This window comes from Crocinitomix algicola, from assembly GCF_001661595.2.
In the GTDB taxonomy this organism is placed as follows: domain Bacteria; phylum Bacteroidota; class Bacteroidia; order Flavobacteriales_D; family Crocinitomicaceae; genus Crocinitomix; species Crocinitomix algicola.
The window spans coordinates 57,672-115,342 of sequence record NZ_LYPF02000014.1 but is presented as its reverse complement, the minus strand read 5'-3'; the positions used below and the strand labels follow the sequence as shown (position 1 = coordinate 115,342).

The window sequence follows — 57,671 nt, the reverse complement described above, 5'->3', positions numbered from 1 at the left end:
GATGTTCCAATAGCCGTAATAGAACCCGTTTCTCTAACCGATATTGAAGCTCCAGCACACATATTTAAAATGGTACCTGGCTGAATGGTAAGTGCTGCCTCAATTCGAATGTCACCACAAACATTTATTACACCCGGTGCCCAAGTCGTATTAGCTGTTATATCCTCAGTCCATTCTGTCGTTACAACTGGTCCATCTGGATTATTATCATACTTGCATGATCCATCATCTTGATTCGCTTTTTTATTGTAGTTTGTTGCTGTTGGATCAGTACAACCTTCTTTTTTACAGGCTGTAAATAGCATACCAGCACCTAAAACGGCAATTAGTAAATTATTTTTTTGAATTGAAATTTTCATTTTTCTCATTTTTTTTGATTTCCCTTTAATGCGTCTAGAAAAAAAGAGGTAACCAACTTTAAAAAAAAAATATTTATCCCTTAGTTTATTGATTAGTTGAGCATTACGAAAAAACCTGAATAAACATCAATTTACCAACAGGTCTAAACCCAAAAAAATACGTGAATTACACGTAAACTTTTTTATTTTTGAAAAGAATTCGCATTAACGGTTACCTTATTATTTTTGAGCGCATTAAGTGGATAAGAATACAACGATAGCATCAATTAAAAATCAAGACGAACGAGTTGTTCAACGGATTTATAAAGAATTTAAACCAAAATTCGAAAATTGGATTCGAGGAAGGTACAAAATTTCAAATGCAGAAGATTGCAGTGAAATATACCAGAGAAGCTTTACCGTTTTATTCTTCAATATAAAAAAAGACAAACTTGTTGACTTAGAAGCAAGTCTAGAAACGTATTTATATGGAATTGGTAAGATGATTATCCGAGAATGGTGGCGAGATAAAAGTCCTCAAAAAGAAATGGATTCCTTGAATGAAAATACAGATTTAGAAAACGTATCACTTTTTTCAGAAGTATTTGAAAAGAGTGCAATAGACGAAGCAACATCTGATAAACTAATTCAAGCGCTTGAGGAAATTGGGGAACCTTGTAAAACCATCATTAAATTATTTTATTGGGAACGAAATAGCATGGAGGCTATTGCCATTAAAACCGGATATAAAAATGATGCTAGCGCCAAAAAAAAGAAATACCTCTGTCTTGCTAAGTTGCGTGAATTAATGAATAGATGATGAATTTTAGTGAAGAAAATATTGCGCTTTTTGATGCTTATCTCAGAAATGAGATGACTGATCTAGAAAAACTTGCTTTTGAAAAAAAACTTAGCACAACACCGCATTTTAAAAAAGAGTTTGACGAATTTAAAACATTTGAAAAAGCTATTGAATATGCTGAAATAAAGTCTTTTCAAAAGCAACTTAAAACATGGGACAATTCAATAGTCCATCAACCAAACAGTAATAGACCAAAAGTTATTCGTCTTCGAATTATCAGTGCAGTCGCTGCTGTTGCAATTATAGCTTTAATCAGTTCAACTTTCTTTTTTAATGCCTCGGATAAAGAATCATTAGTGGCAGACAATTTTCAACCTTATGATAATATCATTACGGTCAGGGGAGAACAAGCAGACATTGATATGGGATTACATTTCTATGATTTACAAGAGTATTCAAAAGCTATTGAACAACTTGAAAAACATCCCAACAATTTGAGTGCACTTTTTTATGCTGCAGAATCTCACTTAGCCCTTAAAAATTACAAAGAAGCTGCTGAAAAATATGAACTTTTATTAACGCAGAAAAACTCTCTATTTGATGAAATTATTCGATTTCACCTTGGCTTAGCCTATATCGGCATGGATAAAAACGATCAAGCAATAGAAATGTTAAATTCGGTGAAAGGTGATTTTAAGTCTCAAGCCGCTGAATTAATTGATGATTTGCGATAAACTCGTCTGCCCAAAACCACAATTAGTAAAATTAGAACAACTCCCCCTGTAACAACTAGCCATTTTTTCAATGATGCACTGAAAATGGACTTTTCAAATAACTTTTGATCGTCACCATAAACAACATAATTTGCCCAAAAAAATGGCTGCCTGTGAATTTTATCTGCTGCTGATAAATACTTGACTTTAGCTTTTTGCAAACTTTTCGATTTAGTTTCTCCCTCCTGTAAATTAGAATAAAAAGCACGCATAACATCTGCCGCACTTTGATCTTGAGCACTCCATAGGCTACTCACCGTTGACGGAACCCCAGCAAAATAAAACGCATTTGATAGACTTAATACTCCTACTCCTTCTTTTAATTCTCCTCTGGCCGAATTACATGAACTTAACACAACCATTTCCGCAGTTATATTTTTCGCAAAAATCTCATAAGCATATAAGTGATTTGAATCAAGGTCTTCTGTTGCGTCAAAAACAATATAAGACTCATACGGATGCTCAAAATTCAAAATTGAATGCGTGGCTAAATGAACTATTTTATTCACCTCTGTATTCGCAAGAAAAGCCGATTTCGTTGCCAATTGTTTTTCTATTAAGAGACCATCAAAACGCTTAGCTAAGTCAATAGACTCTTGTCGTGCATGCACTAATTTTGCCAACGAGTCTGTTCCATAATTTTCTGGGTTAAAAACGGCCAAATCTCTTACATAATCGGATTGTTTTCTAGCATGGATAATTGAAAATAATGAACTGGTGTATTGAATACTATAATTCTCAATTAAATATTCATCTTGTGGATTAAGTAAGGCATCAAAACTAATATAGCTAAACTCATCAATTGGATAAATGATTAATTCCTCTGTTTTTATTTGATCAACAATCGGGTCTATAAGCAGCGAATATAATTCTCGATTGAGCTTATGCTGTTTTTCGATAGCAATTACATCTGTTTGTAAAGAAGCATTTAAGGTATATGCTGAATCAATCATACCCAAAAAATTATTCGCTACTTTAACTGAATTAAAAAAAGCATGGTTGCCCGCATGACCCATGGTGTGTATTGTAGAGTCCAATGGGTTAAAAAAGTATACCAATAGCGTTTTTTTATTTTTGGCGAGATAATCATTCAATCGTAATTCGAAATCATTTTGTGATAATTTATACTGCTCCATCACCAAATCCCGCTTGGTCTTTGCCTTTAACGCTGTGGCTTTCTTAGTGTTTTCTTGAATGATTTGACTGAGTGAATCTATTATCCCTTTTGAATTAGGTACGGTATCTAATTCGCTAATTTTATTATTTAGATAGCTAATTTCATTCTTCAACTCTTTTTCTTTCACCCATAAATCAGCATTTAATTGGTAAGAGATTCGTTCCAAGTGCAATCGATTGGATTGGTAAGCATCAATTATTCTAATTACTTCTGAAATCTTTTGTTGTCCAACTTTACCATTAATATTATCCAACTCGTTAACCGTTGTTAAGAGCGAGTTTATTTTATTATCTGGTCGTAGAATAGTCCCTCCAATTTTATCTCCATCATTCTTTACCGTTAACTTTTCGCCCAATCTAAAACCATTAACATATTGCTGGTAAGCAGAATCGAGATAAGCAATATTTTTTGTGTTTTTATAACATTGGAAATAAGAAATTCCTCCCATAAAGACATTCTCGAAAAAAGTCCTTGTTACCATATCTTCGTGATTATCTAAGTAAGTCTCCATAGCCAAGTAGTTTTTGTACTGCGGATATTTCGATAAAACATGTAAATACTCTTTGTATTGACCGGCTTGGAAAAAGGTTCTTAAATAAAAGTAAATGAAACGATCATGAGGCAAGCCTGGAATTGGGTTGTTTTCATAAATATCCAACGATTTTTTTGCAAACTCCATCGACCCATTAACATCCCCCATTTGAGCCATGAGTATTGCTTTTTGACTGAAAAGATTTATTTCTTCACTTTTAAGGTTGACATTACTGCGCATTACTTTTTCAGCGTTATTTACTGATAAAAGCGCTTCCGAAAGCTTGCCCATCCTAAAATTCATTGCGAAATAAGATAAATAAAAATCGTAAAGCGACTTGTCAAACTGATTTTTTGGTACGACAGATTTAGAACTGATCAACAATCGTTCACATTCTCGCATATATCGGTCTGACTCTTGGACGTTTCCTAGTTGCAATTCATACAAAGCTAACCGCCGATAAACATCGGACAAAAATAAAATATCACTGGGCAAAAGTTTGTAACTGGATTCCAAAGCCTTCATGTAAGTCGTAGACTTTAACAAATATGTTCGAGTAAAATCCTGATTTACATAAACCTTATTGTACCAATCGGCAATTTCACTTGACAACTTCGCTTTTTCACGAATAAAAGTTTCTGAATTTTCTTGTTCAATCGTTCCGAGGCGATTTGTTAACGAATCAATAATCGGATTGCCAAAAACGTTTGAGTGAAACAAACAGAAGAACCCAAAAAGAAATACAATATTTAACCTGACCATGGCGTAAAGTTAATTATAAGAATTACAGGACATTTGAATTAATAAAAAAAAATGCCCCACTTAATGTGGAGCATTTTTATTAATTATTTTCAATTATATAATCGAGCACTTTCTGCATCAGGTGGACTCGATCTTTTCCATATACATTGTGTTTATGCATTGGATATGGAAAAAAATCCATTTGGACACCCGCTTCGATGAATGCTTTAACTAAAGCCAAGTTATGTTGCATTACCACAACATCATCACTTGTCCCATGAATTAATAGTAAATCTCCTTTAAGATTCTCAACATAATTCGTTAAAGCACTGTTTTTATATCCTTCCGGGTTTTCTGTTGGCGTATCCATATAACGTTCACCATACATAACCTCGTAATATTTCCAGTCTGTAACTGGACCTCCAGCAACACCAACATTAAAGATTCCTGCATTTCTAAGCATTAAAGAGGTGGTCATAAATCCTCCAAAGCTCCACCCGTGCACTGCTAGACGGTTTCCATCAACATAATCTAGTGTTCTTAAATGTTTTACTCCCACAATCTGATCTTGCATTTCTAGTTCTCCCAATTGACGATGAATCCCACTTTCAAATTCAAACCCTCTATTCGCTGAACCTCTTCCATCAATCGTGTAGACTAAATAACCTTGTTCGGCCAACCAATACATCCACAAACTAGCTCCATCTAACCAAGAATTTGTAATTAGCTGAGCATGCGGACCACCATAAACATAAACTAATACGGGATATTTCTTACTCGGGTCAAAATTACTTGGCTTAATTAAGCGTTGATAAAGGTCCACTTTTTGATCACCTGATTTTAGTGTACTGATCTCTGCCGTGCCCATCGTGATGTTTTCATATGGATTAGCTGCTTCAATTAATGTGCGTACGACTTTACCTTTTGCTAAATCAACAATCTCTTCTCTGTTTGGAATTTCATGAGAAGAATAAGCATCATGCATAAATTCATAATTCGAAGAAAAAGATACACGATGAGTACCAGGAATTTGTGTTAATTTAGTTTGTTTTCCGGTATTAATATTCACCTTATAAGCGTGTGTCTCAAGTGGACTTTCTCCAGTCCCCATAAAGTATATATTACCGTTATCATCATGACCTAACAACTCCTTAACCACCCATTTGTTTTTCGTCAGTTGTTTCTGAAGTTTGCCATCCGCGTCATACAAATAAAGATTCATAAAACCATCTCTCTCGCTTAACCACACAAATTGGTCATTGGATACAAAATAAACAGGATGCTCTGGTTCAACCCAACGATCATTTTCTTCCTCAAAAAGCACTTTAACTAATTCACCTGATGTTGCATCATATTTCATCAACTTCATATGATCTTGACCTCGATTTAATTCAGCAACATAACAATATTTATCATCCGGTCCCCATGCAAAATTTGTCACATAATCGTCCTCCTTGCCAGAAGGTGTTATTTTCACGGTTTTTTCGCTTTCAACATCATATATACAAACCGCTCCTTTTTCACTTTTTTGACCTGCCATGGGGTAACGAATTGAGTTCAGAGACCCCGTTGGTGTGGTGATATCCAGTAGAGGATATTCTGCAACTTCCGATTCATCTTTTTGATAATAGGCCAATTTAGTCCCGTTGTTCGACCAGAAAGTACCTTTTGTAATACCAAATTCACTTCGTGCAATGGCCTGACCTGAAACGACCCCTTCTTTTGAAACTGTAATCGGTATTGATTTTGAAGTTAAAAACAATACATCCCCTTCATTATAAACAATATTTAATGAGGCTGGCGAAAAGTCCATTATGTCTGAATTACTATTTACACTACCCAACTCTTTTGCGCTTTGTTTGGTAATGTTTATTTCATAGAATTTCTGATCAATCGACGTTATAAACCGATGTTCATCTTTCCATGATAGAACATTAACATATCGTGGACTTAATCCTGTTAATTCTGCAATTTTTTTGGTTGTAATGATTTCTGATGTCTTATCATTTTTAGTATTCCCTCTTAAAAGCGTTTGGTAATCACTCGACAAGTAAGCGAAATCATTTGTGTTTGGAATCCATGAAAGTAGATTCGTATGCTCAGGATAATAGGCCCTATACTGATTCATTACAGCATCTTCTAACGTTAACTGCTTTTGACCAATGACGAAACCACTCATTAATCCAATAAATAATAATGCAACTATTTTCTTCATTTATTTCTTTTTATATCAATTTCATTCAACAATCGCTCCATTTTTCAACGAATGGTAAAAATAGAAATTTTGAACGCATTTATTCTGTTTACTATAAAAAATACCAACGTGGTTGTTGCACAAAAAAATCCCACTACACAATTATGTGCAATGGGATTCCCGATTTACAAAGGTTTTAGGTTATTGTATCGGTTTGTTGTTAAATCTTTAAGGTTAAACCTAATTTCATCCAACCTAGACTATTTCGTCCTGTCTCTGCAAAAGCCCCAACACTATTATTAAAATAGTATCTAAAACCAGCAAAGTATCCGAATCTCCAGGTTGAATCAAAATCCTTTTTCTCACGAACTTTTTCCGTCAATGGATCCGTCCAAGTGGTTAAAACATTCGTAATTACCATTCCCGTTGATGCTCCAATATAAAAATCAAGTTTTTCCGAATTGAAATCACCCAAATCATCACCAAAAATATTCTTTATAACATCTAAATAATGAAAAGAACCTCTTACCATGAATGATTTGTAAGTGTATTTATATTGATCGGTATCATAAAAGTAATAAAGGTGTTTATAGGTTCGTCGAGCATACTCACCTTCAAAACCAAAACTAAATAAGTTTGATGCCGCATACTCGAAGTTTAATGCTACAGGCGGTAGTATATTTATTACATCCCAAGAATGCCCATAATTATACCATCCAAGCGTAATGGACGGATTAATTAAAAGATCGCCTTCCGCAATGGACGCCTGTCCTTGAGCACGTCCCTGTATAAAGGAACCAGCCAAACATATTACCAAAAGTGATTTTTTTAAGAATTTCATAATTTATTTATTTTATCACTTAGTGGTACCGAATTTTAAAAGGTAACCAGCATTTAATATTTTATTTTTTTCTGTTAAGCTTTTACTGAATTAGATGAAGTCAACCTAATAAAAGCGGGTTATTTTTTGTAAATTGCGGCCAATTTAAATTTCACTGAGCGATTATGTCAGCAACGACTTCAGATAAAAAAAATACTTCGGTTAAAACCAGTAAGAAAAATCTTAAAAAGGGGTTCGAGTTAATGTGTACAGCCAAAACAATGGCGGAAAAATATGAGGAAAATGCGAAAGTAACTTCCAAATATGTACATGCCACTTCGCGCGGGCACGAAGCAATTCAACTTGCTTTAGGAATGCAACTTAAATCACAGGATTGGGTGGCCCCATATTACCGAGATGATTCAATTTTACTAGGAATTGGAATGGAGCCATGGGAAATCATGTTGCAGGTCTTTGCCAAAAAGGATGATCCTTTTTCAGGTGGTAGAACTTATTATTCACATCCTAGCTTAAATCGTGAAGGGATGCCTAAAATACCTCATCAATCATCAGCAACAGGAATGCAAGCCATTCCTACCACCGGTGTTGCGATGGGAGTTCAATACAAAGAAAAACAAGGATTAGCAGAAGATTTTAAAGGTGAAAACCCAGTCGTTGTTTGTTCACTTGGTGACGCTAGCTGTACGGAAGGTGAAGTTTCTGAAGCTTTCCAAATGGCAGCACTAAAACAGTTTCCAATTTTATATTTGGTACAAGATAATGAATGGGATATCTCTGCTAGTGCAGATGAAATTCGTGCGCAGGATATTTCATATTATGCACAAGGATTTAAAGGGTTAGAAGTTGTGACAATTGATGGAACGGACTTTGAAACATCCTATCAAACAGTTAAGGATGTCATTGAAACAATTCGTAAAGAAAGACGTCCATTTTTAATTCATGCTAAAGTTCCACTTTTGAATCATCACACGTCTGGTGTAAGAAAAGAATGGTACAGAGATGATTTAGAAGAGCAAGCACTTAGAGATCCTTATCCAAAGTTAATCGACTTAATGTTAAGTCAAGGAATAAGTGAAAAAGAAATTAAATCCATTGAGGAAGCGGTGCAAACAAAAGTCAATGCCGATTTTGACAAAGCAATGAACGCAGAAGACCCAGACCCTTCTAGTTTAACGGATTTCTATTTTGCTCCTACTCCAATTACCGAAGAACAAGGTGAACGGGAACCAAAAGGTAAAAAGCCAACAGTTATGGTAGATAGCGCCTTATTTGGAATTCGTGAACTATTGGATAAACATCCAGAAGCACTTTTATACGGGCAAGATGTGGGAGGAAGACTCGGTGGTGTTTTTCGTGAAGCAGCCACTTTAGCTCAACAATTTGGTGATGAACGTGTGTTTAATACACCAATCCAAGAAGCATTTATTATCGGAAGTACGGTTGGTATGTCCGCTGTTGGACTAAAACCAATTGTCGAGGTTCAATTCGCTGATTATATTTGGCCTGGACTTAACCAGCTATTCACAGAAGTTAGTCGTTCATATTATTTATCAAATGGAAAATGGCCCGTGAGCGCTATTATACGTGTTCCAATTGGAGCATATGGAAGTGGAGGCCCTTATCATTCTTCAAGCGTTGAGTCTATTGTAACTAACATAAGAGGAATCAAAGTCGCTTACCCTTCTACCGGCGCCGACTTGAAAGGTTTAATGAAATCAGCGTTTTACGACCCAAATCCAGTGGTAATTTTAGAACACAAGGGATTGTACTGGAGTAAAATTAAAGGAACTGAAGGTGCTATTACGGTAGAGCCAAGTGAAGATTATGCTATACCATTTGGCAAAGCTAGAACAGCATTAAGTGCTGAACAAGGTAAAATTGAGAAGGGAGAGAGCTTAGTAATCGTAACTTACGGTAGAGGAGTTTATTGGGCACTTGAAGCCGCAGAACACTTCAAGGGGCAAATTGAAATTATTGATTTAAGAACGCTCAGCCCTTGGGATGAAGAAGCCGTTTTTGCAGCAGTAAATAAACATAGCAAGTGTTTATTAGTGACAGAAGAATCGATTGAAGCGACATTTACGCTAAGTATTGCCGCCAAGATTCAAAAAAATTGTTTCAAAAACCTAGATGCCCCTGTTGAAATTGTAGGGTCTGTTGATACTCCTGCAATTCCTCTAAATTCAATTTTAGAAGCAGAATTACTGACAAATGCAGATAAAGTAAAAAAAGGAATAGAAAAAGTTTTAAACTTCTAAACCCAAGAAAACAAAGGGTTTAATCAAAAAGCTAGGAGTTATTCCTGGCTTTTTTTATATTATTTTGTAACCATTAAAAGCTTTTCGTTGACTAATTGAATAAAAGTTAAAAAAATGGTACACTTAACACATATTTTAATTCCTTTAGGCGGAGCTGCTATGATTTTCGGAATTGTGTACGTCGTAACAACGGCAAACCACAGAGAAAATATGGCAATGATTGAAATGGGTATGAATCCAAAAGAAGAAACCAAAAAGCATAATAATTTACGTAACGCGTTATTATTCTTACTTGTTCCAATTGGTATCTTGGTTGGAAATCTTGTTCATGAATATTTCGGAATGGATTCTTCACCTGCTGCTGTGCTTTTCGCTTTTTTATTTGGTGGTATTGCTTTAGTGGCAACTTATTTTATTGAATGGGCTTTGGATTTGAAAGACGATAATTCACTGTAATCCGTGGATCAACATAAAGTAAAACATATTATCCAGAGTGTTTTAAAAGGAAATCATTCTGCCTTTTCTGAAATTGTCAAAGCCCACAAAGACCTCGTTTTTGGTCTAAGTCTTAAAATAAGTCAATCTCAAAATGATGCAGAAGAAATTAGCCAAGAAACCTTTATAAAAATATTCCAGCAACTAGCAAGTTTCAGAGGCCAATCCAAACTATCCACATGGATTTACCGAATTACTTATTTTACGGCTATAAATTACTTGAAAAAACATAAAAAATTTGTTGCCGAACCACTCGAATTAGAGTCTCAACACCCTCAGGTAAAATCGTTTGATAGCCTATCTCATGACGAACAGAAAAGATACATTAACAAAGCATTAAATCGACTTAATCCGCAGGAAAGAGCAATAATTACATGTTTCTATTTGGACGAGTTTACTCTCAAGGAAACCGCTGAAATCACAGGAAACACTATCGGAAATACTAAAATAAAACTGCATAGAACACGGGCAAAATTAAAAACAATACTTAACGAGCTACTACCCCAAGAAGCTACAATGTTATATTAAAAAAGATGAAAGATGGAATTCGAAGAGATTTTAAAAAAACATATCCAAGAAGATTTGAAAAAAAGTAAAACTGACGAATACTTTATTGCTAACGTAATGAACAAAATTAACGCGTATGAGTCCAAAAAAGTTCAACCTTTGATTACCAAAAAAGCTTGGTTAGGAATTTTTTGTATTACTGGTTTTATAATTAGCTTTTCAATATTAATCGAAACAAGTTTTACTATTTTAATAGATTTACCCTCAATAAGTAAAAAACTTGGGGTGTTCTTAAGCGAAATGCTTTTACCTGTTATCGGATTAGTAGTTGCGATACTATTTGTGATCGCAGACCGTCTTTTGAGGAAACGAGGTTTTACATCGTAAGGAATGTTCCCGCAGCTTTTAATCGCGGTTTCCAATAAGTCGATTTTTCAATCTCGGTAACAATGACTCCTCGACTAGTTGAGGCATGAACCATAACCAATGGCGACCCCTTTTCACTAATTACCAAGCCTACATGCGAAATTGTTGAGCCAGAGGAAAAGAAAATTAAATCCCCTTTCTGAGCATCTTCAATTTTGACTTTCTTAGAACCAGCTAATTGAGCCGATGCCGTTCGTGGTAGGATAATCCCATATTTTTTATAAACATAACTTACCAATCCAGAACAATCAAAGCCTTTAGTATCGGTTCCCGCCCATTTATATTTCGTTCCCACTAATGACTTAGCAAAAACGACCATCTCGTCTCGATTAGAATTTGATTTTTGCTCCTCATCTGCCACTTCCTTCTCTTTCTTATTTGTTTTAACCGGAATGTTGATTTTTGGAACCATGTCTGGTCGAGCTTTAATGCCGTCCAATTGCTTTAACCTAAAATTTTGAATTTTTTCAGCTGTGCCTTTTAATCCCCTAGACTTAAACTGCGTTTCTAAGTCAACTAAATAAGTTTTAAGACTTGCAATTTCGTGATAATGAGCAGCAATATAATCAACGATTCGCTCACTGTCCATAAATTCATCATAAGATGAAATGGCCCGGTCAATGGCAAAATCATGACGATCAAACCATGTATCATCTGCTGACATTCTGAATAATGCTAAGGAATTATAAAAAGAAGGTAGACCACTATAATCGTATTCCGGCCTTGCCAACAGTTTCTCCGACTTTCTTAATACTTTATGATAATAACCCTGATCGTAAAGCACTTCTAACTGATCAATTTTCTTGTCTTGACCGAAAGCCGCGAGTCCAGCAAAAATAAAACATAGTACAATGATCCGCTTCATATTACAAATTTAGATGCAAAAGAATTATTTTATCCTCTAAACGCCTACTTGTATCCACAAAATATTGTTAATTCTAAATTGTATTAAAATAACTCCTACCCTATTTTGTCGTATTTTTGTTGATTGGTCCATACAGTCAAGCAATTGATTTAATTTGGATTTGATTTTGAACTAAAAAAAGTACGTTTGAAATATTATATAATAGCTGGAGAAGCTTCGGGAGATTTACATGGAAGTAATTTATTACGCGCACTTTTAGAAAAAGATAAAGCGGCGAATATTCGATTTTGGGGAGGTGATCGGATGAAAGCGATAGCCGGAAATCCAGTAAAACATATAAAAGACCTTGCTTTTATGGGATTCGTAGAAGTAATTGCTAATCTACGAACCATTCTAAAAAACATCCGTTTTTGCAAAGAGGATATTTTAAAATTTCAACCCGATGCTCTTATACTTATCGATTACCCGGGATTCAATTTGAGGATTGCTGAATTCGCAAAAAAATCAGGAATAAAAGTACATTATTATATTTCTCCTCAAATTTGGGCGTGGAAACAAAATCGTGTTCATAAAATCAAAAGGAATGTTGATGAAATGTATTGTATTTTGCCTTTTGAACGCGACTTTTACAAACGTTTTGACATGGAAGTAAACTACGTCGGCCACCCGCTTGTGGATGCTGTACAAGACTTTCAAAAAAATGCTCAAACACGAAAAAATTTCCTTTCCAAACATCAACTAATTGATCGCCCAATTTTAGCGTTATTACCAGGAAGCAGATTACAAGAAATCAAAACCAAATTACCTGTAATGTTAGAGGCAGCAAAAGGATTTGAGCGGATGAATATTCTTGTTGCAGGAGCTCCTAATATAGCCGATGAAGTTTACCTCAACCTGGCAAATAAAACACCAATTACCATTATTCAAAACGAAACTTATGATGTTTTAAACCAAGCACATGTTGCAATGGTAACCTCTGGTACTGCAACACTTGAAACTGCCCTTTTTAAGGTGCCACAAGTTGTTTGCTACAAGGGAAACAGTATTTCAGTGGCAATTGCTCGTAAACTAATTAAAGTCGATTATATCTCTTTGGTGAACTTAATCATGGGAAAAGAAGTCGTCAAAGAACTCATACAAAACGACTTAACATCAAAAAACATCCAAAAAGAATTACTTCCATTAATCGAGGAGCAATCCGAGAAGAGATCAAAGATGCTTGAAGCATATTCCTCGCTTGAAGAATTACTTGGTAGCGGCGGCGCTTCTGATAAAGTTGCTTCATTATTGTTAAAAAAATTGTAGTGTTCTATGTTAAAGATGGTCCACATATTCCTTCTTTTTATTCCCCTTGCCTCTTTGGGACAAGAATTGAAGATTGGGCTTATGAGAGACTATACGATAGGAACGCTAGAAATCAAACATAATGAAGGGAATTATGAAATCATTGGTGACACAGTTTTAGTTTCCAATATTTGGGATAAACAATCCGTTTTAATCAAAAGAAGTGGTGATAAAATTAAACTGGTCAAAAACGATAAAACACTTGGTTATTTTGACAGTTTAACCATACGTAAAATGAATGACTTAGGGAGTTTACGCTTGCAATGTTTAGCTCCAAGCTCAAAAAAATCAAGACGTTATAATGACAATTTCATCATAACTCCCGAAGGAACAAATGCCCTATTACTCATCAATCAAGTGAGTATGGCGAATTATCTTGGTGGCGTAATTGAGAGCGAAGGTGGCGGAGGAAAACCTTTAGAATACTATAAAGTTCAAGCCATACTAAGTCGGACTTATGCGTTAGGTCATTTAAATAAACATAAAAAGGAAGGTTTTCAACTTTGTGATCGTGTCCATTGTCAAGCCTATCATAATAAACTCATCTATACGGCCACTATTCGAGATGCTGTTGCTGCTACCGAAGGAATTTTAATGCTAAACAAACGGCTTGAATTAGCCCAAGGATTTTTTTTCGCGAATTGTGGTGGTCAGACTAGCGAGGCCGATTTTGTTTGGAATAACCCAGTCGCACACTGTAAAAGTATTGTGGATACTTTTTGCATTAAATCGAGACAAGCGACTTGGACAAAAAAAATTGATGCGCAAGAATGGCGAAACTATCTTGTAAACGAATTTGGCTACCCTATCAATGACTCCATTTTAGGGCCACTTATTTTTAATTTCGACCAACCTTTTCGTAAAGCCTTTTATCTTTTCCCGCAATTGGGCATACCTTTAAGGGACATTAGAATTAAATTCAGACTAAAGTCCACCTGGTTCTCTTGCAAAAAAGTTGGCAATGAAGTCGTATTAACTGGCAAAGGCTTTGGTCATGGCGTAGGCGTTTGCCAAGAAGGAGCAATGGGTATGGCCCGTCATGGTTTTAATGCCGCTGAAATTCTTAATTTTTATTTTACGGACATTCATTTAATGAATTACTTGACTTGGTCATTCTACCGACAACGGAGTTCACCTCCTCACCCCTAATCTAACCCGAAGTGAGCTAATTCTGCAGCATTTAATAATCGAGACTTTACCAAAAATCGATAGCCAAGTGGGATTTCCAATGAAAAGCTAGCCCCTCTACCTTCCGCAATATCGATAATTAGATAAGTATGTTTCCAGTATTCATATTGATCCTGGTTCATATAAAAGGGAACTTCGTCCAAATCCCCTAAATACACATCACTTTCATCTAAATACAAATCCTCCTTGTCTAATAACATTGGAGACGACCCGTCACAACAGCCGCCACTTTGATGAAAAATAAGTGCTGAATGCTTCTCTTTTACCTTACTAAGTATTTTAGAAGCTTCTGGTGTTATTTCTATCCTACGATAAGACATATGCAAATTTTAATTTAAGAAAAAGGGGGAATAGCTCCCCCTAAAAACAATTTATTGATTTGTACGTTTTTACTAAAAAAATCCTAACTTATTTTTATCATAAGAAATTAACATATTTTTTGTTTGGCGATAGTAGTTCATCATCATTACGTGGTTTTCACGGCCAAATCCTGATTTTTTATACCCTCCAAAAGGTGCATGCGCTGGATAGGCATGATAACAATTCACCCAAACACGCCCAGCTTTAATAGCACGAGGAATTTGATATAATTGATGGGCATCTCTTGTCCACACTCCTGCACCCAAACCATATAATGTGTCATTTGCAATTTCTAAAGCTTCTGCTTCGTCATTAAACTTAGTAACACAAACAACCGGCCCAAAAATCTCTTCTTGGAAAACTCTCATTTTATTATGACCTTCAAATATTGTCGGCTCAATATAGAACCCATTTGCCAAATCGCCCTCCAATTCGCAAGACTTTCCTCCTGTCAAAATTTTGGCACCTTCTTCTTTACCAATTTCAAAATAAGAAAGAATCTTTTTGTGTTGATCATTTGATGCTTGAGCTCCTACCATGGTAGTTGTATCGTATGGATTTCCTTGAACAATGGCTTTAGTCCTTGCGACAACTCGCTCCATAAAAGCGTCATAAATATCTTCTTGAACTAAAATTCTTGAAGGACAAGTACAAACCTCACCTTGGTTAAAAGCGAATAATACAGCTCCTTCAATCGCCTTATCCAAATAATCATCATCATGATCCATAACACTATTAAAGAAAATATTCGGCGACTTACCTCCTAATTCCATTGTAACAGGGTTTAAATTTTTTGAAGCATATTGCATAATAAGTTGACCAGTTGTTGTTTCTCCTGTAAATGCAACTTTGTCAATTTCACTATGTGAAGCAAGCGGTTTACCGGCCTCTGGACCAAATCCATGAACAACATTTATAACACCAGGAGGGAATACTTTTGCAATTTTTTCCATTAACAACGTAGCTGATGAGGGAGTTTGCTCTGCCGGTTTCAACACAACACAATTTCCCGCTGCTAATGCTGGAGGCAATTTCCATGATAACATTAACAATGGAAAATTCCAAGGAATGATTTGTCCAACAACCCCAAGAGGCTCTTTTATAATCAATGAGACAGTATGTTCATCCAATTCGGATGCAGAACCTTCTTCCATTCGAATCGCTGCTGCGAAATACCTCCAATGATCAACAGATAATGGAACATCAGCGTTAAGTGTTTCTCGAATGGCTTTACCATTATCACAAGTTTCAACTAACGCAAACTCTTCTAAATGCGCTTCGATAATGTCGGCAACCTTATTCAATAAAGCCGCACGATGAGTGGCCGAGGTGTTACCCCAACTCTCTTTAGCCGCATTTGCTGCTTCAACAGCCTTATCAATATCTTCCTTTTTAGATCTCGGGTATTTAGCGATTAAACTATTATCCACTGGGGAATGATTCTCGAAATATTCTCCATCTATTGGTGCTACAAATTCACCATTTATAAAGTTTCCATACTTTTCTTTGAATGTAGGTTTAGAATAACTCATATTGTTAAATTTTTATGATTCATGTGAAGCTAGTGAGAATTCAAAAAGAAGAATTGCACTATTCTATCGTTAAATAACACAATACTATGTTTTTAAGTCTTTGTCTATAATTGTTGAAGAAAATCCTTAACTTGTGTTTTCAATGAAAATTGATTCAAGATATCAGCTGGAAAAAAGGTTAAGCACCTTGATAGAACACCAAACTGTTTTCCATTCGGAACGATCGGAACTAAATATGTTTGAAACCTACAAAGTGGCAAAAGAGGTTGACCTCACCTTTGATTATCCCGTTATTGTTAATATGCTCCGGGGCAAAAAAATCATGCACCTTGACAATTTGGATGATTTCGATTTCTACCCAGGTGAAACGTTGATAATGCCTTTAGGAAAAGAAATGATTATCGACTTTCCGGAAGCGACATTTGAAACACCTACTCATTGTCTCGCTCTAGGCATTGATCCTTCTCGCATTAATGAGGTTGTCAATCAATATAGCTCTTTAGTTCAAATTGAAAATGATCCAAAAGTTAATTGGGAAATTACCAATAATCCATCTCGAGTTGATGAACAGCAAGAAATTCAACACTTAATGAATCGGTTAATTTATACATATACGAACAACCATCCTTCCAGAGAGGTTTTGTTGGACATTATGTTGAAAGAACTTATTGTTCGATTACTGCAAACGAATGCAAAAGTTACGTTATTAAATGCTACTCAGGATTTGCATAATAATCATCGAATTGCTTTTGCGATAAAATACATTAAAAATCATCTTACTGAAAAGTTAACTATTGACACCATCGCGGATAAAGTTCATATGAGTACGTCACATTTTCACCGTGTTTTTAAGCATGCAATCGGTGCTTCTCCCATTCAGTTTTTAGTTGAGGAGCGTATCAAATTCTCAAAAAAATTATTAAACCAAATGGACTTACCCATTTCTGAAGTAGCTTCAAAATCGGGCTTCAATAATTTATCTTACTTTACAAGGCAATTTAAAAAGCAAGAAGGTCTTTCCCCAAAACAATACCAACAAAAAATTAGAACTGTTATTATTAAATCAGAAGCATAAAAAAAGCGATTTGAGTTTTACCTCAAACCGCCTTTACCTCAAAAGCTACCGTCAACCCCTATCCGGCCTTTTGCTTGTTTATCATCATAATATCATGAACTTGAACCTCAGTTCTTCGGTGATTTCCGCCACCATTGTCTTTATACGCTCGATTAACTAATTTTCCGTCGACCGCAACCATTTGACCTTTATGCAAATATTTCTCAATCAATTCTGCTGTTCTACCCCAAGCAACAATTTGATGCCACTGCGTGAGTGTTTTTTTGCCGTTTACGTCACGAATTGTCTCATTCGTCGCTAAGGAGAATTTTGCCAATTTTGTTCCATTTTCAAATGTTCTAACAATTGGCTCTATTCCTGTTCTACCAATTAACTGTACCGTGTTCTTTAATTTGTTCATAATGAAATTTTTAAAAATGATTAATAAAACATTGGATTAGGGCGAGTCATAACCTATTATTGCTCCACGAGACTCGCCCCTAATCCAACTCCCCTACTTCGACCCTTCTACTTTTCTACCGAGTAATAAAACCTCTTGTACTTGCACTTCCGTCTTACTGCGCTTTTCTCCTTCCTTGGTTTCATATGTTTTCGTTACAAGCTTACCTTCAATGGCTATTTCTTGTCCTTTTGTTACATATTGTTCAAAGATGTCCGCTTGCTTCCCCCATGCAATAGCGTTGTGCCAGTAGGTAGATTCTACTTTTTCGCCTTGGGCATTTTTATAATTTTCATTGGTGGCTAAACTAAATTTTGCCAACTTGTTTCCGTTTTCAAATGAAATGATTTCTGGCGCTTTTCCTACATTCCCGATTAATTGTACTTTGTTTCTTAAATTGTTCATAATGTGTGTTTTTAATAAAAATTTGAATTAATTACTGTCGTTGTTTGTTAGCGACATTGCAAAGTAAAGAAGCATCAAAAACTACAATCGTACAATAAATGTTTGTATACGAATAACATACGTTTGTAAATGCTTACAAATGTTTTTAACATTGATTTTCAATATTTTATAATTTTATTTCTTCCAATAAAAAAACAACAAAATTTTCCCTTCATTTTTGGAAGTCACTTAAAACAGCATGATTTGTTCACACTAAAACAATTAATTTATTGTGTATATTAGGCAAAACAGAACGAATGAAAGCACTCATCCAGATTGCAAGTCCTTCAATGGAGGCGGCCAAAACTTTTTATGAAAAGGCTAATTTTAAATCAATTCCAATAGCGGGAGGTATTTATTTTTACAGTAATCCGATGATTGTCTATTTAAAGGATGATCCATGCTCACGAGCAGGATTGAGATTATTCAACGCAAATTGGGAACGATTTATCGTTGATAATGGACTAGAAAATCAATACACAAAAACCAAAAACGGTTATATTATATTATCTCCCGAAGGTTGTCCTATTTATTTAGATTTAACCGACGAATTATATATCAATTGCCCAAACGAAGAGGCAACCTGCAATTTTGGAAATTACGCCGGACTGAGCTTAGAATCTGTCCATATTCATTATTCGATAGAATTTTGGCAAAACTTAGGTTTTAAAATTACGATGGGAGACCCTTCTCAAGGTTGGGTTGCATTAAAAAACGAATTCGGTTTTACACTCAGTATTATGGCTTATCAAGCATGTCCTCACCTCTTCCCCATCCCTTCAATAAGCTTTTTTAACAGTGGTAAAAACATACCTATTATCGAGAAAATTAAAGAATCAAATATGGATATAAGTGAAGAAATTACTCGCTTTAACAAAGATGGGGTGGTGGATAATATAATTGTGAAAGACCCTGGTGGACTGGGTTATTTTATCTTTAATGATTAAAATTTTTCTAGTAAAAACTAGAATACCGCTGATAAATTCTTTGTAATTCTATGGAAATGTTATTTTTGTTTGAATACAATTTTAATTATAATGAAAAACGGATCAGTAAAATTCTTTAATGAATCCAAAGGATTTGGGTTTATTACAGAAGACGAAACGAACCAAGAGTACTTTGTACACGTAACTGGATTAATTGATGAAATTAAAGAAGGTGACAAAGTGGAGTTCGATTTAAAAGAAGGAAGAAAAGGTTTAAACGCAATAGACGTCAAAGTTATATAAGCGAGAAAAATTATCTTTACCATGTCCGTTGTATTCTTATGACGGACATTTTTTTTACCCTATTCCATCCACAATTCTATTCATTCTCAATCGACCTAAACTATACTAAAAATCGAAATCTTAAGCTCGCATATTGTTACAGATGTTTCCGAACCTATTCGATTCATCGACTATTGTCAATCGACTAGGCTTGGATTACCGAGTAAAAAGGCCGTGAAAAAAGCGATTAAATCTGGAGAATTACTACTGAATGACCGTGTTGTGGAAGGTGGACGTTTTTTAAAAAACGGCGATAAAATTACCCGTGTCGAAATTGACAAAAGACCTCCAAAAGTTTATCACTACAAATTAGAAGTTTTATATGAGGATGACCATTTTGCGATAGTTGTTAAACCGAGTGGTATAAAAGTTAGTGGCAATCAGTTTAAAACAATTCAAAACATGTTGCCTTATAACCTACAACCTAGTCCAATGACTGATGCCCTTCCATGGCCGCTTACTGCCCATAGATTAGATACACCAACCAGTGGGTTATTATTAATTGCAAAAACAAGCTCCACCCGAATCGCTTTAGGTAGAGACTTAGAAAATAAAAATATTTCAAAAAAATACTATGCCATACTGCAAGGTGATTGTCCGGATGAAATCGAGATTAACACACCAATTAATAAGAAAACGGCTGCCTCAACCCTGAAAAAAATAAAAGCCGTTCCTTCTTTAATTTTTGGCACCTTAAGTCTGGTTGAACTCTCTCCGCTTACTGGCCGAACACATCAATTACGCATCCATTGTCAAAGTATAAATTGCCCCATACTCGGGGATAAATTATATGGTGATCCTAGTAGACAACTGAAACATAAAGGGCTGTTTTTACACGCTTATGCACTCACATTAAATCACCCTATTAATCAAACACCCATTTCAATTGAAACTCCCATTCCTCATAAGTTCAAGAAAAGAATGGAAAATGAATCACGTCGATACTTATCATATCGTTCAGAATTTTAAAATCCAATGATTATTTCGTACCTTTTGGGTATGAAGAATAAGTACTATTCCCTTTTTATATCGATTATCATGTGGTCAACTATAACTTGGGCGCAACGCCCTCGAGAAATACAAGTTGACAATGAACCAACGGATTGGTCAAATCCTTGGAATATTGCACTTTGTATTGTCGTTCCAATCCTCTTAATTTTAGGCGGAATCTATATTCAAAAAAGGGCAAAAAAAAGAAACTAGGCTAAAAATAAGTCCATTAACAAATTAAAACACCGCATTCGTCAATTAAAATTCAGTCACTAACCAATTTTATATAAATTAAGCTGACGTTATCCCCCACCTAACAAATTGCGGAAAACTGAATGAATAGCTCTATATATTATGTCGAGCTATTTTTTTTACCTCCAAATCTTAAAACAAATGAGCGAATTTTCCTGTTACATAGTAAAACAGTTGAGTAATGGCGTTCTATCAATACAATGCAGAGCAAAAATTAAAAGTTTCAAAAAATGAACTATGGGCTTTCATTTCCGACCCTAGAAATCTCTCAAAAATAACTCCAGAAAAAATGAGCTTTTTGATCACAAGCAAAGATTTACCCACGGAAATGTATGAAGGGATGATCATATCCTATAAAGTTAAACCCGTCGCCAATCTCCCAACGACATGGGTGACAGAAATCACTAAAGTAAAAGAGAAAAGTTACTTTGTTGATGAACAAAGAATAGGCCCTTTTTCAATGTGGCATCATGAACATATTTTAGAGGAAATTGATTCAAATACAATACTCATGAAAGACATTGTCAGCTATTCTCCTCCATTTGGAGTTATAGGTAGAATAGCAAATAGTTTATTCATCAAACAAAATCTCAAGCAAATTTTTAATCATCGGAAAGAAGTATTAGACAAAATGTTCTGCTAAACCTTAAAAATAATGCAGCGTTATAATTCTGTTAAACTGAAATAATTTGATAGAATAATGACTAACTTCAAAACAAACTAAAGTGTGATGGAAAAGAACAAACCAAAAATTGGGTTTAAGTTTACAGAATATATTGAGCCACACAAGGAGCCGTTTGATCGATTTTTTGAAATTTTTAAGGAAGTTATCACTTATACTTCAGGCGACATTGATGAGGCGCTGGATTGGTTAGCTCATTTAGATAAAGAGTATAAGCTAAGTACGGACGATTATAACTTAGACGATTTTATCGAAGACCTTAAAAAACGAGGCTATATCAAGGACGATGATGACCCTAACCAAGAAGGAGGAATGGTGATTACTGCCAAAACCGAACGCGCAATCAGAAAAAATGCCCTCAATCAAATTTTTGGGAAATTAAAAAAAGCGGGGCGAGGCAATCATAAAACAAACCATATAGGGGCCGGAGCCGAACAAAGTGGTGAATTTAGAAATTATAGTTTTGGAGACGCCTTATCCCAAATCGCTATTACGGAAAGTATTAAAAATGCGCAAATCAATCACGGGCTGGACGAATTTAAACTGGGGGAGCAGGATTTAGTTGTCAATGAAACCCATCATCAAGCTCAAATGTCAACTGTATTAATGATTGACATCAGTCACTCTATGATTTTATATGGCGAAGACCGCATCACGCCAGCAAAAAAAGTAGCAATGGCCTTAGTTGAATTAATTAGAACCCGTTACCCAAAGGACACAATTGACATTTTAGTCTTTGGAAATGATGCATGGCCAATTAAAGTTAAAGACTTACCCTATTTACAAGTAGGTCCATATCATACCAATACAGTGGCAGGTATTCAACTGGCATTAGATTTACTCAGACGTAAAAAAAACACGAACAAACAAATTTTCATGATTACAGACGGTAAACCAAGTTGTCTAAATTTACCAAATGGCGAATATTACCAAAACAGCTTTGGGCTAGATCCAACAATCACAGATAAATGCTATAATATGGCGCGTCAAGCACGTAAATTACAAATCCCAATCACCACTTTTATGATTGCTCGTGATGAGTATCTAATGGAATTTGTTGAAAAATTCACTAAAGAAAATAGAGGAAAAGCCTTTTATACAGGTCTCAGAGGCCTAGGTGAAATGATTTTTGAAGACTACGAAACCAACCGAAAAAAAAGAATTAATGGATAATACATTGAAAAATATTTCAACCCTTGGCGAATTAAAAAATGCCGGATTTAAATCAAAAACGATAAAGGATGAACTCAGAGACAACCTCATTCTGAAATTACAGAAAAAAGAACCTATTTTTAAAGGAATTATAGGATATGAAACGACTGTAATTCCGCAACTACAAAGGGCAATACTATCAAAACACAATATCAACTTGTTAGGACTTAGAGGACAAGCTAAAACACGAATTGCTAGAAGTTTAGTCGATCTACTTGATGAATGGATGCCAATCATTGAAGGTTCTGAAATCAATGATGATCCGTTTAACCCAATTTCAATGTTTGGTAAGCAACTATTAGCTGAAAAGGGAGATGATACCCCCATTAGCTGGATTCATCGAACAAATCGGTTTTTTGAAAAATTAGCGACTCCAGATGTCACGGTTGCTGACTTAATCGGTGATGTTGATCCCATTAAAGCAGCCAACTTAAAACTTTCCTACGCCGATGAACGTGTAATTCACTACGGTATGATTCCAAGAGCAAATCGCTGTATATTTGTAATCAACGAATTACCTGATTTACAAGCAAGAATTCAGGTTGCACTGTTTAATATTCTGCAAGAAGGTGACATTCAAATTAGAGGTTTTCAAGTCCGTTTAAATCTCAACCTACAGTTTGTTTTTACGGCCAACCCTGAGGACTATACTAACAGAGGGAGTATCGTAACACCACTAAAAGACAGAATTGGATCACAAATTTTAACACATTATCCTATCAATCGGAAAATTGCAAAAAAAATAACAGCGCAAGAAGCTCAAAGCAATAACGCACTAGAAGAAAGGATTCATATTCCAGAAGTAGCCTTAGAATTATTGGAGCAAATTGGATTTGAAGCGCGTACCAGCGAATATATTGACGTCAAGAGTGGAATTTCTGCTCGAATGTCTATCACAGCATACGAAAACCTAATCAGCGCCGCAGAACTTCGCCTCTTGAAAAGTGGTGACCAACATACTAGTATTCGTATGAGCGATTTCCTTGGCGTAATTCCTGCCATTACTGGCAAGGTAGAATTAGTTTATGAAGGAGAACAAGAAGGTGCGGAAGGCGTCGCCCTTTTATTAATCGGAGGTGCAATAAAATCTTTATTCGAAGAGTATTTTTTAACCATTAAAAAGCTTTCGAAACCTGGTCAATATGACGATATTGATGCCATTACCGAATGGTTCATTAATCACCCAGGGTTTGAATTGCTAAATGACAGTACCAATGAAACCTTTACAGAAGCCATAAACGAAATCAGTCCTTTAACGGATATGCTCAATAAATATCAGCCAAACACCGATTCGAAAGATCTTATTTTTATGAAAGAATTTATTTTATGGGCTTTAGTTGAATTTAAAAAATTAGATAAAAAACAAGTTGAAGATGGCTATGAATTCGAAGACAATTTACTTCGAAGATATGAGTAAAATTAATTTAAAAAAGTGGGCGTTCCCAAAGGTTCATTATTAAAGTAATGAGCCTTTGGGCGGGCTATCCATTCTTAGTCCTCTCCAGCTGTCTGTCTTCTGTCGAAGACAAACAACCGAATGCGGGCTACCCATTGCTATCCCTAACGCGTTTGAGTACGGGTCAATTCAACTCGTTGTAAATGATCAAACGAATAGCTAATCACCTCATCATCAGGATTGATTATCCGACCGGAACTCACTTCAAATATCAATTTTTCTCCACGGAGTTCGGTGGTTGATGTCAAGTATATATTTTCTGTTTGAAAAGCGCTGTACAATTTATCTCCATAGTTAAACTCAATAATTCCTATCCCATTACCTTCATCAAGTAAATATCGTCCCTTGCTTAAGTCATCAACCCGCAATTTATAATCTTTTATAATTGGTTCATTTTCCGATAAATACTCTGTCTTCCATATATATACTCCCACACTGTCTGATGCTGCAGCTGTAAAACGCACAGCAACACTGTCCCTTAAAACATTTTGTACATAGATATACATTTGACCTTCCCATACTCCCAAGCATTTATTTGGAAACATGTTAAAATTAGCATCATTACGTGATTCATGCTTCGTTTCAACTTGTCCATATATTGGACGCAGGAGGAAGAAAAAAAATAAAAAAACCAAATATCGCATAATTAAATTCTTTCGTTGGTTTGATCTAAGATACATTTAATCAAAGACAACCGCCTTTTTATTGACCTGAATTAAATCAGCAATTGCATCCCACAACATGATACGCTTCTCTAATGCTTCTTTTGCCGTATTCAGCGTTTCCTCCCATTTCACAGCGTCTTCCTCGCAAAGTTCTGCAACCATTTTTAAGGATAACGGCCCATGTTCGTCGCCATCTAATTCAATATGGCGCTCAAGGTAATACCGCAATTTATTAAAGGTTGAATTTTCTTTGTCTGATTTATTTAATATTTCAATGAACATGTCTGGTATTACATCCTCACGACCAAAAGTGAAAGCCGAAGCAACAATATGAGGTTTACGCGATTCGATTACCTGAAATGTGAAACGAATAAAATTCGCCACGCGTTCATCCAAGCTTAAACCTTTAATGGCATCCTTTACCGACGTACCTCTCTTAACAGCGGAGACAAATGATTTTATTTTTGAAGTGTCTGCACCTACTTGCTCCATTGCATCTAGATACATTTCATAATGACTTTTCGGCTCGCCTAATTCATTGATATCACTTTCTTCACCATGAACAATTTCATTGATAAACCGAGCTAGAGTAGGATTTTTTGCAGGAATCCAAGGTACTTGTACAATTGTTAATTCTTGCTGTAAATATTTAAGTAAAGACATAAAATCCCAAACAGCAAAAACGTGGTTTTCCATGAAAAGCTTAACATCATTGATAGTCTCTAATTCGGAATATAACCTATGCTCTTTTAGCTCTGTTCTAAGTGTTGAAATTTCACTTTCAATAGTTTGAATTTTATCCATGAATATAATTGTCATTTATGGCTTCTTACACCTAATTTGATGTGCAAAAATAACGATTTCTCTTGTGGGTAACTTGATTATTTTAAGACAAAAAAAATGCACCCAACCACAGGTGCATTTATAAGATTAGGATTTACAGAACTAATCTTTAATCAAATGAAGATTCTGTCTAGAATCAAAGCTACAATTGGTACGTTAAGTACCTTACCTGTCGCAATTATAAAAACATTCTATCAATTGACTAAATTGATTTAACTAACGACCTGTATCAATTCATTAATGGATTATTCAATTTCAAAATCAACTTCAACACTATGCAAAATATCTTCCTCCTCGACACCTGTCTTCTTAGGTCTATTGAAGCGCACGGTTTGAACGATCAAGACTATCGTAAATGCCACTGTAATTAAAGCAAATAAAGCCCAACTTAAATAAATAACACCAAAATTTAATTTGCCAGCTATGGTGATTATATAAATATTGAAGATGAACACTACGAGCGTAAATACGCATCCTATTATACTAATTACACGGGTTGTTTTACGTCGAACATTCTTCAAGTTCCCACCGAACAAGACACCAAAAAAAAGACAAATTAAAATGAATACAAAAGCTCCATCTAAAGCTATATTTTGCAAACCAATGAAAAAAGAGCTCTTAAGCGAACGGTAATCAAATCTTCGCTGCAGTTCCTCCATTAATTCAGAAATATCTCTAATGATATCAATACAATATAGAACTAGCACTAAAGCCAAAATTAAACCAAAAATGTTGAGTGCTTTCATCTTTCCATTTCTACATTATGCTGACTATAAATAAATAAAAAACACAGTGTGCTAACTATTCCATATCCTAAATAAGTATAGCCAAAATCAACCATTAACATTTTTTGAGGAACGATAATTACCAGAATATCTATGGCTAAAATTCCGAGTGTTAAAACCAAACCAACTAAGGAATATTGTTTTATTTTTTTATTCGGACTATCTAGTCCTGTCTTCAATGACAATACAAATAAGATAACCAGAATAAATGCACACCATATACCACCGTTTGAAGAAGTATCATACAGCTGTTCTTTAAGATTTCTTCGTCGCTCAAAATCTGCAGTGTTACTAATTTCATAGAGTAACTGATCAAGTTGAAATTTAAAAAAGAGAATTAAGCCTATAAAACATAAGCTTAAACCAATAGCGGTCAACATTAAAGGTTTCATATTAGGTTAGTTAGGTTTTTCTAAAGTAATCAATTTTTTAAATTAAGTACGGTTGGAATTTAATTATCTTTGTTCAGTATGATATTTGAGACAGAACGACTAATAGTAAGAGAGTTAATTCCTAACGATCTCAAACATTTTCATACCATGCATAGCAATGTAAATGTCATGAAGTTCACAGGTGACACCGTAAAGTCATATCAAGAAGATGAAGAGGATATTGCGCGCTTAATTTCCAATTATCGAAAAGTTGATAACGATTTTTGGGTATGGGCAGTTGTACTAAAGAAGAACAATCAGTTTATAGGAACATGTGCGTTAATTGGGAATGATGAGCGACAATTTGACCCCACAAAATATGAAATTGGTTATCGACTAGATGAGCCATATTGGAACAATGGATTCGCGTCTGAAATCACTCCTGCATTAATAAATTTTGCTTTTGAAAAATTTGGTAAAACTGAATTAATGGCAGAGGTAGACGAACTAAATAAGGCTTCTGTTAAGGTTATCGAAAAAAATATGATCTACCTTAAAACACAATTCAATCCTAAGTTTAAATCCAATGATAGGATATACATAATTCGTAAAAAAATGAAAGATCAAGCTTTAAATTCTGCTCCGGCTTATTACCACCATTACATTCAACTTGTAGATGACAAACCGTTTGAAAAAACGTTGTTAACGAATGGCATATCAATTTACGAGGAACACTTTGAACAACTAGAAAGTTTGGGGAACAACGTTTATGAAACTGGCAAGTGGACCGTAAAGGAAATCGTACAGCACTGTATGGACACAGAGCGAATATTCATTAACCGAGCTCTACGCTTTGCACGTCTCGACGATACAGAGTTACCTGGTTATGATCATGACGCTTATGTGCCTATATCTAGAGCAAATGATAAAACCTTGAGTGATTTATTGGAGGAGTATCGCGTTGTGAGACATGCTTCATATTTGTTTTTTAAAGGTTTAAATTCTGAAGAGCTAGAGAGAACAGGTATTGCAAATGGTAAAAGGATTTCAGTATTGGCAATTGGCTTTATTCTGCAAGGTCATCCTTTGCATCACTTTAATATAATTAGAGAAAGGTACTTTACTTTATAAAAACAATCTCTAAATTCTCTTTACCGATGTCCACCTCCTTTTAGTACTCCAAAAACATGCAATACTTCAGGAAAAATGGCATCCATACTTTCTTTTGCACCCTTCGTTGAACCTGGTAATGCCATTACCAAAGTACCGCCTTTCACGCCTACTACACTTCTCGACAACATGGCGTAAGGCATTCTATTTTGACCATAAGCGCGAATTGTTTCTTCAATTCCTGGAATCCTTCTATCCAACAAAGGTGAAATAGCTTCCGGAGTTACATCCCTTATAGACAACCCTGTACCACCCGTGTAGATTATTAAGTGATATCCCTTGGCTTCAAAATCAATCAACTTGGTTTGAATGACTTCTTTTTCATCTGGAATTATTTCGTAAGCTCCTATCTCAATTTGATAATCTTTTAATTTGTCGACGATTAATTTACCTGCTTTATCTTCTTTTTGTCCCGCACTAATGGTATCAGAACAAACAATTACGGCCGCCTTCAAACTTGATTTAGTCAAAAACTTGTCTTTAAAATCAGATTTACCTCCTCGTTTGGACACAAGACGGATTGTTCCTATCTCAATTCCTTTATCAATAGGTTTGAGCATATCATACATGTTTAAAGCTACAACACTCGCACCATGCATTGCTTCTACTTCTACACCTGTTTTATAAATTGTTCGAACCTCCATTTCAATGAAAATCTGAAGTCCATCTATTCGATAGGTAATTCCAGTATACTCAATGGGTATTGGATGACAATCAGGTAATAAATCTGGAGTTTTTTTTACAGCTAACAATCCTGCAGCCTTTGACATTTCAAAAACATTTCCTTTAGGAACGGTATTCTCTTCAATCGCCTTAATTGTAGCTTTCGAACTTACTTTTACAATAGCTTCCGCAACTGCAATTCTTAATGTATTTGATTTTTCCGTGATATCAACCATAACAACTTATTACTTATTTACTTTCCATTGGTGTGAGTCATCTTCAAACAACTCCTTCCCAAAAATTGGAACTTTCGCCTTAATTTCTTCTACAAGAAATCTGCATGCATCCATAGCCATATTTCGGTGTTTGGACGATGTAAAAACAAATAAGCAAATCTCCCCTGACTTTACAATTCCTTTGCTGTGATAAATATGCAAACAAGTAAGTTCAAACTTATCAAAAGCAGCCTCTCTTATTTCATGAAACTTTTCCTCTGCCATATCTTCATAAGCCGAGTAGTCTATTGCTTGAACTATTTTTCCGTCTATTTCATCTGCACGTACCTGACCAAGAAAAATGTCATGAGCTCCTATATTTGTTTTTACCTGATGATGCGCTATGGAATTTGCAATCTTCTCTGGAAGAATCGGTCCTTCTACAAAAACTTTTTTCTTTGGTTTATCCTTTTTTATCATAACTTTCCATTCCTCCTTTTAATTCTACTATATTGTTTAATTGATGTTCTTGTTCAAGTAATATTCTAACTTGATTTGACCGGATACCAGTTTGACAAACCAACACGACTTTTTTTTCCGTAATAAAGCGATTAATTTGGTGAAGAATTGCGTTCATTGTTATTCGTTCAACATTTGTTCCTTCTAATGCAGGTTCTTCCCATTCTTCTCTCAAATCAATGATACGGATGTCAATGGCATCTATCCACGACCTTAAAGTATTAGCGTCAATTTCATGTTCCGAGAGTTCATTTTTAATTCCACAAAACAAATCATAATCCATTAACTCAAAATCTTGTTGTGACATCGCCTTAACTCTATCAATTTCTTGTTGAGCTACTTGTATGTTGATTGTTGAATACATAGCTGTTAAGGCGTCATAAAGCATTAATTTACCCGACTGTACTTCTCCAATTTCTAAAATTATTTTTAACGCTTCATTCGCTTGTTGCGTTCCGATAACCCCAGGCAACACACCAATTACACCTATTTCAGAGCAATTTTTAATCGTTCCTGGCGCAGGTGGCTCAGGAAACAAACAACGGTAAGAAGGACCATTCTTATAATTAAAAACGCTTATTTGTCCTTGAAACTTATAAATGGACCCATAGACAAGTGGTTTTCCGGTGAGAAGTGCAGCATCATTCACCAAATATCGGGTAGAAAAATTATCAGTTCCATCAACTATAATATCGAATTGTTGAAAGAGTCCTAACGCGTTTTTTGTTGTTAACCGTTCTGCATAAGGAATAATTTCTATGGAATCATTCAATTGCTTTAGCCGTTCACTTGCCACTACAGCTTTATTTTTTCCAATATCTGCCGGTGTAAATAAAATCTGCCTTTGCAAATTCGATAAATCCACATAATCAAAATCAACGATACCAATTGTACCAACCCCAGCTGCCGCAAGATACTGTAAAGCTGGAGAGCCCAAACCTCCTGCTCCGATGACTAGCACCTTGGCTGCTTTAATTTTTTCTTGTCCAGCCAACCCAACTTCATCGAGAATTACATGTCTATTGTACCGCTTTAAATCATTTCTGGTTAATTCCTCACTCATAATTTATCCTCCTGCAAATGGCGGTAAAACTGCAATTTCACTGTCATTCGCAATTAGTATTTCTTCGTCAATAAAATTTTTATTTACGGCAATTTTAAAGGTTTCATTTCTCAAAGTTGGATATTTTTTAAGCAACGCTTCTTTCATCCCTTTCACCGTGCTGAGCTCGCAATTCAATCTTTCATAATTACAGTTTGTGTGCTCAGTAATTTTCCCAAAATAATAAATGGAATAAGTCATAAATCTGCTATTGAATTTAGATTTTTAAAACAATAATTAGGGTGATGATTTGCATCAAAAAATGTCTTCGAAATCCCTTGAAATGCCCTACTCAATTTTAATTCATTCAAAGCTAATTGTTCTTTTAATGGTTTCAAAGCTGATTTACGATAAGTTCCAATCAAAGGGTGAATATCATTTCCTTTTTTTACCATTCTTAAATTTTCATCCCTCATCGTTGACATCAACTCGTCCAATAAAGAGGCTGTAATAAAAGGAGTGTCACAACTCAAAATCCAATTTTTTTCCGTTTCAGTTTCTTCCAGTCCGGTTATAATTCCTGCCAAAGGCCCTTTATTCACAATGATGTCAGGAACAACCTTGTATCCAAATTTTTTATACGCTTCATTATTGGCCACGATAATTATTTGATTTGTCAATTTTTCTATTGAATCAATGACATGTAAAATCATTGGCTTACCCTTCAAATCCATCAAACCTTTGTCCTGTCCCATTCTAGAACTTTGTCCACCAGCAAGAATTATCCCTGTGTACTTATTCATTTTACAAAGTAAAAACTGTTACTAGTTGATTTTCTTTTACCGTTTTTGTTTTAGCATCTAAATAAACCAAGACATCTGCCTTTGCAAAAGAACCCAACATCGCGGAACTTTGTTTATCAAGAATAACTACTTTGCCATTTTTTATTTTAGCTTTCAAAAAAACTGCACGATCTGATTTATTCTCAAAATCGGTTGCAATTGGTAGTTGATTGTCCCCCAATTCGGAATTCAATAAACCCTGCATCTTATTGAGCACCAATGCCCCATAAACATAAAAACAAGTAAGTGTAGCTGCTGGGTTTCCTGGAAGAGCCAATATCATTTTTTCTCCAAGCTTACCGGCATACAGAGGTTTACCAGGTTTCTGTTTAACCTTATAGAAGAGTTGGTTAACACCAATTTCATTCAAGGCCTTACCAACAAAGTCATAGTCTCCAACAGAAATGCCACCTGATAGCACCACTAAATTACTCTTTTCAATTGCATGCACTATTATATTTTTGGTTGCCTCATAATTATCTGGCACTGAATGTAAATCAACCTTATGAATTCCTTTCTGTTTCAAAACCGCCAATAACATAGCCGAATTTGATTCATAAATTTGGCCAGGCAACAAAGATTCACCTGGCTTGACCAGTTCGTTGCCCGTAACAATCACACTTACTTTAGGAGGCTGAATTACCTTGATTTCATTTATCCCTAACGTGGTTAAAAAGCCAATGGCAGCTGGTGTGATTTCCGCACCTTTTTCTAAAGCCAATTCACCTACTCGTATTTGTTCACCTCTAGGACGAATGTTTTTATTATTACCAAAATCACTTGGAATAGAAATTCGGTTCTCCTCAGTTTCGTACAATTCAATTGGAACAACCGTTGTGGCATCGTTCGGAACTTTAGCACCAGTAAAAATTTTCACTCCTTGCCCAACATTAAGCGTTGGGTCAAACGAGGAGCCCGCTGCAACTTCACCAATAATTTCATAGTTTTTTAACCGGGCTGAATAATTTATTGCCACACCATCCATTGCCGATTGATCAAAATCAGGAAAGTCAGAAATTGCATAAATATCTTCCGCCAAAACCAAACCTAAAGCATCATTTAAATTACGTATTTCTGTTTGCAATTTAATTGTATTTTCAGCTAGAATTGACAGGGCCTCTTCTACATGAATCATATTCTAAATTTAAAGTTTAAAAATACAAAACTTATTACTCTAAACTGCTATTTTGCTAGGTTAAGAATAGCTCTGTATGGGTCACCTGACAAACCTAAAACTTGAGCAAATGCAGGCTCAGTTTTAAGACCTTTGCGTTTCAAATCAATAATCCTTTCTTTGAATTTGCTTCCGTACTCTTGAAGTAATTTATGCTCGACAAGCATGTGTAAATAACCATTTTGTTGATTCGTCGGAAGTGTCTGTCCAAAAATCTCAATTTGAACATCCTCTAAAATAAAGTTTACCACAACAGTAGGAAACTCATAGGTCGATTGAACTTTGAGCTTAAATTGTGGTTTATTATCAAAATGGAAACGAACAAATCTTATAAACTCATCTTGGTCTTCAAATTGACAAAGTATGTCTAAATCACTTTCCGGTAAATCAATCCCAATTGGCACAGTCCCGACGAGAATAGGACTAAACTCCTTCAAAATTTCAAATACCTTATTCTTATATAATAACTCATAGACTTTCTTTTGGCGGTCATTTCCTTGTAGCAGGTAACCCAATTGAGTAAAATCTATATCCATATTTGTCCAACCAGATTTAAATCGGCTTTAAATATAGAATGAAGGAATAAGATATAAAAGAAAACTCTTTAACTTTGATGCATGAAATCAAAAGACAACGAAAAAAACGCAAGTTTTGGTAAAGCGCTGAAGACGTTTTTGTTTCCGAGAAAAAAAATCATTTTAATCGGTTTATTTTTGATCTTAATCAGTAAGGCCGCTAGCTTTGTACTTCCATTACAAACTAAGTTTTTATTGGATGAAGTTGTACCAGAGAAAGACTATCAGAAATTAACACTTTTAATTATAATTGTCTTGAGTGCAATATTAGTGCAATCAATTACATCATTTCTATTAGTCAAAATACTAGGTGTAGAAGCTCAACGATTGATTGCTGATTTACGAATACAGGTTCAAAAAAAAGTACTTTCCCTGCCAATCCGTTATTTTGATAATGAAAAATCGGGAGCAATTGTTTCGCGAATAATGACTGACGTAGAAGGCGTTAGAAACATTGTCGGAACAGGTCTTGTACAGCTAGTTGGGGGAAGCATTACAGCAATAGGCTCCATACTATTTTTATTGAATATAAATTGGCAAATGACACTAGCCGTCTTAATCCCAATCATAGTTCTGGGAATTATCATGATGAAGGCCTTCGGAAAAATTCGCCCAATCTTCAGAAACAGGGGTAAAATAAATGCAGAAGTGACAGGTCGATTAACAGAAACATTGAATGGAGTGCGTGTAATCAAAGGGTTCAATGCAGAAGAACAAGAAAATAAATCTTTTGATGACGGCGTATATCGTCTTTTCAACAATATAAAAAAGAGTATGACAGCGACGGCTTTAATTTCCAGCTCGTCTGCTTTTCTTATTGGAATAGCATCAACTGCAATAATGGGTTTTGGTGCTCACTTTATGATGTCCGACGGTCCTAATACAATGACCAGTGGAGATTTTATCATGTTTACAGTTTTGCTAGGATTAATGATTGCGCCGATAGTTCAAATGAGTAATATTGGCAGTCAACTTACCGAGGCTATTGCGGGCTTAGATCGTACGGAAGAACTGTTAAAGATGACTCCAGAAAACGAAGACGAAAACCGCACTATTTATCTTGAAAAAATTGAAGGTGATATTCAATTCGATAATGTTTCTTTTGCTTATGAAGAAGACAAAGAAGTGGTGCATGATATTAGTTTTGATGCTCCTCGAGGCAGCGTAACGGCGTTAGTTGGCACTTCAGGATCAGGAAAGTCAACTATTGCAGGTTTAGCATCTAGTTTTATGGCTCCTAACTCTGGGAAAGTACTTATTGATAATCAGGACCTATCTAAAATCAACCTCCCAAGTTATCGTCAATTTTTAGGTGTAGTATTACAGGATGATTTTTTGTTTGAAGGTACCATTCGAGAAAATATTTTATTTCCTCGTCCTAACGCAAGCGAGGAACAGCTGAATGAAGCGGTTAAGGCTGCTTATATAAAAGAATTTACCGACCATTTTGAGCATGGATTAGACACTGTTATCGGTGAGCGAGGTGTGAAACTTTCAGGAGGTCAGCGTCAGCGAATTGCTATTGCAAGAGCCATTTTAGCTGACCCGAAAATTATAATTCTTGATGAGGCAACATCTAATTTAGATAACGAGAGCGAAGCCTACATTCAAAAAAGTTTGGCCGAATTAATGAAAGGTAGAACGACGTTTGTTATTGCGCATCGACTAAGCACAATTCGTAGAGCAGACCAAATCTTAGTCATAGAGCAAGGAAGAATTGCTGAAAGAGGAACGCATGATGAATTAATAGCTAAAGAAGGACGTTATTTTGACTTACATACTTATCAGAGTCGAATCTAACCTCTATAAGCTAAGTAATGAGAGTGTTCATTGTCATATCGTAATTCCATCTCCGAGGTTGGTCAAGAAAAATTTAGCACAATTCAACCTATTGTCCCAATCAAAAAAGTTATTTCAATTTCAGCAGTTCATGCACGAACTATAATAAATTAGGAATTAAAATAAATAACGGGCAATGCCAAGATCATCATAAATGAATTGTAGAATCATGGGATGAAACAAAAACGCCCCGCTCAATTGAGCGGGGCGTTTTAAATAATTATATAATCAGTGATTATCCAACAACACTTTTAAAAGTAGCGTTCTCGAAGAATTTAATGAATTCTCTATCCTTTGCAGCTTTTGACTTTAGTCCACCATCTTTAGCGATAGCTGATTTTAAGTTATTAGCCACCATATCGATGTTATTCTGTCTTGCACCGATAATTGCTTTTAAATAATAACCCATTGCTGATTCAGCATCTACTGAAGCATCAATTGTATTTAAAGCAGCACTTAAATCATCATTTAATACCTGAGCTAAAGCTTTGTTGAATGTGTTTTCACCACCAAAGTTTCCGATTGCTGAAGCATAATCTCCATTCTGGATATCAATGATACCTAAGTTATACTTAACCTCAGAACCAGCAGAAGTAGCAGAAGTTAATAACTCTGTTGCTTTATCTCTATCACCGTTGATTCTTGCAAGAATACCTAAGTTATTTAATGTAACTGGGTTTTCATTTAAATCGTTTGCTTTTTGGAAGTTTGTAGCTGCAGCAGCAAGATCATTTTGCATATAATATACATATCCAACGTTGTTATGACCTCTCCAATCTTCAGGATAATTTTGAGCAGCTAACTTGTAAACTCTCATTTTTTCTCCTAAATCTTCATATAAAGCAGCAGTGAATAATAATTCTTCAATTGTTAACGTATCTGCTTTCGTTTTTGAAAGATTCTTTAACTCCTCATCAGACCATCCAATTTTATCGTAAACAACGTTTAATTGAGTTCTTCTTAAAGAAGGTAAAATTTCTTTCTCTAATTCTTTATACGTTTTAGAAAGTTTGATAATTTCTTGCTCTCTAGCGTCTAAATCTTTAGTCATTTCAAGGATACGGATGATTAAGTTTTTATCTTCCATATCTGATGCACGTACCGCTGCTTCAAAACCAGCCCAATCTTCACCTTTAGGATCTTGTCTAAAGAAAGTTGGTTCTGCCTCAAAATCTGAAGCTTTGATAATCTTGTCCGCCGCTTTTTGACCTGACTCTGCTCTTTCTCTTGCTAAATCAGAGTTATCAGCACGCTCTCCTTCAGGTGAAGCATATGCAATTAAATTCATGTGCTTTGGTGCAACTTTAGGATTCGTAGCTGCAGCTGTTAACCAAGCTTGTAAATCCTTAATGTCTTGATCTCTCATCTCAGTAGAACGAACTTCTGAACGACCTTTCAAGTAATTAATTTGTGCAGCATAAACTTCTTCTGTTGTTCTAACAAAATTGTCAACACCAATTAATGCTTTATCATCATTTTGAACTAAATATGGAGTAATAATCGTTCCATCAGCAATTTTCACCGGCTCGAATTCCTCTTCTTTTTTACCTTTAGAAACTTTACCAGTAACCATTAAATCAGCATTTTCCATATCAGCAGAATAAGGAATCACGTCATTATAATTTACTGTTGCCCCTGGCTTGTAAGCAATTGTTTGCCCATTCCCAGTCGCTTTTTCTCCTTGTACAGTAATCGTTTTAAACGATTTATTACCTAATTTAGGAGTAATTTCAGCTGAAGCTTTCTTGTTCAACCCTTTTTCCGGAAACTTAACTGTTACGTGTACTTTTACGCTATCTCCGTGCATCTCAACTGGGTCTTGAGTAACTGTATATTCTACGTCACCAATTAATTTACATCCTGTTAGCATAGCAGTGGCTACCGCAATGGCAGCTAATCCTCTATAACTTTGCTTTTTCATTCTATCTGATTTTATAATCTTTTTCTTTAAATTACCTATAAACAGTGCAATAATAAGTATTTTTTTTGACCTAAAAAAAACTTAACACTTATTTAGAACGAAAACTGTTTAATCTTTCGTCGAATTAAATCAACCTCTCGATAAACCGTTCGTTTGGGAGGGTTTTTAGCAGGTCATTTAAAGGTAAATTCTTACCGTTATGTAGCCAATTTGGTTCAATTTCCGCGAGCGGTACCAAGACAAAATCGCGTTGTTCCATTCTAGGATGTGGTAGAATCAATTCATTTGTGTTTAAAACAATTCCATTGTAATCAATTATATCCAGATCTATGATTCGATCGTGATAACCTGTTGAGTCAGTTTTCTTCTTTCTTCCTAAGTCGCGTTCAATATCCTTCAATATAGCCAGAACCTCTTCTGCACTTATTTGTGTTGAAATAAGAATTACAGTATTAATAAAGGCCTCATCAGATTCGAACCCCCAAGGAGGAGAACTATAAAAACTTGATTTCTTAAGAATGGCACCTATCCTTTCCTCAATTATCTGATACGCTTTATTGATATTTGAAATTCGATCTCCCAAATTACTTCCTAAACTAAGGAATACTCGATTCATCATAATTAATCAAAACACTTTAAAATAACACGTGTAAAATTAGTATTTTTGCCCATAGAAATTGATTTGAAAAATGAAGAAAATTCTTCTTGTTGAAGACGAAGAGAGCCTGGTGAATGTTTTAACGCTTAATCTTGAAATGGAAGATTATGAAGTTGACGTCGTGAAAAATGGACGTGCTGCGATTGAAACATTTAATTCTACTTATGACCTCGTTATTCTAGACGTTATGTTACCTGAGGTGAATGGATTTGATGTTTGCGCTAAAATAAGAGAAACGAGTCAAACTCCGATTCTCTTTATTTCTGCGAAAGGAACTTCAACGGATCGCGTTACAGGGTTAAAGATGGGAGGCGATGATTATTTGGTAAAACCTTTTAATCTTGAGGAATTATTATTACGCATAGGTATTCTCATAAACCGCCCTAAATTAGAACCACAAATAGAAGAATATACGTTTGGCAATAACCATATCAATTTTAAAAATTATGAAGTTGAAGCAAATGGCAAAATCATCACCCTTTCGAAGCGTGAATTAGCCCTACTTCGCCTATTAATCGCGCGTAAAAACGAAGTTGTTTCAAGAGATGAAATTCTGGATGAAATTTGGGGAAGAGAAAGTTTTCCTACGAGCAGAACAATAGATAACTACATTTTAAGTTTTAGAAAATATTTTGAACCTGTACCAAGTAAACCCATATATTTTAAGAATCTACGTGGCGTAGGGTATAAATTTGAAATAAAAAACGACCAATAGCACAACCCTTTCAAAAAACTTCACGTCATAGTAGGTAGATAACAATTAATTTTGTTTCTGGTTTTAATTTCCTTGCACGGTAACCTGAAAAGAGATGCTACCAAGACTATCAGTGAGCTCTTTTCAGGTTTTTTTTATTCGCATCACCACGGGAGACAATTTTATTCAAAATAAAAAAAGCCCAAACATAACGTTTGGACTTTCGAATATCATTTTACTTCAATAATTAAATTGTCATAATATCTGCTTCTTTCTTCACGATTAACTCATCAATCTTAACGATACTTGAATCTGTCAAACCTTGTACTACATCTTCCAAGTTTTTAACACGATCTTCTGATAAACCTTCTCCTTTCAATTTTTTTAAATAGTCATTCGCTTCTTTCCGATTATTTCGAATGCTCACTTTTGCAGATTCTCCTTCACTTTTAGCTTTTTTTACAAGATCACGTCTTCTATCTTCCGTTAAAACAGGAACGTTAATAATAATACTCTCTCCATTGTTCTGAGGATTTAACCCAAGATTTGCATTAATGATTCCGGTTGAAATAGCATCCAAATTTGATTTATCCCAAGGTTGTACCGTTATTGTTTTAGCATCCAATGTATTTACATTAGCCACTTGTGAGATTGGAGATGAAGCGCCATAAGCTTCTACCATAACACTATCTAACATGGATGGTGTCGCTTTTCCAGCTCTAATTTTTTCTAAACTCGCAATTAAATGATCAATTGTTGCTTGATTTCCTTGTTTTGCTTCATCCAAAAGCAATTCAATTTCTTCTTCCATTATTCGAATATTTTAAACGGTTACTAAAGTACCAATTTTTTCGCCAGTTACAACTTTCATTAAGTTTCCAATTTTGTTCATATCAAAAACTATTATTGGAACATCATTTTCCTTACACAATGTAAAGGCTGTCATATCCATTACATTAAGTCCCTTGTTGTACGCTTCATCAAAAGTTAACGAACCAAATTTGACTGCATCCGGATCTTTCTCCGGGTCAGAAGTGTAAATTCCATCGACCCGAGTACCTTTAAGAATAACATCAGCTTCCATTTCAATTGCTCTCAATGCTGCTGCAGAATCTGTCGTAAAATAAGGGTTTCCTGTTCCTGCACCGAAAATAACTACACGTCCTTTTTCTAAATGTCTTACCGCTCGCCGTTTAATAAAAGGTTCTGCAATTTCTTTCATTTCAATGGCAGATTGTAACCTTGTATAAACTCCTTGCTTTTCTAGAGCAGCTTGTAACGCCATACTATTAATCATGGTTGCCAACATCCCCATATAATCGCCTTGAGTTCGGTCCATACCACCATCTTCCGCTTGTACACCACGAAAAATATTTCCTCCTCCAACAACAATCGCTACTTCTACACCTGCGTCATGTAGGTCCTTAATTTGGGTGGCATAATCATCCAACCTTGCATTATCAATTCCGAATTGTTTGTCGCCCATCAAAGCTTCTCCACTTAACTTTAAAAGTATGCGTTTGTATTTCATTTTATTAACTATTTCTATTCTGGTTTACTGATGTTTATTTAAAATTAAGCAAAAAAAAAGAGAGTTAATAACTCTCTTTTTTAATATTTACAAGTTACTTTAAAGCAACTCGTTTAAATGATTTGACGGTCAAGCCAGATTCTGTATCATTCAAGAATTGTTCTACCGACTTCTTATTATCTTTTAAGAATGGTTGGCTCAGCAAAGTCATTTCTTTAAAGAATTTGCCTAAACGACCTTGAGCAATTTTATCTGCCATTTCAGCTGGTTTCCCTTCCTGAATAGCTAAATCTCTACCTACCTCTAATTCACGATCGATAGTTTCCTGGTCGATACCTTCTTTGTTTAAAGCTAATGGAGCCATTGCAGCAATTTGCATAGCAACTTGTCTTCCAGCATCTTCAGCAACTTCACCTTCTTTAGTAAGACCTACTAGAGAAGCAATTTGGTTACCAGGGTGGTTGTACGCCACTACAGATTCTGCCTCGATGATGTCTAAGTTAGTTACTTCCAACTTCTCACCGATAACACCAATTTGCTCAGTAATTTTTTCAGCTACTGTTAACTTATCGTTGAATTTAGCATTGTTAAACTCTTCGATTGAGCTAGGGTTAGCAAGAACTGCAGCATCAACTAAACTATCTACTAAAGCGTAATAATCACTGTTTTTTGCTACGAAGTCAGTTTCACAAGCTAATGAAAGAATAACTCCTTTTTTGTTTCCTTCAACTGTTTTAGCGATCACTAAACCTTCTTTTGTTTCGTTTTCACCTCTTTTAGCCGCAACTTTCTGTCCCTTTTTTCTTAGGATGTCGATTGCACTCTCCATATCTCCTTCTGCCTCAACCAATGCTTTTTTGCAGTCCATCATTCCTGCACCAGTTTTTTTTCTAAGCTCGTTTACGAGTGAAGCTGTAATTTTCATTTTTTATCTTTTTAATCCTTACTGGATGAATAATTTATTTATTTTCTTCAGAAGCAGTTTCTTCTGTTGCCTCTGTTTTTTCTGCTTTCGCTTCTTTTTCTTTTGAAGCTTTCGCTTTATCTCTAGAGTTTTTACGCTCTTCTAAACCTTCCATGATGGCTGCTGAAACTTTTGATAAAATGATATCAATTGATTTCGTTGCATCATCGTTTGCTGGAATTACGAAGTCAATGTTTCTTGGATCAGAATTCGTATCAACCATTGCAAACGTTGGGATATTTAACTTATTAGCCTCTTTTACTGCAATGTGCTCTTTAAGTACATCGATAACAAAAATAGCAGCAGGTACACGCGTCATTTCAGCAATCGTACCGTAGTTTTTATCTAGTTTAGCACGCGTACGTGATAATTGAAGACGCTCTCTTTTTGATAAGGTATTCATCGTTCCATCCTCTTCCATTTTGTCAATAGAAGACATTTTACGAATTGCCTTTCTAATCGTTCCGAAGTTAGTTAACATTCCTCCAGACCATCTTTCAACTACGTACGGCATACGAGTTGGCTTAATTCTTTCTTCAAGAATATCTTTTGCTTGTTTCTTAGTCGCAACAAAAAGAATTTTCTTTCCTGATTTAGCGATTTGTTTCATTGCAGCACAAGCCTCATCTAAGTGTGCAATTGTTTTATTCAAATCTAATATGTGGATACCTTTTTTTTCAGTAAAGATATATGGAGCCATATATGGATTCCACTTTCTTTTTAAGTGTCCAAAGTGAACACCTGCTTCTAATAATTCTTCAAAATTAGCTCTTGCCATTTTACTTTTTTTAAAATTTTGTTTACTTTCTTTTTTACTTTTCTATTCCACTCTTAGGTGAAAACTTCATTACAAAGCAATTGTTAAGTAGCACTTCCATTTTTTGGAGCAATCTCAACAATTTAGATACTAAACCGTGACTTCCAAAACGAAGTCAAATAGGTATAGAAAATCGCCGCTGCGCGTTCCTGATGATTAACGTTTAGAGAACTGAAATTTCTTTCTTGCTTTTTTCTGTCCTGGTTTCTTTCTTTCCACCATTCTAGAATCTCTAGTCATCAACCCTTCAGCTTTCAACAAAGGTTTATTTTCTTCAGCTAGTTCAACCAAAGCTCTTGAAATACCTAATCTAAGCGCTTCAGCTTGACCATTTACCCCACCACCATCAACATTTGCTACAACATCATACTTGTTTAAAGTATCTGTAATAGCGAATGGTTGGTTGATTTTCTCCAATAAAACAGGAGTTTTGAAGTAATCAGATACTTCTCTCTTGTTTACTGTAACTTTACCTGTACCTTCTGAAAGATAAACTCTTGCAACAGCAGTCTTTCTTCTACCCAATGTGTTAATTACACTCATATGCTTATTTAATTGAATCTAATTTAATTGCCTCAGGCTTTTGCGCTTCTTGGTCGTGATTTGACCCTACGTAAACCTTAAGGTTGGTGTATAAAGCATTCCCTAACTTATTTTTAGGCAACATACCTTTCACCGCTTTTTCTACTAATCTCTCTGGATGTTTCTCTAGTATTTGTCTCGCAGTTAAAATTCTTTGACCACCAGGGTAACCTGTGTGACGAATGTATTGTTTCGTCTCCATTTTGTTTCCTGATAAAACAATTTTTTCTGCGTTGATAACTACTACATTATCTCCACAATCAGCATGAGGCGTGAAATTTGGTTTATGTTTTCCTCGAATAAGGAATGCTACTTTGCTCGCTAATCTTCCTAGCGTTTCTCCTTCGGCATCAACTAACAACCACTTTTTATTAGCAGTCTCTTTATTGCCTGAAATCGTTTTGTAGCTTAATGTATCCACAATAATACTGTTTTTAGTTTATATACAATTATCCCAAAAAGGGGGTGCAAATGTACAATGTTTAATTTTATTAACAAAGAATCAATGAAAAAATATTAATTAATAATTGCTAATGGCCAAAAATACAAATGTCTTTTCTAACTTTGCACTAAAATTTACAGTTTTATCGCTACATGAGTGACGCTATCAAACACGAATGTGGAATTGCCTTATTAAGGCTCAAAAAACCACTCCAATTCTACCTTGAAAAATACGGTACAGCTTTTTACGGACTAAATAAAATGTATCTCTTGATGGAGAAACAGCATAATCGAGGACAAGATGGTGCTGGATTAGCCAACATTAAATTTGATGTTGAGCCAGGAGAAAGATACATTAGCCGAGTTCGTTCTATTGATCAAAGACCTATTCAAGACATTTTCTCCAAAATAAATGGCAGATTTTCGGAAATAGAAGAAGAAAATCCCGCTTTATTAAAGGATATCGATTATCTAAAAAAGAACGCTGGTTTTACAGGGGAACTTTTCTTAGGACATTTAAGATATGGAACTTTTGGACGAAACTCTATTGAAAGTTGTCATCCTTTTTTAAGGCAAAACAACTGGCAAACAAGAAGTTTAATCGTTGCAGGGAATTTTAACCTAACTAACAATGACGAGTTATTTAATCGTTTATTGAAGCTCGGTCAACATCCAAAAGCAGTGGCTGACACGGTTACTGTACTAGAAAAAATTGGCCATTTCTTAGATGAAGAGAACCATAAATTATACAATAAATTTAAGCCTGAAGGGTATTCCAACCGCGATGTTTATAAGTTGATTGGGCAAGAAATGGACATTTCGAACATTCTTAAAAAATCTTCTGAAATGTGGGATGGAGGATACGCGATGTGCGGTTTAATGGGACATGGAGATGCCTTTGTCCTTCGCGATCCAAACGGAATAAGACCTGCATTTTGGTATGAAGATGATGAGATCTGTGTCGTTACCTCAGAAAGACCGGTAATTCAAACTGCTTTCAACGTCCCAATTGACGCTATTCAAGAAATAAAACCAGGTCATGCTTTAATCATCAAGAAAGATGGTTCGATTTCTGAAAATTTAATTAACGAACCAGGTGAAGCAAAACAATGTTCATTTGAACGAATATACTTCTCTCGTCCGGGCGATAAAGATATTTACCATGAACGAAAAGAACTTGGTAAACTATTAGTGCCTCAAACGGTCAAAGCAATAGATGGTGAGGTTGATAATGCCGTGTTTTCATACATACCAAACACCGCAGAAACATCATTTTTCGGAATTGTTAAGGGTCTAGAAAAGTATCAGAATAAGATAAAATTCGATTTAATTCGAGAAAAAGGCGAGGAACTGAGTGATGAGGAGCTTAGAAAAATATTAGCCAAACGAACACGTGTTGAGAAAATAGCGATTAAAGACACCAAGCTTAGAACATTTATTACGCAAGATGATGGACGAGATGATTTAGTTGCGCATGTTTATGATATCACCTACGGTACTGTTCAAGAAGGCAAAGACAACTTGGTTGTAGTTGACGATTCAATTGTACGAGGCACCACATTAAAGAAAAGTATTCTACGTATATTAGATCGTTTAAACCCTAAACGAATTGTAGTTGTTTCTAGTGCTCCGCAGATAAGGTACCCAGATTGTTATGGAATTGACATGGCTAAAATGGGTGATTTCATTGCTTTTGTGGCAGCAATAGACTTATTAAAGGAATCGGGCCAACAGCATATTATCGATGAGACCTATCAATTATGCAAATCTCAAGAAGGCTTAAAGAAAGAAGAGATTCAGAATTATGTGAAGAATATCTATAAACCATTTTCTGCGGAAGAAATATCAGCGAGAATCGCTAAATTACTTACTCCTAAGAATATTAATGCAGAAGTAAAAGTGGTTTATCAAACTATTGAAAACCTTCATAAAGCTTGCCCTAACCATACTGGTGATTGGTATTTTACAGGTAATTATCCAACTCCAGGAGGGAATAAGGTTGTCAACAAAGCTTTTATAAATTATATTGAAGGAAATAACGAAAGAGCTTATTAATAGTTCTATCTAAAAAATAATGTGAAGTAAAAAAAGTGAACCCGTTAATCATTCGACTAACGGGTTCTTTCGCTACACCCTGCTCCCACATAGGGCGCAGCAAACTTATTACAACTAAACATCACAATCCGTTGATTGAGTGTACAACAAATCTAAGTATTGTTTACCAAATATTCACTTGATACTCGTTGAACTGCGAGGTTTCATCGTTAAACGGTTTTCTAATTTCGCTTAATCATGTTTTTTCTTCGACAAAACGGTATGTTTTTTTAGACGAACATGTGTTTATTTATGATGGGCCAAATAAAAATATCGATTAAAATTTTCCCTATTAAGTAAATTAGAATCAAAACGATTTGATGAATTAGAATTATGGTCGCCGCATAAGTCAATAAAAATAATAAGAGTATTATAATGACTTGTTTGAGTAAATTGACGTAGATATAGTTATTAAATTTTAATTTGAGATAACGTCTTGGCGCATAGAATTTAAATTGATCTGTAAAATGATTCAAATAAAGTAGTACTGGGAATAAAATCCATAATTCTGATTTTGCAAAGTCAATAAATTTATTTTGCACCTCCGCACTTGTCCAGCCGCCATAAAGCTCTGAGAAAGTGAAAAATCCCCATGCGAACAGAAAAATAAATATTAACCCGCATAAACTGTTTAGTAGTAGAAGTGTAAAATTGCTTTTCTTGGCAGAACCCTTTTTCATTACCCAATAAGCTCTTCGCGCAAAAAGAATTTGATCGCAGAAAAAATCAAGTAAAAAATAAATACCTATAATAAAAAAATCCCAATCGAAAAATAAGTATCCGATTATTGGAAATAATATTTCGAGAACATATTGCTGAACAAAAGGATTTTTCAATCTATTCACGATCATAATTATCGTAAACGATTCAAATTATCCTTAGCCAATTGAAAATCCGGATTTGCTTCAACTGCTCGGCCATAATATTTTCGCGCACTATTTAAATCCCCTAACTCTTCATAAGCTAAACCAAGATTATTATAGGCCTGAAAATAAGTTGGATCCAATTCGGTTGCTTTCTTAAAATAAACAACCGCACTGTCATAATTTTTCGTTTTAAGTAAATGAATATAACCTTGATTATAATAGGGGTCAGCCCAAGTACTGTCGAATTGGTTAATCGTTCGGTATGCCGATAAAGCTAGATTAAGACTATCTCTAACCTGATGATACATCCCTAAGTTATACCAAGCCTCACCGCTTTCAGGTTCGATTTCAATTGCTGAACGATACGCATCGAGCGCGAGTGGCGAATTTTTCTCATCATACATTACTCCCATTTCGATATAAGCAGAATAAAAATTAGGATCTTGTTCGACCGCTGTTTGAAAAGAAGATAGCGCTACATCCCAGTCCTTATCTCTTTTAGTCAAATAATAATCTGATCGGAAAATTATTCCTCGCATAAAATAAGCTTCCGCAAGATGTGGATCTATTCTTAACGCAGCACTGATATACAAATCTGCCATACGTGAATTATTCAACAAGGCATTTAACTTACTCAACCCTAATAAAGCCCCTGTATTTGCCGAGTCCTTTTCTAAAATATAGTCGTAATGAAATTTACTCGAATCTAATTTAGTTAGTGATAAAAAAATGTTCCCATATAACAAGCGCGCCTCATGATTCATCGAATCCAGTAATATGGCTTTTTTTAAATCATTTTTTGCTTGTTGTACATCTCCTGATGCAAGCTTAAACATGGCCCTTTTATATCGCCAGTCAGAATTTTTAGGAAAATCAGACACTTGTTGATCGAAAAAAGCAGCAGAATCAACGACAATTGGCGTAGTATTATTCGTTTCTACATCCGAAATTTCTTGATCCGTCGAATCATCACAAGCGAATAAAAACAACGGGGCTATAAGTATTAGAATTTTTTTCACAACATTTTTTTTAGCAAAATTAAGACTTTAAACGAATCGTCAGATAATTATGATTCAAATGGTATGAATTAATGAGCAAATAGTGTGAGAATCGTTTAATTCTAAACAACCTAAAAATTCTTTATGATAAAGTGTGAAAACATAACTATAATGCGTGAAATAAAATTTAAATTTGCCTCAAAATTTAGACCTTAAAATATGGAATACATCAGTGTTTTTGACATGCTAAAAATTGGAGTTGGTCCTTCAAGCTCACACACCCTTGGTCCGTGGCGTGCAGCTGAGGCATGGCTAAAAAGCTTAAAGGATGAAAATATTTTTGAGCACGTAAAAACAGTGGAAATTGATTTATACGGCTCTTTATCGCTAACTGGTAAAGGCCATGCTACGGATTACGCTGTAATACTCGGTCTATTTGGATTGGATCCTGAACGAATGCCCATTGAAGACATTTCAAAAACCATTGATTTTGTAAAAGAGAAAAAATTATTGCTTTTAGATGGAGAACTTGAAATTAGCTTTGACCTGGATCAATCTATTCGATTTAACAACGATTATCTTCCTTTCCATTCCAATGGTATGCGTTTTACCGCGAATTTAAAAACCGGAAAATCGATTCATGAGATTTATTATTCCATAGGCGGCGGTTTTATTGTTCAAGAGCGTAATGATCAACAAGCTGTAGAGATTCAAAATGACAAAAATTACCCCTACCCTATTCAGAAGGCAACTGATTTAGCAAAATATTGTGATGAGACCGGTAAAATGATTTCCGAAATTGTTTTAGAGAATGAAAAAGTACTGAGATCTGAAAACGAAATTGACAATGAACTCGAGCGAGTTTGGAGCACCATGCTAGAGTGCATGTATATTGGTTGCCATACAGAAGGACGTTTACCGGGTGGATTAAATGTGAAAAGGCGCGCTTTTGACACGCACAAAAATTTAATTGGTGAAGAGAAATACACGAATCCCCAGGAATGGATTTCGGCTATCAGGAATACAGAAGTTAAATTCAGACAAATTTTAAAATGGGTGAGTTGTTTTGCTTTAGGAGTTAATGAAGTCAATGCCTCCTTAGGAAGAGTGGTGACAGCTCCAACAAACGGCAGTGCTGGTGTAATCCCCGCAGTACTCATGTATTATTTGGTGATAGAAAATCATAAAGCTGGATTTCAAGAAATCAAACAATTTTTAATGGTTGCAGGAGAGATTGGAAGCATTTTCAAGAAAGGTGCCACCATTTCTGCTGCAATGGGAGGATGTCAAGCCGAAATTGGTGTTTCTTCCGCTATGGCTGCTGGAGCTCTTACGGAATTATTAGGAGGCAGTCCTTCACAAGTTATGATCGCAGCAGAAATTGCAATGGAACATCACCTGGGGTTAACCTGTGACCCTATCGGTGGTTTGGTTCAAGTACCATGTATCGAGCGGAATTCGATGGGAGCAATTAAAGCAATAAATGCTGCAGAACTCGCATTAGACACCAATCCCCTAGATGCTAAAGTACCATTAGACAAAGTGGTAAACACCATGTGGGAAACAGCAAAAGACATGCATTCTAACTACAAAGAAACCTCACAGGGTGGGCTTGCTGTAGATGTGCGTTTAGCCGATTGTTAAAGAGGTCGCAACCATGTGACACGTTTCAATCAAGCCTATGTTACTCTTGTTAATAAACCTTAACATTTTTTAACAGCACCTAGACTTCATAGGGGTTTCGGTCTCATTAACTTTACAACTAGTTTAGGAACAAGTGATATATGGACGAATTAGAAACAAAAAACGAAACGCAATCAATTGAAGCAATAAATGCTAAAATTCAACAAGAAAGTCAATTTTTGGATCAATTGAATGCTGAAATAAGTAAGGTGATAATTGGTCAGCAATACATGATTGATCGCCTTCTGATTGGACTTTTAGCCAATGGGCACATTTTATTAGAAGGAGTGCCAGGATTAGCAAAAACTCTAGCAATAAAAACGCTTTCCGAAGCTATTGGTGGGAATTTTAACCGAGTGCAATTCACCCCAGACTTGTTACCAGCAGATATTGTCGGAACAATGATTTACAGTCAACGAGATGAAGAGTTTACTGTAAAAAAAGGACCCGTATTTGCTAACTTTGTTTTGGCGGATGAGATTAACCGTGCGCCTGCAAAAGTGCAAAGTGCCTTACTTGAAGCCATGCAAGAACGACACATTACACTTGGTCAAACTACTTACGAATTACCAAAGCCGTTTTTAGTGATGGCCACACAAAACCCCGTTGAGCAAGAAGGGACTTACCCTCTTCCAGAAGCGCAAGTAGATCGTTTCATGTTAAAGGTGTATCTCGATTACCCTACAAAGGAAGAGGAGCAACAAATAATCCGTCATAATATTTCATCCAAGGGATTTCCGAAAGCGAAACCTGTCGTTACGATTGACCAAATTCGTAAAGCAAAAGAATTGGTCAAAGAGATTTATTTGGACGAAAAAATTGAAAAATACATTGTTGATTTAGTGTACGCTACAAGAACTCCTGAAGCATACGGCTTAGATGGATTAAAGCATCTTATCGGCTTTGGTGCTTCTCCTAGAGCATCAATCAACATGGCGCTTGCAGCAAAAGCTTATGCTTTTTTAAATAAGCGAGGATTTGTCATTCCAGAGGATGTCAGAGCCGTTTGTCCTGATGTGTTGCGTCATCGAATTGGGTTGACTTACGAGGCAGAAGCTGAAGATATTACTCAAGCCGATATCGTTAAAAAAATAATGGATTTTGTTGAAGTGCCGTAGCCTTCACTCAAACTATTTCATACGTTCAATTTTTCGAGGAACACTTTTTCTCGCATAGAATTTAATTTTTAAGCATCTGGAAACAAAAGAACTCATAAAAAAAGTACGCAAGATTGAGATTAAGACAAAACATCTATCCAATCAAATATTTTCTGGAGAATATCATTCTGCCTTTAAAGGAAGAGGTATGGCTTTTAGCGAAGTAAGAGAGTACGAAATGGGCGATGAAATTAGAACTATTGATTGGAATGTGACGGCTCGATTTAATGAACCTTTTGTAAAAGTATTTGAAGAAGAAAGACAGTTAACAGTTATGCTCATAGTCGACATTTCTGGTTCTGGGATGTTTGGCACTCGAAATCAACTCAAAAGAGAAACTATAACTGAGTTGTGCGCCGTATTGGCATTCTCAGCAGTATCGAACAACGATCAAATTGGACTCATACTTTTCTCAGATAAAATCGAAAAATTTATTCCTCCTAAAAAAGGAAAATCGCACATTTTAAGAATTATCCGGGAGCTAATTAATTTTGAACCATCAGGGGTAGAAACGGACTTATCTTTAGCCTTAAAATACTTTACCCAGGTTGTTAAAAAAAAGAGTATTGCTTTTGTTCTAAGTGACTTTATGGACAATAACTTTTCTGATGCTTTGAAAATTGCATCCCGAAAACATGATGTCGTTGCCTTAAATGTCATGGATAAAGCGGAACAAGAAATTCCTAATATTGGTATCGCACGGTTTAAAGATCTCGAAACCGGTCGTGTAAAATGGGTGAATACTTCTTCTAAAAAGGTACGAGAAAAATACCGAACAACTTCCGAGAATAGAATGAAAGAATTAAGGCAAACATTTAGACGATCAAAGACAGATTACGCAGAAATATTAACGGACGAAGGTTATATCAAACCATTAATGAATTTGTTTAAAAAGCGCGGATGAAATCATTAATTTCCATATTAACAATTTGTTTGCACGTGATTGCATTTGGACAGGTTGCCAAATTGACTTTGGATCGTTCTTCCATAAAAATTGGTGAACAAATCCACATGAACTTGTCATTTGAATATGCCAACCCAAATGGAGATGCTGTATTAGGTTGGCCGCAAATTGATGATTACCTTGGCAATGATATAGAAGTTGTTGAAAAATGGATTGACCAAGAGAAAATAATAAATCCAACAGAAAAGACTTACCGCCGCGAACAGAATTTTATGCTGACGGTATTTGAAGAAGGCGAATACCTTATTCCTCCTCAAGAAATAACTCTTAACGATTCTACCTATTCAACAGATTCAACCATTATTCTCGTTGAGACAGTGCAAGTTGATACAAGTCAAGGAATTTTTGATATTAAACCTATTTACAGTGTCAACTACCCTTTTTCAGAACGTTCTAAAGATTGGTTAAAAGAAAACTGGTATTGGATTGCGATTATTTTAGCTATAATTCTTGGCTTTTTTATTTATCGATACATCCAGAAAAACAAGGATACAGCTCCTTTGACAGAAGAGGAAGTTATAATTCCGGCCCATATCATCGCCCTTAATACTTTAGATAAATTGTTAAAGGAAGAAGCATGGAAATCAGAACATAAAAAAAATTATTACTCTGAGCTCACGGATACTGTCAGAAGTTATTTAGAAAATCGCTTTGAAATTCACGCGATGGAACAAACAACACGAGAAATTATTCAAGACTTAAAAAAATCAAATATTACTGAAGAAGATAAAGTTTATTTACGAAAAATTCTTCGTGAAGCCGACATGGTGAAATTTGCCAAGTTCGCCCCTAATGATGAGGATGCTTACGCCTATTTACAAAAATCAATTGACTTTGTAAATCGAACGAAAGAAAACGATACTGCGAATAATGAAAATTGATTTATTTGACATACCGATTTTAGAATACACCTTTGTTCATAAAGAACTTTTTTGGTTGTTTTTAATATTACCGATTCTATTTATTTGGAATTGGAAGAAAGAAAAAATTACTGGAGAGTTTCAACGGATTAATTTATCCAGTTTAGATGGTTTTAAAAGTGAAAGTATTAATTGGATTGCTTTATTCAAACATCTAAACTTTACACTGTTTTTAGTCGGAATTGGATTTGTTATTCTTGCTCTAGCTCGACCTCATGATGAAAAAGATATTGAAGAGTACAAGAAAAAAAATATTGAAGGAATCGATATTGTTTTAGCAATGGATGTTTCGGGAAGTATGTTGGCTGAAGACTTTAAACCTAACCGATTAGAATCTGCTAAAAAAGTGGCGGCAGATTTTATAGAAGAACGCCCTTCTGACCGAATAGGTTTGGTGTTGTACGAAGGAGAGGCCTATACAAAAATACCTTTAACCACGGACCATAATTTATTAAAACACGCCTTGGAAGAAGTGGAAACAGGCATGGTAGCACAAGGGACTGCTATTGGCACTGGATTAGTTACTGCAATTAACAGATTACAAAATAGTGATGCTAAAAGTAAAGTCATAATTCTACTTACAGATGGAGTGAATAATTCTGGTGAGGTTGACCCTATTACAGCCGCTCAAATAGCTAAAGAATATGGCATTCGGGTTTATACTATTGGCATTGGCAAAGAAGGACTAGCTCCATATCCAGTTCAATCTGTTTTTGGAACGGTAATGCAAAATATTGAAGTAAACATAGATGAAGCACTTTTAGAAAATATAGCTGAGATTACAGGAACAAAATATTTTAGAGCGCAAAATCAAGACGAACTGAAAGAAATTTATGAGGAAATTGATGTCCTTGAAAAATCAAAAGTTAGGGTTTTAGAATTTAAAACAGACCCACCTGAAAAGTTTTACGCTTTATTGATTTGGGGATTAATTCTAATTGGGCTCCACAAAATCATCGCAAATACCGCTTTAAAAAGTATACCATAAATGGAAGAGCATTTACATAGATACAATGTGAGAACAATCCTCTTTTCCATAATAATTTGGGAGGTTTTGTTCTGGCTAACCTTTTTTGGCCTTTACTATTACTTGATAGAACAAGTAGAGGCTTTTCGTATAGAACACCGCGAATTTTTGTGGTTATTATTGATTATCCCGATCTACATATTGGGCTATTTATTACGAATAGGTTGGAAAAATAAGGTGATGAAGAAACTTGCTGATCAAAGACTTCTTCCCTATTTAACCTTACCCGTTTCCTCCGTGAAATCCTTTTGGAAGTTCTTTTTCTTTAGGAATGCACTCGCTTTTTTAATCTTGGCTTTAGCAAATCCACAATACGGAAAAGGCAGCCAAAAAGCTGTATCAGAAGGAATTGAAATAATGATTGCTTTGGATATTTCAAATTCTATGCGAGCATTAGATTTAGATCCAAAAAGAGATCGATTACGTGTAGCGAAAATGGCGATAGAACAACTCTTGAATGAGCTTCACGGTGACAAGGTTGGATTAGTCCTTTTTGCAGGTGATGCTTTTGTCCATTTGCCCTTAACAATAGATTATGGTGCTGCAAAATTATTCCTTGCTACTGTTCAACCTGAAATGATTAGCAACCAAGGGACAGCTGTAGGTATGGCTATTGAAACTTCCATGAAATCTTTTGATTTTGACAATGGCGTGAATAAATCAATCATTATAATCTCAGACGGAGAAGACCATCAAGGCAATGCCCTCAGTCAAGCTAAGAGTGCGCAAGAGCAGGGAGTAGTAATAAATACCGTAGGAATGGGTAAACCTGTAGGAACGCCATTTCCAGATTACAAAAATGGTCGTATGGTTGGATTAAAAAAAGATTCACAAGGCAATACAGTGACGACCAAGTTGAACGAAAAAATGCTTTTAGATATTGCTAAAGCTGGTGGTGGGGTGTATACCGCCGCTCAAGGGGCATATGTTGATCTAAGGGGAATTTTATCCAGTGTTAGAGGAATTGATAAAACTGAAATGGATTCGAAACTTTATACGGACTATAAAGATCATTTTCAATGGTTTTTAGCTTTAGGTTTGATCTGTCTAATTTTAGAAATATTAGTGAGTGAAAAACGCTCAGGTCTAATTCATAAACTTCAAAAAATATGAAAAAACTTTTGGTCATATTTATTATGTGTCATTGTGCAGGACTTTCTTTCGGACAAAATGAACTTAAAAAAAACTGGTACAAAGGCAATGTGTTTTATGAAAATGGAGAATTTGAAGATGCCGTCTATTATTATCAAAAAGCAGTTGAAGATTCCCCTTTAAACTTTAAAGCGAATTATAATTTAGGAAATGCCAATGTTCGGTTAGAAGATTTTGAAAAGGCGATTGAACAGTATGAAAAAATTGCTGAAATAGCACCGGCACCGATCGATCAATCATGGGCTTATCATAATTTGGGTAACGCTTATTTTAAACATCAAAAATTAGATGATGCAATTGCGGCTTATAAAAATGCTTTGAGAGCGAATCCAAAAGATGAAGAAACGCGCTATAACTTAGCCTACGCCCAATTATTAAAACAAGAACAGGATAAACAAAATCAAGAAAACCAAAAAAATCAAGATAATAAAGACGACAAGAACAAAAACTCAGACAATAAAGAAGATCAAAACGATCAAAATAAACAAGATCAAAACAAAAAAGAAGAAAATAAAAATGACCCAGGTGAAGACGGGAAAGAAACAGATCAAGGAGAAGGAGACAACAAAGATGACCAGAATAATAAGGATAAGGGAGATGAAAAACAGGAACAAAATGGTCAACCTAAAAATCAACCTATAACAAAAGAAGAAGCCAGAAGAATTTTAGAAGCTGCTGGTAGAAAAGAAAAACAAGTACAGAAAGAGTTAGACAAAGAAAAAGTTGTCGGAACTGGCAAATCCGAAGAGATAGACTGGTAATTATGAAACACCTATTATTCATATTAGTTTGCACGTTAATTAGTCCATTTATTTGGGGACAATACACCGTTGAAACAGCTGTAAGCAAATCTTCTGTTGCTGCTTATGAACCCTTCCAATTTGAAGTGATTATGAATAATTTTGATTGTGAAATTGTTCAACCCGACTTTGGTGGATTGGAGGTATTAAATGGCCCTAATCCATATCAATCCAATTACTCGAGCTACATCAACGGGAAATACACGAAAGTAGAAGAGTTTAAATGGGTTTATACTTTACGTGCTAAAAAAGAAGGCGAATACACTATAAAAGGTGTAACGATGCGTTGTGAAGATGGCTCTAAAACCTCCGAACCAATTACAATTGCAGTAGGTAAAGGTCAGGCTCCATCTGAAAACAAAGACTATTTTTTGAGGTTAACCTCAAACAAAAGTGAAGTATACGAAGGAGAACCTTTTATTGCAACTCTTAAATACTATTCAAGGGCTCGGCCTGAAACTCTCGAGGGTATTGATTTAGGTGACGGTGTAGGAATAACACGCCATAATTTAGATCCAAACAAGACTAAATTTCAAACAGAAATAGAGCGAATCAATGGGGTAAATTATTTTACCATTAAATTATATGAGGAATTATGTTTTGCCAACCGAAAAGGAACCGTTAGACTAGAACCCTACCGGGCTGCACTAGTGTTTCAACAAAATTTCTTTAATCGTTTTCGTAAGGAAAGTTATTCCAATCCTTTAGAGATTAAAGTTAAAGGAATAAATAGCTCTAATCGTAAAAATTTTCACGGCTTAGTTGGTGATTTCTCTATTCGTAGTGAAATCAATCGGGATGAAATTGAAATTGGTGAAGCAGTAGACTTAAAAATAACAATTGAAGGAACGGGAAATATTGATCAATCGCTTGTAAAGATAAACCCAAAATTTCCGGTTTCTTTTAACAGTTATGATCCTGAAATTTCAGAATCTATTTCTGCTACGCGAGCTGGTATGAAAGGTAAAATCACTTATTCTTTCACTGTCGTTCCTACCGGAACAGGCAAATTTGAAATTCCAGCCGATACCCTCTATTATTTTGATCTTAAGAGAGGCAGGTTACAACCAATTATTATGGACGGCTATTCGCTCAAGGTTAATCGTGGTGAAGGTGTTACGACACCTATCATTCCTAAAACAAATGAAAACGCCATAGCAAACGAAATACAGTACATCGAAGAAAAAACAAAACCTTTTTTTGAAGCGGACGACTTTCTCTTTGGTACTTGGACGTATTATGGAGGTATTTTAACTCCTTTAGCCCTATCCCTCCTCTTTTTGATTGTATGGCGAAAGAAAAATCATCTTTCAGAGGAAGGCCGAATTAAAATCCAACAAAAAAATGCATTGAAGCAAGCCATTATTGCGCTAAAACCTTTAAAACAACATTCAAACGAACAATTAGCCACTAAAGAGACGTTAAGATCGTTACAACAAGTATACATCCAGTATTTTAAACTTAAATTCAATGTCAATTTATCGGATTTAACCAAGAAGGAAATTGATAATCAACTCAACAAAAGAAATGTAGAAGAAGATACCATTGCTGAATTTACAAGAATCTGGAACGCAATTGAGTTTGGCCAATTTGCCCCGATAGAGCAAAAAAATATTGCGGCGCTGATTGTGGCATCGGAAGAATTAATTCACAAACTTGATAATTTGATTTAAAATGAAATACCGATTATTATTTGTGTTTGGTTTATTTTTATCACTTGCTCATGGACAAGATAGCAGTTTTGTTGCAGGTAATGAAGCCTATGCCAATGGTGATTATGAAAAGGCGCTAAAACAATACAATAAAATTATAGGAGCTGAAAAACAGTCGGCTGCATTATTTTATAACCTTGGAAATACGTACTATAAACTTGATGAAATTGGCGAAGCGATTTGGGCCTACGAAAAGGTTTTGAAAATCAATCCCGGAAATAAAAATGCCCTAAAAAATCTCGAGTTGGCCAACGCTAAAACGATTGAAAAATTAGATCAAACCTCTGTTGGTATTGGGAATTGGTTAGCAATAAATTTTTATAATTTTTCAATAAATTTCTGGGCAATATTGAGTATTGTCGCAAGTATATTATTGGCAGTTAGTTTCTATATATATCGAACTACCAGACTTCAAAAACGGAAAAACATAGCCCTCTCGTCTACCTTAATCTTAATGGGATTATTTTGTTTTACAATATTTTTAGGTGCTAAACATAAAGCCTATATTCTTAAGAGAAATTACGCAGTTATCGTTGCCGATTATGTCGACATTAAACCCTCACCTTCGGAAACAGCTCCGACCGCTTTCCAGATTTTTGAAGGCACAAAAGTAACCCTTAAGCGTTCTAACGATAACTGGGTGGAAATTGAGGTGAACGGAAACACGGGCTGGGTTTTAAAGGATGGAATTTGGGAAATCTAAAGTTTCAATGAAAAAAAAAAGGCGAACCGTAGTTCGCCTAAAAATTCGTTTAGAATCAGATCCTGACTATTATTTATCAATACTTCCCATTACACGTTGCATAAATTGATTTAAAGCGTCCTTCTGAGGTGTACCTTCATCGATTAGCTTTTGTACTTCAATTGCTCCGTACATGTTTGAAATTAATTCGCCAATAACATCTAATTCCTCATCTTTTAACGAAGGAATTTCAGAGAGCATTTCAAGTGTTTCAATTGTTTCATGAACAAAATCCGCATCTTTCTCTTCAATGAAATTGGTTAATTTTTTAATTATTGGAAGTTTCATCTAAAAATGATTTTAAAACATCAACCTTATTGGTTTGAATTTGGTCAACTAGTTCTCCATTTTTGAAAGTTGCAAAGGTTGGTAAGTTATCTACTTTTGCAAGTTTTCGAGACTCAGGAAATTTTTCCGCATCTACTAATGCAAAAAGAGCCGATTCTTTTTCGCTTGCAAACTTCTTAAATTTCGGTTTCATGATTCGACAATTTCCACACCATCCTGCAGAAAATTGCACATGAACCAGTTCGTTTTGGCCAACTAATTCTGATAAATTATCTTGATCTAATTCTTTTAACATCTTATTGATTTTTAGTGATTAGCGAGATATGAAGCTACACCATCTCGGTTAGCGTTCATTGCATCTTTACCTTCTTCCCAGTTTGCAGGACAAACTTCACCATGCTCTTGAACGTGTGCTAAAGCGTCAATTAATCTCAAATACTCATTTACATTTCTTCCTAATGGCATATGGTTTACACTCTCATGAAATACTGTCCCCTCTTCATCAATGATGTAAGTCGCTCGGAAAGAAACATGATCTCCTTCAATAGAAAATTCATCAGTTTCAGGATCGTATTGCTCAATTCCGTCTAAGATATCCAAAGCAGAAGATAAATTTCTATTGGTATCTGCAATTAATGGATACGTTACACCTTCAATTCCTCCTTGATCTTTTGCTGTATTTAACCAAGCAAAATGTACCTCAGCGGTATCACATGAAGCACCAATTACAATTGTGTTTCTTTTTTCGAACTCTGGCAATGCTGCT

The 57,671-nt window shown here is 35.3% G+C and carries 62 protein-coding genes (2 of these 62 cut by a window edge); 29 read left to right on the top strand and 33 right to left on the bottom strand.

The window, feature by feature from the left end; genetic code table 11:
- Positions 1 to 359, bottom strand: partial view of a right-handed parallel beta-helix repeat-containing protein gene (locus A8143_RS08520; RefSeq protein ID WP_139134311.1) — the 5' end (the start) only. The gene continues 907 nt to the left of window position 1, outside the view; 359 of the gene's 1,266 nt are visible here — the first part of the coding sequence; the start codon lies at positions 357 to 359; its stop codon lies off the left edge, out of view.
- Between the two features lie 238 nt (positions 360 to 597).
- Here A8143_RS08520 and A8143_RS08515 point away from each other — a divergent pair, with 238 nt between their 5' ends.
- Positions 598 to 1,158, top strand: coding sequence for an RNA polymerase sigma factor (locus A8143_RS08515; RefSeq protein ID WP_066758418.1), 561 nt, complete (start codon positions 598 to 600; stop codon positions 1,156 to 1,158).
- Complete coding sequence (locus A8143_RS08510; protein ID WP_066758417.1) at positions 1,155 to 1,874, top strand: tetratricopeptide repeat protein; 720 nt, start codon at positions 1,155 to 1,157, stop codon at positions 1,872 to 1,874. The genes A8143_RS08515 and A8143_RS08510 overlap by 4 nt, the downstream gene beginning before the upstream one ends.
- Here the strand turns inward: A8143_RS08510 and A8143_RS08505 are convergent.
- From A8143_RS08505 to A8143_RS08495, 3 genes are all read right to left on the bottom strand, one after another.
- Positions 1,841 to 4,384 carry a CHAT domain-containing protein gene (locus A8143_RS08505; RefSeq protein ID WP_083261293.1) on the bottom strand — a complete coding sequence of 848 codons (2,544 nt, stop codon included), beginning with the start codon at positions 4,382 to 4,384 and terminating at the stop codon, positions 1,841 to 1,843. The two genes, A8143_RS08510 and A8143_RS08505, sit on opposite strands and share 34 nt — an antisense overlap.
- Before the next feature lie 79 nt (positions 4,385 to 4,463).
- Complete coding sequence (locus A8143_RS08500; protein ID WP_066758413.1) at positions 4,464 to 6,578, bottom strand: S9 family peptidase; 2,115 nt, start codon at positions 6,576 to 6,578, stop codon at positions 4,464 to 4,466.
- 199 nt (positions 6,579 to 6,777) lie between these two features.
- Positions 6,778 to 7,398 carry a hypothetical protein gene (locus tag A8143_RS08495; protein WP_066758411.1) on the bottom strand — a complete coding sequence of 207 codons (621 nt, stop codon included), beginning with the start codon at positions 7,396 to 7,398 and terminating at the stop codon, positions 6,778 to 6,780.
- A gap of 164 nt (positions 7,399 to 7,562) precedes the next feature.
- Here A8143_RS08495 and A8143_RS08490 point away from each other — a divergent pair, with 164 nt between their 5' ends.
- The 4 genes from A8143_RS08490 (at position 7,563) to A8143_RS08475 (ending at position 11,045) form a co-directional block, all read left to right on the top strand.
- On the top strand, positions 7,563 to 9,656 hold the full coding sequence (locus A8143_RS08490) for an alpha-ketoacid dehydrogenase subunit alpha/beta (RefSeq protein WP_066758409.1): 2,094 nt from the start codon (positions 7,563 to 7,565) through the stop codon (positions 9,654 to 9,656).
- Positions 9,657 to 9,770: 114 nt separating this feature from the next.
- Complete coding sequence (locus tag A8143_RS08485; RefSeq protein WP_066758407.1) at positions 9,771 to 10,112, top strand: DUF6249 domain-containing protein; 342 nt, start codon at positions 9,771 to 9,773, stop codon at positions 10,110 to 10,112.
- 3 nt (positions 10,113 to 10,115) lie between these two features.
- Entirely contained in the window at positions 10,116 to 10,679 is a 564-nt protein-coding gene (locus tag A8143_RS08480; RefSeq protein ID WP_066758405.1) for an RNA polymerase sigma factor, read from the top strand.
- A 12-nt stretch (positions 10,680 to 10,691) separates the two neighbouring features.
- Complete coding sequence (locus A8143_RS08475) at positions 10,692 to 11,045, top strand: hypothetical protein (protein WP_066758403.1); 354 nt, start codon at positions 10,692 to 10,694, stop codon at positions 11,043 to 11,045.
- On the opposite strand, the gene A8143_RS08470 is transcribed toward A8143_RS08475, so the two are convergent.
- A complete protein-coding gene (locus tag A8143_RS08470) occupies positions 11,035 to 11,949 on the bottom strand; it encodes a C40 family peptidase (RefSeq protein WP_066758401.1) in 915 nt (304 codons plus the stop codon). The genes A8143_RS08475 and A8143_RS08470 overlap by 11 nt on opposite strands.
- A 186-nt stretch (positions 11,950 to 12,135) precedes the next feature.
- Between A8143_RS08470 and lpxB the strand changes: the two genes are divergently transcribed.
- Complete coding sequence (gene lpxB, locus A8143_RS08465) at positions 12,136 to 13,254, top strand: lipid-A-disaccharide synthase (RefSeq protein ID WP_066758400.1); 1,119 nt, start codon at positions 12,136 to 12,138, stop codon at positions 13,252 to 13,254.
- A gap of 81 nt (positions 13,255 to 13,335) precedes the next feature.
- Complete coding sequence (locus A8143_RS08460) at positions 13,336 to 14,442, top strand: SpoIID/LytB domain-containing protein (protein WP_066758398.1); 1,107 nt, start codon at positions 13,336 to 13,338, stop codon at positions 14,440 to 14,442.
- Here the strand turns inward: A8143_RS08460 and A8143_RS08455 are convergent.
- Both A8143_RS08455 and A8143_RS08450 read right to left on the bottom strand, forming a co-directional pair.
- Positions 14,439 to 14,801, bottom strand: coding sequence for a DUF779 domain-containing protein (locus tag A8143_RS08455; protein WP_066758396.1), 363 nt, complete (start codon positions 14,799 to 14,801; stop codon positions 14,439 to 14,441). The genes A8143_RS08460 and A8143_RS08455 overlap by 4 nt on opposite strands.
- 72 nt (positions 14,802 to 14,873) lie before the next feature.
- A complete protein-coding gene (locus A8143_RS08450; protein ID WP_066758394.1) occupies positions 14,874 to 16,373 on the bottom strand; it encodes an aldehyde dehydrogenase family protein in 1,500 nt (499 codons plus the stop codon).
- A gap of 142 nt (positions 16,374 to 16,515) precedes the next feature.
- Here A8143_RS08450 and A8143_RS08445 point away from each other — a divergent pair, with 142 nt between their 5' ends.
- Positions 16,516 to 17,448, top strand: coding sequence for an AraC family transcriptional regulator (locus A8143_RS08445; RefSeq protein ID WP_066758392.1), 933 nt, complete (start codon positions 16,516 to 16,518; stop codon positions 17,446 to 17,448).
- A 58-nt stretch (positions 17,449 to 17,506) separates the two neighbouring features.
- Here the strand turns inward: A8143_RS08445 and A8143_RS08440 are convergent, their stop codons facing one another.
- Together A8143_RS08440 and A8143_RS08435 are read right to left on the bottom strand one after the other, a co-directional pair.
- Positions 17,507 to 17,848 carry a single-stranded DNA-binding protein gene (locus A8143_RS08440; protein ID WP_066758390.1) on the bottom strand — a complete coding sequence of 114 codons (342 nt, stop codon included), beginning with the start codon at positions 17,846 to 17,848 and terminating at the stop codon, positions 17,507 to 17,509.
- Positions 17,849 to 17,941: 93 nt separating this feature from the next.
- Complete coding sequence (locus tag A8143_RS08435) at positions 17,942 to 18,292, bottom strand: single-stranded DNA-binding protein (RefSeq protein WP_066758384.1); 351 nt, start codon at positions 18,290 to 18,292, stop codon at positions 17,942 to 17,944.
- A gap of 296 nt (positions 18,293 to 18,588) precedes the next feature.
- Here A8143_RS08435 and A8143_RS08430 point away from each other — a divergent pair, with 296 nt between their 5' ends.
- The 7 genes from A8143_RS08430 to A8143_RS08405 all read left to right on the top strand — a co-directional run bounded on the left by A8143_RS08430 (position 18,589) and on the right by A8143_RS08405 (position 24,152).
- A complete protein-coding gene (locus tag A8143_RS08430; protein WP_066758382.1) occupies positions 18,589 to 19,278 on the top strand; it encodes a hypothetical protein in 690 nt (229 codons plus the stop codon).
- A gap of 90 nt (positions 19,279 to 19,368) precedes the next feature.
- Positions 19,369 to 19,560 (top strand): cold-shock protein, encoded by a 192-nt coding sequence (locus tag A8143_RS08425; RefSeq protein WP_066758380.1) that lies wholly within the window; start codon positions 19,369 to 19,371, stop codon positions 19,558 to 19,560.
- A gap of 213 nt (positions 19,561 to 19,773) precedes the next feature.
- Positions 19,774 to 20,568 (top strand): RluA family pseudouridine synthase, encoded by a 795-nt coding sequence (locus A8143_RS08420; RefSeq protein ID WP_175437518.1) that lies wholly within the window; start codon positions 19,774 to 19,776, stop codon positions 20,566 to 20,568.
- A 30-nt stretch (positions 20,569 to 20,598) separates the two neighbouring features.
- Positions 20,599 to 20,802, top strand: coding sequence for a hypothetical protein (locus A8143_RS16875; RefSeq protein ID WP_139134310.1), 204 nt, complete (start codon positions 20,599 to 20,601; stop codon positions 20,800 to 20,802).
- A 220-nt stretch (positions 20,803 to 21,022) separates the two neighbouring features.
- The gene (locus tag A8143_RS08415) at positions 21,023 to 21,484 is read left to right on the top strand and encodes an SRPBCC family protein (protein ID WP_066758376.1); all 462 of its coding nucleotides are present in this window, start codon (positions 21,023 to 21,025) and stop codon (positions 21,482 to 21,484) included.
- Between the two features lie 87 nt (positions 21,485 to 21,571).
- A complete protein-coding gene (locus A8143_RS08410; RefSeq protein ID WP_066758587.1) occupies positions 21,572 to 22,696 on the top strand; it encodes a vWA domain-containing protein in 1,125 nt (374 codons plus the stop codon).
- Positions 22,689 to 24,152 carry an AAA family ATPase gene (locus A8143_RS08405; protein WP_066758374.1) on the top strand — a complete coding sequence of 488 codons (1,464 nt, stop codon included), beginning with the start codon at positions 22,689 to 22,691 and terminating at the stop codon, positions 24,150 to 24,152. The genes A8143_RS08410 and A8143_RS08405 overlap by 8 nt, the downstream gene beginning before the upstream one ends.
- Positions 24,153 to 24,295: 143 nt before the next feature.
- On the opposite strand, the gene A8143_RS08400 is transcribed toward A8143_RS08405, so the two are convergent.
- The 4 genes from A8143_RS08400 to A8143_RS08385 all read right to left on the bottom strand — a co-directional run bounded on the left by A8143_RS08400 (position 24,296) and on the right by A8143_RS08385 (position 26,864).
- Positions 24,296 to 24,835, bottom strand: coding sequence for a hypothetical protein (locus A8143_RS08400; RefSeq protein ID WP_139134309.1), 540 nt, complete (start codon positions 24,833 to 24,835; stop codon positions 24,296 to 24,298).
- A gap of 36 nt (positions 24,836 to 24,871) precedes the next feature.
- Positions 24,872 to 25,675, bottom strand: a complete 804-nt coding sequence (locus A8143_RS08395; protein ID WP_245676490.1) for a DUF3050 domain-containing protein — start codon at positions 25,673 to 25,675, stop codon at positions 24,872 to 24,874.
- Between the two features lie 269 nt (positions 25,676 to 25,944).
- Entirely contained in the window at positions 25,945 to 26,445 is a 501-nt protein-coding gene (locus A8143_RS08390) for a hypothetical protein (RefSeq protein ID WP_066758368.1), read from the bottom strand.
- Entirely contained in the window at positions 26,442 to 26,864 is a 423-nt protein-coding gene (locus A8143_RS08385) for a hypothetical protein (RefSeq protein WP_139134308.1), read from the bottom strand. Before A8143_RS08385 ends, A8143_RS08390 begins: the two co-directional genes overlap by 4 nt.
- Positions 26,865 to 26,954: 90 nt before the next feature.
- Between A8143_RS08385 and A8143_RS16610 the strand changes: the two genes are divergently transcribed.
- Entirely contained in the window at positions 26,955 to 27,986 is a 1,032-nt protein-coding gene (locus A8143_RS16610) for a GNAT family N-acetyltransferase (protein ID WP_083261290.1), read from the top strand.
- 20 nt (positions 27,987 to 28,006) lie between these two features.
- On the opposite strand, the gene moaCB is transcribed toward A8143_RS16610, so the two are convergent.
- From moaCB to A8143_RS08345, 7 genes are read right to left on the bottom strand one after another with little or no spacing between them, the layout of a single operon-like run.
- Positions 28,007 to 28,924 (bottom strand): bifunctional molybdenum cofactor biosynthesis protein MoaC/MoaB, encoded by a 918-nt coding sequence (gene moaCB, locus A8143_RS08375; RefSeq protein ID WP_066758365.1) that lies wholly within the window; start codon positions 28,922 to 28,924, stop codon positions 28,007 to 28,009.
- A 9-nt stretch (positions 28,925 to 28,933) separates the two neighbouring features.
- Positions 28,934 to 29,380: a molybdenum cofactor biosynthesis protein MoaE gene (locus A8143_RS08370; RefSeq protein ID WP_066758581.1), complete on the bottom strand. Its 447-nt coding sequence runs from the start codon at positions 29,378 to 29,380 to the stop codon at positions 28,934 to 28,936.
- Positions 29,367 to 30,485, bottom strand: coding sequence for a HesA/MoeB/ThiF family protein (gene moeB / locus A8143_RS08365; protein WP_066758363.1), 1,119 nt, complete (start codon positions 30,483 to 30,485; stop codon positions 29,367 to 29,369). Before moeB ends, A8143_RS08370 begins: the two co-directional genes overlap by 14 nt.
- Positions 30,486 to 30,488: 3 nt before the next feature.
- A complete protein-coding gene (locus A8143_RS08360) occupies positions 30,489 to 30,725 on the bottom strand; it encodes a MoaD/ThiS family protein (RefSeq protein ID WP_066758360.1) in 237 nt (78 codons plus the stop codon).
- Complete coding sequence (gene mobA, locus A8143_RS08355; protein ID WP_066758356.1) at positions 30,722 to 31,267, bottom strand: molybdenum cofactor guanylyltransferase; 546 nt, start codon at positions 31,265 to 31,267, stop codon at positions 30,722 to 30,724. The genes A8143_RS08360 and mobA overlap by 4 nt, the downstream gene beginning before the upstream one ends.
- A 1-nt stretch (position 31,268) precedes the next feature.
- Complete coding sequence (locus A8143_RS08350; protein WP_066758354.1) at positions 31,269 to 32,441, bottom strand: molybdopterin molybdotransferase MoeA; 1,173 nt, start codon at positions 32,439 to 32,441, stop codon at positions 31,269 to 31,271.
- Positions 32,442 to 32,488: 47 nt separating this feature from the next.
- Positions 32,489 to 33,016, bottom strand: coding sequence for a DUF4269 domain-containing protein (locus tag A8143_RS08345; protein ID WP_066758352.1), 528 nt, complete (start codon positions 33,014 to 33,016; stop codon positions 32,489 to 32,491).
- 81 nt (positions 33,017 to 33,097) lie between these two features.
- Here A8143_RS08345 and A8143_RS08340 point away from each other — a divergent pair, with 81 nt between their 5' ends.
- Entirely contained in the window at positions 33,098 to 34,855 is a 1,758-nt protein-coding gene (locus A8143_RS08340; protein ID WP_066758350.1) for an ABC transporter ATP-binding protein, read from the top strand.
- Between the two features lie 274 nt (positions 34,856 to 35,129).
- On the opposite strand, the gene A8143_RS08335 is transcribed toward A8143_RS08340, so the two are convergent.
- Both A8143_RS08335 and folK read right to left on the bottom strand, forming a co-directional pair.
- On the bottom strand, positions 35,130 to 36,815 hold the full coding sequence (locus A8143_RS08335; RefSeq protein ID WP_066758349.1) for a tetratricopeptide repeat protein: 1,686 nt from the start codon (positions 36,813 to 36,815) through the stop codon (positions 35,130 to 35,132).
- A 124-nt stretch (positions 36,816 to 36,939) separates the two neighbouring features.
- Positions 36,940 to 37,434 (bottom strand): 2-amino-4-hydroxy-6-hydroxymethyldihydropteridine diphosphokinase, encoded by a 495-nt coding sequence (gene folK, locus A8143_RS08330; protein ID WP_083261289.1) that lies wholly within the window; start codon positions 37,432 to 37,434, stop codon positions 36,940 to 36,942.
- 70 nt (positions 37,435 to 37,504) lie between these two features.
- Between folK and A8143_RS08325 the strand changes: the two genes are divergently transcribed.
- On the top strand, positions 37,505 to 38,188 hold the full coding sequence (locus tag A8143_RS08325; protein ID WP_066758347.1) for a response regulator transcription factor: 684 nt from the start codon (positions 37,505 to 37,507) through the stop codon (positions 38,186 to 38,188).
- Between the two features lie 226 nt (positions 38,189 to 38,414).
- On the opposite strand, the gene frr is transcribed toward A8143_RS08325, so the two are convergent.
- The 6 genes from frr to rplM form a co-directional block, all read right to left on the bottom strand.
- On the bottom strand, positions 38,415 to 38,978 hold the full coding sequence (frr, locus tag A8143_RS08320) for a ribosome recycling factor (RefSeq protein WP_066758346.1): 564 nt from the start codon (positions 38,976 to 38,978) through the stop codon (positions 38,415 to 38,417).
- 12 nt (positions 38,979 to 38,990) lie between these two features.
- The gene (pyrH, locus tag A8143_RS08315; protein WP_066758345.1) at positions 38,991 to 39,698 is read right to left on the bottom strand and encodes a UMP kinase; all 708 of its coding nucleotides are present in this window, start codon (positions 39,696 to 39,698) and stop codon (positions 38,991 to 38,993) included.
- Between the two features lie 94 nt (positions 39,699 to 39,792).
- On the bottom strand, positions 39,793 to 40,623 hold the full coding sequence (gene tsf / locus A8143_RS08310; RefSeq protein ID WP_066758343.1) for a translation elongation factor Ts: 831 nt from the start codon (positions 40,621 to 40,623) through the stop codon (positions 39,793 to 39,795).
- Between the two features lie 34 nt (positions 40,624 to 40,657).
- Positions 40,658 to 41,440, bottom strand: coding sequence for a 30S ribosomal protein S2 (gene rpsB, locus A8143_RS08305; protein WP_066758341.1), 783 nt, complete (start codon positions 41,438 to 41,440; stop codon positions 40,658 to 40,660).
- 195 nt (positions 41,441 to 41,635) lie between these two features.
- Positions 41,636 to 42,022, bottom strand: coding sequence for a 30S ribosomal protein S9 (gene rpsI / locus A8143_RS08300; RefSeq protein WP_066758339.1), 387 nt, complete (start codon positions 42,020 to 42,022; stop codon positions 41,636 to 41,638).
- Between the two features lie 4 nt (positions 42,023 to 42,026).
- Positions 42,027 to 42,482, bottom strand: a complete 456-nt coding sequence (rplM, locus tag A8143_RS08295) for a 50S ribosomal protein L13 (RefSeq protein ID WP_066758337.1) — start codon at positions 42,480 to 42,482, stop codon at positions 42,027 to 42,029.
- 173 nt (positions 42,483 to 42,655) lie between these two features.
- On the opposite strand from rplM, the gene A8143_RS08290 reads away from it, so the two are divergent.
- Positions 42,656 to 44,557, top strand: coding sequence for an amidophosphoribosyltransferase (locus tag A8143_RS08290; RefSeq protein WP_066758336.1), 1,902 nt, complete (start codon positions 42,656 to 42,658; stop codon positions 44,555 to 44,557).
- 269 nt (positions 44,558 to 44,826) lie between these two features.
- Here the strand turns inward: A8143_RS08290 and A8143_RS08285 are convergent, their stop codons facing one another.
- Together A8143_RS08285 and A8143_RS08280 are read right to left on the bottom strand one after the other, a co-directional pair.
- Entirely contained in the window at positions 44,827 to 45,441 is a 615-nt protein-coding gene (locus A8143_RS08285; protein ID WP_139134307.1) for a hypothetical protein, read from the bottom strand.
- A gap of 8 nt (positions 45,442 to 45,449) precedes the next feature.
- The gene (locus A8143_RS08280) at positions 45,450 to 46,481 is read right to left on the bottom strand and encodes a tetratricopeptide repeat protein (protein ID WP_066758334.1); all 1,032 of its coding nucleotides are present in this window, start codon (positions 46,479 to 46,481) and stop codon (positions 45,450 to 45,452) included.
- Positions 46,482 to 46,679: 198 nt separating this feature from the next.
- Here A8143_RS08280 and A8143_RS08275 point away from each other — a divergent pair, with 198 nt between their 5' ends.
- The 9 genes from A8143_RS08275 (at position 46,680) to A8143_RS08235 (ending at position 56,578) form a co-directional block, all read left to right on the top strand.
- On the top strand, positions 46,680 to 48,104 hold the full coding sequence (locus A8143_RS08275) for an L-serine ammonia-lyase (protein WP_066758332.1): 1,425 nt from the start codon (positions 46,680 to 46,682) through the stop codon (positions 48,102 to 48,104).
- A gap of 140 nt (positions 48,105 to 48,244) precedes the next feature.
- Positions 48,245 to 49,261 carry an AAA family ATPase gene (locus tag A8143_RS08270; protein ID WP_066758331.1) on the top strand — a complete coding sequence of 339 codons (1,017 nt, stop codon included), beginning with the start codon at positions 48,245 to 48,247 and terminating at the stop codon, positions 49,259 to 49,261.
- Between the two features lie 76 nt (positions 49,262 to 49,337).
- Positions 49,338 to 50,204, top strand: a complete 867-nt coding sequence (locus tag A8143_RS08265) for a DUF58 domain-containing protein (RefSeq protein ID WP_066758330.1) — start codon at positions 49,338 to 49,340, stop codon at positions 50,202 to 50,204.
- Positions 50,201 to 51,145: a BatD family protein gene (locus A8143_RS08260; protein WP_066758329.1), complete on the top strand. Its 945-nt coding sequence runs from the start codon at positions 50,201 to 50,203 to the stop codon at positions 51,143 to 51,145. The genes A8143_RS08265 and A8143_RS08260 overlap by 4 nt, the downstream gene beginning before the upstream one ends.
- A complete protein-coding gene (locus A8143_RS08255) occupies positions 51,135 to 52,172 on the top strand; it encodes a vWA domain-containing protein (RefSeq protein WP_066758328.1) in 1,038 nt (345 codons plus the stop codon). The genes A8143_RS08260 and A8143_RS08255 overlap by 11 nt, the downstream gene beginning before the upstream one ends.
- Positions 52,173 to 52,391: 219 nt before the next feature.
- Positions 52,392 to 53,324: a VWA domain-containing protein gene (locus A8143_RS08250; RefSeq protein WP_175437517.1), complete on the top strand. Its 933-nt coding sequence runs from the start codon at positions 52,392 to 52,394 to the stop codon at positions 53,322 to 53,324.
- Positions 53,321 to 54,124 (top strand): tetratricopeptide repeat protein, encoded by an 804-nt coding sequence (locus A8143_RS08245; RefSeq protein WP_066758326.1) that lies wholly within the window; start codon positions 53,321 to 53,323, stop codon positions 54,122 to 54,124. The genes A8143_RS08250 and A8143_RS08245 overlap by 4 nt, the downstream gene beginning before the upstream one ends.
- A 2-nt stretch (positions 54,125 to 54,126) precedes the next feature.
- Entirely contained in the window at positions 54,127 to 55,836 is a 1,710-nt protein-coding gene (locus A8143_RS08240) for a BatD family protein (RefSeq protein ID WP_066758324.1), read from the top strand.
- Between the two features lies 1 nt (position 55,837).
- Entirely contained in the window at positions 55,838 to 56,578 is a 741-nt protein-coding gene (locus A8143_RS08235) for a tetratricopeptide repeat protein (RefSeq protein ID WP_066758322.1), read from the top strand.
- 69 nt (positions 56,579 to 56,647) lie between these two features.
- Here A8143_RS08235 and A8143_RS08230 read toward each other — a convergent pair whose 3' ends face one another.
- The 3 genes in view from A8143_RS08230 to A8143_RS08220 are tightly spaced (at most 11 nt apart) and all read right to left on the bottom strand, a layout consistent with a single transcriptional unit that may run on beyond the window.
- Positions 56,648 to 56,905: a DUF6952 family protein gene (locus tag A8143_RS08230; RefSeq protein WP_066758320.1), complete on the bottom strand. Its 258-nt coding sequence runs from the start codon at positions 56,903 to 56,905 to the stop codon at positions 56,648 to 56,650.
- Positions 56,886 to 57,200, bottom strand: a complete 315-nt coding sequence (locus A8143_RS08225; protein ID WP_066758318.1) for a thioredoxin family protein — start codon at positions 57,198 to 57,200, stop codon at positions 56,886 to 56,888. Before A8143_RS08225 ends, A8143_RS08230 begins: the two co-directional genes overlap by 20 nt.
- A gap of 11 nt (positions 57,201 to 57,211) precedes the next feature.
- Positions 57,212 to 57,671 carry the 3' portion of a peroxiredoxin gene (locus tag A8143_RS08220; protein ID WP_066758316.1) on the bottom strand. The gene runs 176 nt beyond the window's last position, so 460 of the gene's 636 nt are visible here — the last part of the coding sequence; the start codon falls outside the window, past its right edge; the stop codon is at positions 57,212 to 57,214.

Bases quoted from the DNA above. Each gene is read 5' to 3' on its own strand.
- A8143_RS08510 (WP_066758417.1), top strand. From the start codon at position 1,155: ATGATGAATTTTAGTGAAGAAAATATTGCGCTTTTTGATGCTTATCTC.
- A8143_RS08505 (WP_083261293.1), bottom strand. From the start codon at position 4,384: ATGGTCAGGTTAAATATTGTATTTCTTTTTGGGTTCTTCTGTTTGTTT.
- A8143_RS08500 (WP_066758413.1), bottom strand. From the start codon at position 6,578: ATGAAGAAAATAGTTGCATTATTATTTATTGGATTAATGAGTGGTTTC.
- A8143_RS08495 (WP_066758411.1), bottom strand. From the start codon at position 7,398: ATGAAATTCTTAAAAAAATCACTTTTGGTAATATGTTTGGCTGGTTCC.
- A8143_RS08490 (WP_066758409.1), top strand. From the start codon at position 7,563: ATGTCAGCAACGACTTCAGATAAAAAAAATACTTCGGTTAAAACCAGT.
- A8143_RS08485 (WP_066758407.1), top strand. From the start codon at position 9,771: ATGGTACACTTAACACATATTTTAATTCCTTTAGGCGGAGCTGCTATG.
- A8143_RS08475 (WP_066758403.1), top strand. From the start codon at position 10,692: ATGGAATTCGAAGAGATTTTAAAAAAACATATCCAAGAAGATTTGAAA.
- A8143_RS08470 (WP_066758401.1), bottom strand. From the start codon at position 11,949: ATGAAGCGGATCATTGTACTATGTTTTATTTTTGCTGGACTCGCGGCT.
- A8143_RS08460 (WP_066758398.1), top strand. From the start codon at position 13,336: ATGAGAGACTATACGATAGGAACGCTAGAAATCAAACATAATGAAGGG.
- A8143_RS08455 (WP_066758396.1), bottom strand. From the start codon at position 14,801: ATGTCTTATCGTAGGATAGAAATAACACCAGAAGCTTCTAAAATACTT.
- A8143_RS08450 (WP_066758394.1), bottom strand. From the start codon at position 16,373: ATGAGTTATTCTAAACCTACATTCAAAGAAAAGTATGGAAACTTTATA.
- A8143_RS08445 (WP_066758392.1), top strand. From the start codon at position 16,516: ATGAAAATTGATTCAAGATATCAGCTGGAAAAAAGGTTAAGCACCTTG.
- A8143_RS08440 (WP_066758390.1), bottom strand. From the start codon at position 17,848: ATGAACAAATTAAAGAACACGGTACAGTTAATTGGTAGAACAGGAATA.
- A8143_RS08435 (WP_066758384.1), bottom strand. From the start codon at position 18,292: ATGAACAATTTAAGAAACAAAGTACAATTAATCGGGAATGTAGGAAAA.
- A8143_RS08430 (WP_066758382.1), top strand. From the start codon at position 18,589: ATGAAAGCACTCATCCAGATTGCAAGTCCTTCAATGGAGGCGGCCAAA.
- A8143_RS08425 (WP_066758380.1), top strand. From the start codon at position 19,369: ATGAAAAACGGATCAGTAAAATTCTTTAATGAATCCAAAGGATTTGGG.
- A8143_RS16875 (WP_139134310.1), top strand. From the start codon at position 20,599: ATGAAGAATAAGTACTATTCCCTTTTTATATCGATTATCATGTGGTCA.
- A8143_RS08415 (WP_066758376.1), top strand. From the start codon at position 21,023: ATGGCGTTCTATCAATACAATGCAGAGCAAAAATTAAAAGTTTCAAAA.
- A8143_RS08410 (WP_066758587.1), top strand. From the start codon at position 21,572: ATGGAAAAGAACAAACCAAAAATTGGGTTTAAGTTTACAGAATATATT.
- A8143_RS08405 (WP_066758374.1), top strand. From the start codon at position 22,689: ATGGATAATACATTGAAAAATATTTCAACCCTTGGCGAATTAAAAAAT.
- A8143_RS08400 (WP_139134309.1), bottom strand. From the start codon at position 24,835: ATGCGATATTTGGTTTTTTTATTTTTTTTCTTCCTCCTGCGTCCAATA.
- A8143_RS08395 (WP_245676490.1), bottom strand. From the start codon at position 25,675: ATGACAATTATATTCATGGATAAAATTCAAACTATTGAAAGTGAAATT.
- A8143_RS08390 (WP_066758368.1), bottom strand. From the start codon at position 26,445: ATGAAAGCACTCAACATTTTTGGTTTAATTTTGGCTTTAGTGCTAGTT.
- A8143_RS08385 (WP_139134308.1), bottom strand. From the start codon at position 26,864: ATGTTGACCGCTATTGGTTTAAGCTTATGTTTTATAGGCTTAATTCTC.
- A8143_RS16610 (WP_083261290.1), top strand. From the start codon at position 26,955: ATGATATTTGAGACAGAACGACTAATAGTAAGAGAGTTAATTCCTAAC.
- moaCB (WP_066758365.1), bottom strand. From the start codon at position 28,924: ATGGTTGATATCACGGAAAAATCAAATACATTAAGAATTGCAGTTGCG.
- moeB (WP_066758363.1), bottom strand. From the start codon at position 30,485: ATGAGTGAGGAATTAACCAGAAATGATTTAAAGCGGTACAATAGACAT.
- A8143_RS08360 (WP_066758360.1), bottom strand. From the start codon at position 30,725: ATGACTTATTCCATTTATTATTTTGGGAAAATTACTGAGCACACAAAC.
- mobA (WP_066758356.1), bottom strand. From the start codon at position 31,267: ATGAATAAGTACACAGGGATAATTCTTGCTGGTGGACAAAGTTCTAGA.
- A8143_RS08350 (WP_066758354.1), bottom strand. From the start codon at position 32,441: ATGATTCATGTAGAAGAGGCCCTGTCAATTCTAGCTGAAAATACAATT.
- A8143_RS08345 (WP_066758352.1), bottom strand. From the start codon at position 33,016: ATGGATATAGATTTTACTCAATTGGGTTACCTGCTACAAGGAAATGAC.
- A8143_RS08340 (WP_066758350.1), top strand. From the start codon at position 33,098: ATGAAATCAAAAGACAACGAAAAAAACGCAAGTTTTGGTAAAGCGCTG.
- A8143_RS08335 (WP_066758349.1), bottom strand. From the start codon at position 36,815: ATGAAAAAGCAAAGTTATAGAGGATTAGCTGCCATTGCGGTAGCCACT.
- folK (WP_083261289.1), bottom strand. From the start codon at position 37,434: ATGATGAATCGAGTATTCCTTAGTTTAGGAAGTAATTTGGGAGATCGA.
- A8143_RS08325 (WP_066758347.1), top strand. From the start codon at position 37,505: ATGAAGAAAATTCTTCTTGTTGAAGACGAAGAGAGCCTGGTGAATGTT.
- frr (WP_066758346.1), bottom strand. From the start codon at position 38,978: ATGGAAGAAGAAATTGAATTGCTTTTGGATGAAGCAAAACAAGGAAAT.
- pyrH (WP_066758345.1), bottom strand. From the start codon at position 39,698: ATGAAATACAAACGCATACTTTTAAAGTTAAGTGGAGAAGCTTTGATG.
- tsf (WP_066758343.1), bottom strand. From the start codon at position 40,623: ATGAAAATTACAGCTTCACTCGTAAACGAGCTTAGAAAAAAAACTGGT.
- rpsB (WP_066758341.1), bottom strand. From the start codon at position 41,440: ATGGCAAGAGCTAATTTTGAAGAATTATTAGAAGCAGGTGTTCACTTT.
- rpsI (WP_066758339.1), bottom strand. From the start codon at position 42,022: ATGAGTGTAATTAACACATTGGGTAGAAGAAAGACTGCTGTTGCAAGA.
- A8143_RS08290 (WP_066758336.1), top strand. From the start codon at position 42,656: ATGAGTGACGCTATCAAACACGAATGTGGAATTGCCTTATTAAGGCTC.
- A8143_RS08275 (WP_066758332.1), top strand. From the start codon at position 46,680: ATGGAATACATCAGTGTTTTTGACATGCTAAAAATTGGAGTTGGTCCT.
- A8143_RS08270 (WP_066758331.1), top strand. From the start codon at position 48,245: ATGGACGAATTAGAAACAAAAAACGAAACGCAATCAATTGAAGCAATA.
- A8143_RS08260 (WP_066758329.1), top strand. From the start codon at position 50,201: ATGAAATCATTAATTTCCATATTAACAATTTGTTTGCACGTGATTGCA.
- A8143_RS08255 (WP_066758328.1), top strand. From the start codon at position 51,135: ATGAAAATTGATTTATTTGACATACCGATTTTAGAATACACCTTTGTT.
- A8143_RS08250 (WP_175437517.1), top strand. From the start codon at position 52,392: ATGAAGAAACTTGCTGATCAAAGACTTCTTCCCTATTTAACCTTACCC.
- A8143_RS08245 (WP_066758326.1), top strand. From the start codon at position 53,321: ATGAAAAAACTTTTGGTCATATTTATTATGTGTCATTGTGCAGGACTT.
- A8143_RS08240 (WP_066758324.1), top strand. From the start codon at position 54,127: ATGAAACACCTATTATTCATATTAGTTTGCACGTTAATTAGTCCATTT.
- A8143_RS08235 (WP_066758322.1), top strand. From the start codon at position 55,838: ATGAAATACCGATTATTATTTGTGTTTGGTTTATTTTTATCACTTGCT.
- A8143_RS08230 (WP_066758320.1), bottom strand. From the start codon at position 56,905: ATGAAACTTCCAATAATTAAAAAATTAACCAATTTCATTGAAGAGAAA.
- A8143_RS08225 (WP_066758318.1), bottom strand. From the start codon at position 57,200: ATGTTAAAAGAATTAGATCAAGATAATTTATCAGAATTAGTTGGCCAA.